General features: G+C 70.3%; 56 protein-coding genes and 1 pseudogene (2 of these 57 only partly in view). 37 read left to right on the top strand and 20 right to left on the bottom strand.

Features of this window, described 5'->3' with window-relative positions; translation table 11 throughout:
• The 5 genes from ABZS54_RS02990 to ABZS54_RS02970 form a co-directional block, all read left to right on the top strand.
• Window positions 1–369 carry the 3' portion of a TetR/AcrR family transcriptional regulator gene (locus ABZS54_RS02990; RefSeq protein WP_355530274.1) on the top strand. It extends 258 nt beyond the left edge of the window, so only the last 369 of its 627 coding nucleotides appear in the window; its start codon lies beyond the left edge, outside the window; its stop codon occupies window positions 367–369.
• A gap of 17 nt (window positions 370–386) precedes the next feature.
• A complete protein-coding gene (locus ABZS54_RS02985; protein WP_355530271.1) occupies window positions 387–1559 on the top strand; it encodes a cytochrome P450 in 1173 nt (390 codons plus the stop codon).
• A gap of 140 nt (window positions 1560–1699) precedes the next feature.
• Window positions 1700–3397: a protein kinase gene (locus ABZS54_RS02980; protein ID WP_355530268.1), complete on the top strand. Its 1698-nt coding sequence runs from the start codon at window positions 1700–1702 to the stop codon at window positions 3395–3397.
• A gap of 120 nt (window positions 3398–3517) precedes the next feature.
• Window positions 3518–4360 (top strand): hypothetical protein, encoded by an 843-nt coding sequence (locus ABZS54_RS02975; protein WP_355530265.1) that lies wholly within the window; start codon window positions 3518–3520, stop codon window positions 4358–4360.
• 290 nt (window positions 4361–4650) lie between these two features.
• Window positions 4651–4839: a DUF397 domain-containing protein gene (locus ABZS54_RS02970; protein WP_355530262.1), complete on the top strand. Its 189-nt coding sequence runs from the start codon at window positions 4651–4653 to the stop codon at window positions 4837–4839.
• A 619-nt stretch (window positions 4840–5458) separates the two neighbouring features.
• Here ABZS54_RS02970 and ABZS54_RS02965 read toward each other — a convergent pair.
• From ABZS54_RS02965 to ABZS54_RS02945, 5 genes are all read right to left on the bottom strand, one after another.
• Entirely contained in the window at window positions 5459–6373 is a 915-nt protein-coding gene (locus ABZS54_RS02965; RefSeq protein ID WP_355530259.1) for a helix-turn-helix transcriptional regulator, read from the bottom strand.
• Window positions 6374–6586: 213 nt separating this feature from the next.
• Entirely contained in the window at window positions 6587–7525 is a 939-nt protein-coding gene (locus ABZS54_RS02960; protein WP_355530256.1) for a TauD/TfdA family dioxygenase, read from the bottom strand.
• Window positions 7526–7570: 45 nt separating this feature from the next.
• Window positions 7571–8260, bottom strand: coding sequence for a TetR family transcriptional regulator (locus ABZS54_RS02955; RefSeq protein ID WP_355530253.1), 690 nt, complete (start codon window positions 8258–8260; stop codon window positions 7571–7573).
• Window positions 8261–8344: 84 nt separating this feature from the next.
• Window positions 8345–8776, bottom strand: a complete 432-nt coding sequence (locus tag ABZS54_RS02950) for a hypothetical protein (protein ID WP_020556484.1) — start codon at window positions 8774–8776, stop codon at window positions 8345–8347.
• Between the two features lie 203 nt (window positions 8777–8979).
• On the bottom strand, window positions 8980–10041 hold the full coding sequence (locus ABZS54_RS02945) for a hypothetical protein (protein WP_355530250.1): 1062 nt from the start codon (window positions 10039–10041) through the stop codon (window positions 8980–8982).
• A 259-nt stretch (window positions 10042–10300) separates the two neighbouring features.
• Between ABZS54_RS02945 and hemL the strand changes: the two genes are divergently transcribed.
• The 6 genes from hemL to ccsB all read left to right on the top strand — a co-directional run bounded on the left by hemL (window position 10301) and on the right by ccsB (window position 16558).
• The gene (gene hemL, locus ABZS54_RS02940) at window positions 10301–11617 is read left to right on the top strand and encodes a glutamate-1-semialdehyde 2,1-aminomutase (RefSeq protein WP_355530247.1); all 1317 of its coding nucleotides are present in this window, start codon (window positions 10301–10303) and stop codon (window positions 11615–11617) included.
• A gap of 2 nt (window positions 11618–11619) precedes the next feature.
• Window positions 11620–12300, top strand: coding sequence for a histidine phosphatase family protein (locus ABZS54_RS02935; RefSeq protein WP_355530244.1), 681 nt, complete (start codon window positions 11620–11622; stop codon window positions 12298–12300).
• A 125-nt stretch (window positions 12301–12425) separates the two neighbouring features.
• Window positions 12426–13040: a TlpA disulfide reductase family protein gene (locus ABZS54_RS02930; protein WP_355530241.1), complete on the top strand. Its 615-nt coding sequence runs from the start codon at window positions 12426–12428 to the stop codon at window positions 13038–13040.
• A gap of 26 nt (window positions 13041–13066) precedes the next feature.
• Window positions 13067–13801, top strand: a complete 735-nt coding sequence (locus ABZS54_RS02925) for a cytochrome c biogenesis protein CcdA (protein WP_355530348.1) — start codon at window positions 13067–13069, stop codon at window positions 13799–13801.
• Window position 13802: 1 nt separating this feature from the next.
• Entirely contained in the window at window positions 13803–15497 is a 1695-nt protein-coding gene (locus tag ABZS54_RS02920; protein ID WP_355530238.1) for a cytochrome c biogenesis protein ResB, read from the top strand.
• Window positions 15498–15541: 44 nt separating this feature from the next.
• Complete coding sequence (gene ccsB, locus ABZS54_RS02915) at window positions 15542–16558, top strand: c-type cytochrome biogenesis protein CcsB (RefSeq protein ID WP_355530345.1); 1017 nt, start codon at window positions 15542–15544, stop codon at window positions 16556–16558.
• Window positions 16559–16625: 67 nt separating this feature from the next.
• Here ccsB and ABZS54_RS02910 read toward each other — a convergent pair whose 3' ends face one another.
• The 3 genes from ABZS54_RS02910 to ABZS54_RS02900 form a co-directional block, all read right to left on the bottom strand.
• Window positions 16626–18140, bottom strand: a complete 1515-nt coding sequence (locus tag ABZS54_RS02910; protein WP_355530235.1) for a metallophosphoesterase — start codon at window positions 18138–18140, stop codon at window positions 16626–16628.
• Window positions 18141–18706: 566 nt separating this feature from the next.
• Window positions 18707–19639 (bottom strand): menaquinone biosynthesis prenyltransferase MqnP, encoded by a 933-nt coding sequence (gene mqnP / locus ABZS54_RS02905; protein ID WP_355530232.1) that lies wholly within the window; start codon window positions 19637–19639, stop codon window positions 18707–18709.
• A complete protein-coding gene (locus tag ABZS54_RS02900) occupies window positions 19618–21069 on the bottom strand; it encodes a menaquinone biosynthesis decarboxylase (protein WP_355530229.1) in 1452 nt (483 codons plus the stop codon). Before ABZS54_RS02900 ends, mqnP begins: the two co-directional genes overlap by 22 nt.
• A gap of 93 nt (window positions 21070–21162) precedes the next feature.
• On the opposite strand from ABZS54_RS02900, the gene ABZS54_RS02895 reads away from it, so the two are divergent.
• The 3 genes from ABZS54_RS02895 to ABZS54_RS02885 all read left to right on the top strand — a co-directional run bounded on the left by ABZS54_RS02895 (window position 21163) and on the right by ABZS54_RS02885 (window position 25415).
• The gene (locus ABZS54_RS02895; RefSeq protein ID WP_355530226.1) at window positions 21163–23295 is read left to right on the top strand and encodes a DUF4139 domain-containing protein; all 2133 of its coding nucleotides are present in this window, start codon (window positions 21163–21165) and stop codon (window positions 23293–23295) included.
• A gap of 14 nt (window positions 23296–23309) precedes the next feature.
• A complete protein-coding gene (locus ABZS54_RS02890) occupies window positions 23310–24902 on the top strand; it encodes a mucoidy inhibitor MuiA family protein (RefSeq protein ID WP_355530342.1) in 1593 nt (530 codons plus the stop codon).
• Between the two features lie 78 nt (window positions 24903–24980).
• Window positions 24981–25415 (top strand): PLD nuclease N-terminal domain-containing protein, encoded by a 435-nt coding sequence (locus tag ABZS54_RS02885; protein WP_355530223.1) that lies wholly within the window; start codon window positions 24981–24983, stop codon window positions 25413–25415.
• 133 nt (window positions 25416–25548) lie between these two features.
• On the opposite strand, the gene ABZS54_RS02880 is transcribed toward ABZS54_RS02885, so the two are convergent.
• Window positions 25549–26451, bottom strand: a complete 903-nt coding sequence (locus ABZS54_RS02880) for a helix-turn-helix domain-containing protein (RefSeq protein ID WP_355530220.1) — start codon at window positions 26449–26451, stop codon at window positions 25549–25551.
• A 95-nt stretch (window positions 26452–26546) separates the two neighbouring features.
• On the opposite strand from ABZS54_RS02880, the gene ABZS54_RS02875 reads away from it, so the two are divergent.
• Window positions 26547–28322: an amidohydrolase family protein gene (locus ABZS54_RS02875; protein WP_355530217.1), complete on the top strand. Its 1776-nt coding sequence runs from the start codon at window positions 26547–26549 to the stop codon at window positions 28320–28322.
• A gap of 79 nt (window positions 28323–28401) precedes the next feature.
• Here the strand turns inward: ABZS54_RS02875 and ABZS54_RS02870 are convergent, their stop codons facing one another.
• Window positions 28402–29364: a hypothetical protein gene (locus ABZS54_RS02870; RefSeq protein ID WP_355530214.1), complete on the bottom strand. Its 963-nt coding sequence runs from the start codon at window positions 29362–29364 to the stop codon at window positions 28402–28404.
• A gap of 80 nt (window positions 29365–29444) precedes the next feature.
• The gene (locus ABZS54_RS02865; RefSeq protein WP_355530211.1) at window positions 29445–30062 is read right to left on the bottom strand and encodes a rhomboid family intramembrane serine protease; all 618 of its coding nucleotides are present in this window, start codon (window positions 30060–30062) and stop codon (window positions 29445–29447) included.
• Between the two features lie 53 nt (window positions 30063–30115).
• On the opposite strand from ABZS54_RS02865, the gene ABZS54_RS02860 reads away from it, so the two are divergent.
• Window positions 30116–30778 carry a UbiX family flavin prenyltransferase gene (locus ABZS54_RS02860; protein WP_355530208.1) on the top strand — a complete coding sequence of 221 codons (663 nt, stop codon included), beginning with the start codon at window positions 30116–30118 and terminating at the stop codon, window positions 30776–30778.
• Window positions 30779–30937: 159 nt separating this feature from the next.
• Here ABZS54_RS02860 and ABZS54_RS02855 read toward each other — a convergent pair whose 3' ends face one another.
• Window positions 30938–31072: a hypothetical protein gene (locus tag ABZS54_RS02855; protein WP_355530357.1), complete on the bottom strand. Its 135-nt coding sequence runs from the start codon at window positions 31070–31072 to the stop codon at window positions 30938–30940.
• A gap of 180 nt (window positions 31073–31252) precedes the next feature.
• On the opposite strand from ABZS54_RS02855, the gene ABZS54_RS02850 reads away from it, so the two are divergent.
• From ABZS54_RS02850 to ABZS54_RS02820, 7 genes are all read left to right on the top strand, one after another.
• Window positions 31253–31711: an Lrp/AsnC family transcriptional regulator gene (locus ABZS54_RS02850; RefSeq protein WP_026219445.1), complete on the top strand. Its 459-nt coding sequence runs from the start codon at window positions 31253–31255 to the stop codon at window positions 31709–31711.
• Between the two features lie 62 nt (window positions 31712–31773).
• Window positions 31774–32733 (top strand): threonine/serine dehydratase, encoded by a 960-nt coding sequence (locus tag ABZS54_RS02845; protein ID WP_355530205.1) that lies wholly within the window; start codon window positions 31774–31776, stop codon window positions 32731–32733.
• 80 nt (window positions 32734–32813) lie between these two features.
• Complete coding sequence (mqnE, locus tag ABZS54_RS02840) at window positions 32814–33977, top strand: aminofutalosine synthase MqnE (protein ID WP_355530202.1); 1164 nt, start codon at window positions 32814–32816, stop codon at window positions 33975–33977.
• 43 nt (window positions 33978–34020) lie between these two features.
• Entirely contained in the window at window positions 34021–35043 is a 1023-nt protein-coding gene (locus tag ABZS54_RS02835) for an SUKH-4 family immunity protein (protein WP_355530199.1), read from the top strand.
• Window positions 35036–36103, top strand: a complete 1068-nt coding sequence (locus ABZS54_RS02830; RefSeq protein WP_355530196.1) for an SUKH-4 family immunity protein — start codon at window positions 35036–35038, stop codon at window positions 36101–36103. The genes ABZS54_RS02835 and ABZS54_RS02830 overlap by 8 nt, the downstream gene beginning before the upstream one ends.
• A 142-nt stretch (window positions 36104–36245) precedes the next feature.
• Complete coding sequence (locus ABZS54_RS02825) at window positions 36246–36551, top strand: DUF4229 domain-containing protein (protein WP_355530338.1); 306 nt, start codon at window positions 36246–36248, stop codon at window positions 36549–36551.
• Window positions 36552–37111: 560 nt separating this feature from the next.
• Window positions 37112–38443 carry a dicarboxylate/amino acid:cation symporter gene (locus tag ABZS54_RS02820; RefSeq protein ID WP_355530193.1) on the top strand — a complete coding sequence of 444 codons (1332 nt, stop codon included), beginning with the start codon at window positions 37112–37114 and terminating at the stop codon, window positions 38441–38443.
• A 64-nt stretch (window positions 38444–38507) separates the two neighbouring features.
• Here the strand turns inward: ABZS54_RS02820 and ABZS54_RS02815 are convergent, their stop codons facing one another.
• The gene (locus ABZS54_RS02815) at window positions 38508–39554 is read right to left on the bottom strand and encodes a YafY family protein (RefSeq protein WP_355530190.1); all 1047 of its coding nucleotides are present in this window, start codon (window positions 39552–39554) and stop codon (window positions 38508–38510) included.
• Between the two features lie 73 nt (window positions 39555–39627).
• Between ABZS54_RS02815 and ABZS54_RS02810 the strand changes: the two genes are divergently transcribed.
• The 5 genes and pseudogenes from ABZS54_RS02810 (at window position 39628) to ABZS54_RS02790 (ending at window position 42972) form a co-directional block, all read left to right on the top strand.
• The gene (locus ABZS54_RS02810; RefSeq protein WP_355530187.1) at window positions 39628–41361 is read left to right on the top strand and encodes an MFS transporter; all 1734 of its coding nucleotides are present in this window, start codon (window positions 39628–39630) and stop codon (window positions 41359–41361) included.
• Window positions 41362–41476: 115 nt separating this feature from the next.
• Window positions 41477–41638: pseudogene (locus ABZS54_RS02805) on the top strand (DNA-binding response regulator); the annotation flags it as partial.
• A 90-nt stretch (window positions 41639–41728) separates the two neighbouring features.
• A complete protein-coding gene (locus ABZS54_RS02800) occupies window positions 41729–41878 on the top strand; it encodes a hypothetical protein (protein ID WP_355530184.1) in 150 nt (49 codons plus the stop codon).
• Window positions 41879–41922: 44 nt separating this feature from the next.
• Window positions 41923–42441 carry a GNAT family N-acetyltransferase gene (locus ABZS54_RS02795; protein ID WP_355530182.1) on the top strand — a complete coding sequence of 173 codons (519 nt, stop codon included), beginning with the start codon at window positions 41923–41925 and terminating at the stop codon, window positions 42439–42441.
• A gap of 27 nt (window positions 42442–42468) precedes the next feature.
• A complete protein-coding gene (locus ABZS54_RS02790; protein WP_355530179.1) occupies window positions 42469–42972 on the top strand; it encodes a DUF4186 domain-containing protein in 504 nt (167 codons plus the stop codon).
• A gap of 41 nt (window positions 42973–43013) precedes the next feature.
• Here the strand turns inward: ABZS54_RS02790 and ABZS54_RS02785 are convergent, their stop codons facing one another.
• The 3 genes from ABZS54_RS02785 to ABZS54_RS02775 form a co-directional block, all read right to left on the bottom strand.
• Complete coding sequence (locus tag ABZS54_RS02785) at window positions 43014–44015, bottom strand: fibronectin type III domain-containing protein (RefSeq protein ID WP_355530176.1); 1002 nt, start codon at window positions 44013–44015, stop codon at window positions 43014–43016.
• 124 nt (window positions 44016–44139) lie between these two features.
• A complete protein-coding gene (locus ABZS54_RS02780; protein ID WP_355530173.1) occupies window positions 44140–44331 on the bottom strand; it encodes a hypothetical protein in 192 nt (63 codons plus the stop codon).
• 115 nt (window positions 44332–44446) lie between these two features.
• Window positions 44447–44983, bottom strand: a complete 537-nt coding sequence (locus tag ABZS54_RS02775; protein WP_355530170.1) for a hypothetical protein — start codon at window positions 44981–44983, stop codon at window positions 44447–44449.
• Between the two features lie 53 nt (window positions 44984–45036).
• Between ABZS54_RS02775 and ABZS54_RS02770 the strand changes: the two genes are divergently transcribed.
• The 4 genes from ABZS54_RS02770 to ABZS54_RS02755 all read left to right on the top strand — a co-directional run bounded on the left by ABZS54_RS02770 (window position 45037) and on the right by ABZS54_RS02755 (window position 48374).
• Window positions 45037–45165, top strand: coding sequence for a type II toxin-antitoxin system YoeB family toxin (locus ABZS54_RS02770; protein ID WP_355530167.1), 129 nt, complete (start codon window positions 45037–45039; stop codon window positions 45163–45165).
• Between the two features lie 244 nt (window positions 45166–45409).
• Complete coding sequence (locus ABZS54_RS02765; protein WP_355530164.1) at window positions 45410–46246, top strand: hypothetical protein; 837 nt, start codon at window positions 45410–45412, stop codon at window positions 46244–46246.
• Window positions 46247–46301: 55 nt separating this feature from the next.
• Window positions 46302–47093: a hypothetical protein gene (locus ABZS54_RS02760; protein WP_355530161.1), complete on the top strand. Its 792-nt coding sequence runs from the start codon at window positions 46302–46304 to the stop codon at window positions 47091–47093.
• 132 nt (window positions 47094–47225) lie between these two features.
• Window positions 47226–48374, top strand: a complete 1149-nt coding sequence (locus ABZS54_RS02755) for a cystathionine gamma-synthase (RefSeq protein WP_355530158.1) — start codon at window positions 47226–47228, stop codon at window positions 48372–48374.
• A 143-nt stretch (window positions 48375–48517) separates the two neighbouring features.
• Here ABZS54_RS02755 and ABZS54_RS02750 read toward each other — a convergent pair whose 3' ends face one another.
• Entirely contained in the window at window positions 48518–49234 is a 717-nt protein-coding gene (locus ABZS54_RS02750; RefSeq protein ID WP_355530155.1) for a hypothetical protein, read from the bottom strand.
• Window positions 49231–49728 carry a hypothetical protein gene (locus ABZS54_RS02745; protein ID WP_355530152.1) on the bottom strand — a complete coding sequence of 166 codons (498 nt, stop codon included), beginning with the start codon at window positions 49726–49728 and terminating at the stop codon, window positions 49231–49233. The genes ABZS54_RS02750 and ABZS54_RS02745 overlap by 4 nt, the downstream gene beginning before the upstream one ends.
• A gap of 296 nt (window positions 49729–50024) precedes the next feature.
• Between ABZS54_RS02745 and ABZS54_RS02740 the strand changes: the two genes are divergently transcribed.
• The 4 genes from ABZS54_RS02740 to ABZS54_RS02725 all read left to right on the top strand — a co-directional run bounded on the left by ABZS54_RS02740 (window position 50025) and on the right by ABZS54_RS02725 (window position 54010).
• Window positions 50025–50522 carry a MarR family transcriptional regulator gene (locus ABZS54_RS02740; protein ID WP_355530149.1) on the top strand — a complete coding sequence of 166 codons (498 nt, stop codon included), beginning with the start codon at window positions 50025–50027 and terminating at the stop codon, window positions 50520–50522.
• 70 nt (window positions 50523–50592) lie between these two features.
• Entirely contained in the window at window positions 50593–51816 is a 1224-nt protein-coding gene (ilvA, locus tag ABZS54_RS02735) for a threonine ammonia-lyase (RefSeq protein ID WP_355530146.1), read from the top strand.
• 281 nt (window positions 51817–52097) lie between these two features.
• On the top strand, window positions 52098–53150 hold the full coding sequence (locus tag ABZS54_RS02730; RefSeq protein WP_355530143.1) for an ATP-binding cassette domain-containing protein: 1053 nt from the start codon (window positions 52098–52100) through the stop codon (window positions 53148–53150).
• Window positions 53150–54010, top strand: a complete 861-nt coding sequence (locus tag ABZS54_RS02725; RefSeq protein WP_355530140.1) for an ABC transporter permease — start codon at window positions 53150–53152, stop codon at window positions 54008–54010. The genes ABZS54_RS02730 and ABZS54_RS02725 overlap by 1 nt, the downstream gene beginning before the upstream one ends.
• A gap of 94 nt (window positions 54011–54104) precedes the next feature.
• On the opposite strand, the gene greA is transcribed toward ABZS54_RS02725, so the two are convergent.
• A complete protein-coding gene (gene greA / locus ABZS54_RS02720; protein ID WP_026219448.1) occupies window positions 54105–54602 on the bottom strand; it encodes a transcription elongation factor GreA in 498 nt (165 codons plus the stop codon).
• 263 nt (window positions 54603–54865) lie between these two features.
• On the bottom strand, window positions 54866–55252 hold the full coding sequence (locus ABZS54_RS02715) for a DUF4307 domain-containing protein (RefSeq protein ID WP_355530137.1): 387 nt from the start codon (window positions 55250–55252) through the stop codon (window positions 54866–54868).
• Between the two features lie 170 nt (window positions 55253–55422).
• Between ABZS54_RS02715 and mca the strand changes: the two genes are divergently transcribed.
• Window positions 55423–55843 carry the 5' portion of a mycothiol conjugate amidase Mca gene (gene mca / locus ABZS54_RS02710; protein WP_355530335.1) on the top strand. It continues 434 nt past the right edge of the window, so only the first 421 of its 855 coding nucleotides appear in the window; the start codon lies at window positions 55423–55425; its stop codon lies off the right edge, out of view.

Below are 55843 nucleotides of genomic sequence, written 5' to 3'. Positions count from 1 at the left end.
GCCCGACCGCTGCCCGCGGACCCGGCCGGCCGGCTGGCCGCGCTGCTGTGCCGGATCGTCGAGGTCAGCGCGGACAACCGGCTGCTGACCGAGGCCGTGGTGCAGGCCGCGACCGCGCCGGACCCGTCCGCCGGCCAGTCGCAGGAGACCTTCCACCAGAGCATCCATCGGATCACCGGCCTGGCCTTCGGCGAAGCGGCCGATCGCGAGGACGGCGCCGATACGGAGCGGCGGCGCGACATCGAAACGGTGCTCGGCCACGTCCTGCTCTCCGGCCTGGTCAGCCTCACCGCACGCGGCCGCGCGCTCGACGAGGTGCAGGACCTGATGCGTACCGCCGTCCGACTCTTCGTCCCGCTCGATACGTGATCACCCGGAGGCTTGCCATGACGGCTCCCACGACCCGCGACATCCACCTGCTCGACCGGGACTGGTACGCCGGTGACCCCTTCACCGACTACGCCTGGCTGCGCGAGCACGCGCCCGTCTACTACAGCGAGCGCGCCGGCGTCTGGGGTCTGAGCCGGCACGCCGACCTGGCCTGGGCCGAGCGCAACCCCGAACTGTTCTCCTCGGCCAAGGGCTCGCGCCCGATCGGCTACCCGCAACCCTCGATGATCGACTCCGACGACCCGACCCACTACCGACGCCGCAAGCTGGTCTCCAAGGGCTTCACCCCCCGGCAGATCGCCGCGATGGAGGAGCACGTCCGGGACATCGTGACCTCGCTGATCGACGCGATGATCGCCGGTGGTCGCAGTGCCGACCTGGTCCGGCAGTTCTCCGCGCCGCTGCCGATGACGCTGATCGGCGAGATGCTCGGGGTCGGCGCCGAGCACCGCGACCAGCTCCAGCACTGGGCCGACGTGATGGTGATGCTCTCCGACGGCGGCGAGCTCAGCCACAAGGCGGGCGAGGCGTTCACCGAGTACGTCGCCTACACCACGCAGGTGATCGAGGACCGCCGCAAGACCCCCTCCGACGACCTGATCGGAATCCTGGTCGGGGCCGAGATCGACGGCGAGAAGTTGTCCTTCGACGAGCTGATCGGCGAATCCCTGCTGCTGCTCGTGGGCGGCAACGAGACCACGCGCAACGTGATCTCCGGCGGGATCGCCGCGCTTTTGGCCAACCCCGAGCAATCGGCCCGGCTGCGCGAGGACCCGACGCTGATCCCGTCGGCCGTCGAGGAATCGCTGCGCTGGGTGTCGCCGGTGGTCAACATGGCCCGGCACACGACACGTGACGTGGAGCTGCACGGCACGGTGATCCCGGCCGACTCGACCGTGATGATGCTGTACGGGGCCGCCAATCGCGACGCCGAGGTGTTCGCCGAGCCGGAGCGCTTCGACGCCTTCCGAACCCCCAACCCGCACATCGCGTTCGGCACCGGGCCGCACTTTTGCCTCGGCTCCTCACTGGCCCGACTGGAGATCCGGGTCGCCTTCGAGGAACTGCTGCGCCGGTTGCCCGACCTGCGCCTGGCCCCCGAGGCCGACCTCGCGCACGGCCCGTCGTCCTTCATCCGCGGCCTGATCGCACTGCCCGTCGAGTTCTGAGCCGACCACCCGCCGGCCGGCCCGGACCCGGCCCGAGGGAAGCACCTCGGATCCGGTCCGGACCGGCCGTCCGGGACCCCCCAAATGCGGACAGCCGCGTATTCTCTGGCCAACTGCCGGACGCGATGAGGGGATGTCCTGTGAAACCGCTGGAGCCCGAGGATCCGCGGCAGATCGGCGACTACCGGGTGCTCCGCGTGCTGGGGGCGGGCGGCATGGGTCGGGTCTACCTCGGGCGCAACCGAGGTGGTCGGATCGTCGCGATCAAGGTGGTCCGCGCCGAGTGGGCCGACGACTCCGCCTTTCGCGAGCGGTTCCGCCGCGAGGTGGACGCCGCGCGGCGGGTCGGCGGTGCCTGGACCGCGCCGGTGCTGGACGCCGACACCGAGGCGCGCACCCCGTGGGTGGTCACCGGCTACGTCGCCGGACACAGCGTGTACGAGGCGGTGTCCGGGCGCGGGCCGCTGCCCGAGGAGACGGTGCGCACGCTCGGCGCGGGCCTGGCCGAGGCGCTGATCGCGGTGCACGAGGCCGGGCTGGTGCACCGGGACGTCAAGCCGTCGAACGTGCTGCTGTCCCTGGACGGGCCGCGGGTGATCGACTTCGGCATCTCGCGCGCGATGGACGCCTCGGTGCTCACCCGCACCGGGCACGCCGTCGGCTCGCCCGGCTTCATGTCGCCCGAGCAGGTCGACGGGCGTGACATCGGGCCGCCCAGCGACGTGTTCTCGCTCGGTGCGGTGCTGGTGTTCGCCGCGACCGGGACGGGACCGTTCGGCGAGGGCAGCGGACAGGCGTTGATGTACCGGATCGTCGCGCAGGAGCCGCGCCTGGACGAGCTGCCGGCCGCCCTGCGCGAGATCGTCGGCGCGTGCATGGCCAAGCACGCGGCTTCCCGGCCCACCCCCGCCGAGTTGCTCGCCGCGCTGGCGCCGGACGGTACGACCGACCTGGTGGCGGGCAACTGGCTGCCGCCGGACATGACCACCGCGCTGTCGCGGCGCGCGGTCGAACTGCTCGAACTCGACGACGACGGCGCGCCGGACGCGGGCTCGTTCGTGTCCGCAGGCACCGGCGCGCCCACGTGGGACGACCGCCCGCCCGCGCCCGCTGCGCCGGCTCGTCCATCGCAGGTCCCGCCGGGCCCCGTCACCGGGCCGCCCTGGATCTCCGCGTCCGCCGCCGCACCGCCCGCGGGGGAGGGGCCCGAGACGTATGCGCCGCCGCCGACGCCTGCACACCGCCCGTGGTGGCGGCGCCGGTGGGCGTACCCGCTCGCCGTCGCGCTGATCGCGGGCGCCGTCGTGCTCGCGCTGCTGCGGCCGTGGGCCGGCGACAAGCACGACCCGGACAGCGTCGGTGCCGGCGAGGGCCGCGAGGCACCTTCGACCGACGCGAGCCCGCAAGCCTCCGGGCGGCCGAGCAGCGGGCCGAGCACCGGTACGGGCACCGTCCGGCCGCCGACCGGCTCGGGCACCCTGCCGCAGGCCTACCTGGGAAGCTGGTCCGGGACCATGCGCTCCGATACGGGCAGCATTTCCCAGGTCACCATGACGCTGACGGGTGGGAAGGTGGGCGACAAGAAGGTCGGCACCAACCTGCTCACCTCCACCGGGCAACTCGGCGAAAAGGCCGACTGCGAGGCCGATCTGGAACTGCTCTCGGTCTCGGCCGACACCGGCGTCCGGATGACCAGCCACCTGACCCGCAACTTGGGCTGCGTGGACGGCGACGTCGAACTCAAGTCGTTGACCTCGACCACCATGTCCTATGTCTCGCCGGGCGACGGCTTCCTGACCTCGACGTCGCGAGGCACGCTCACCCGCAAGACGTCATGAGCGCCCGACCGGCCGGGAACCATCGCGCGCGGCCCATACGTCAAACTGAACACCTGTCGAATGCGGAACGGCCTGTCGGGTCGGAAATGCCCGGTCGAGTGGGGAATGGCGAGTTCGGACATGCGGCACAGCCCTGAACACGCGGACGACGAGCACGACGTGGAGCGACTCGACGAGCGTTTTCGTGACCTCGTGGTGCACCTCGCCCCACGGGTTCCGCTGCCGCCCGTCGCGGGCGTCCACAAGGCGGTCCGTCGCCGGCGCCTGCGCAACCGGGCCCTGATCGGCGCCGCCTCGCTCGTGGTGCTCGCCGGCGGGGTGACCCTGTTGGGCATCGGATCCGACGACGACGGAACGCCGCCGCGCCGGGAGGCCGCTGCGGCGCAGCCGCAGGCGAGCCCGGCACCCACCACCGCGGTGGCGCTCAGTGATGCGCTTTACCCCAGTGCGCAGGAGTTTCCGGTGGTGGCGGGGGTGTACGAGAACTGGCACGTGACGGAGACGCGGCAGGCGCTGACCGACAGCCTGGGCCCGTGTACGACGCAGACGATCTCCGGGCTCGGCGCGGTGGAGGCGCAGGAGCGCGTGTTCAATCACGCCGGGCAGGGCGGCGGCCAGGTCGTCCTGGTCCGCTACCCGGACGAGCGCACCGCCGAGGTGGCGGCCGCGGACCTGACCAGCGGCATGGCCGGCCCGTGTCCGAGCAACCAGCCCAACCTGGCGGCGGACGGCCTGCCCCGGATCGAGCCGCTGGACCGGTCCGGCGACGCGTGGCGCACCCAGGGTGTGATCAACGGCAACCTGGACCAATACGTGGACTACGGCATCGTGCGCAGCGGCCCGGTGGTGGCGGTGGTCCGAGAGACGGTCATCGACCCGGAGAAGGTCCCGCCCACGGACCTGTTCCTCCGATTGGTCGACAGCCTCCGGGATCGACTGGGAAAGAACGGATCCGGACGCTGATGTTCCGAATTCACGGCTTTCGCCTTCTCTCGTTCACCGGTCATATCCGGGCGGGTCGGAAATGCTGCGAACGGGTGAGCGACAGTGCAATCCGCCACCTGGCAAATCGCCAGGCGACACCCCTCGATTTCATACGGATGGGTGCGGCGGGGTTTCACTCCCGACCGAGCTCGGGCGCTAAGCTGTGCGCGCGCCCTCGAAGTCGGTCAACCCGCAGAGGTGTCGACCCTGCACGGAATCATCCGGTCGCCGGCTTTCCTATTTCCATCGGCCCTTTTCGGAGGCAAGTCATGGCGGAGTTCGATCCGCTGGGACGTGCGTGGCGCAAGAGCAGCGCGAGCGCAACGAGTAACTGCGTCGAGGCCAGGCTGGCCGACGAGGTCCAGGTCAGGGACTCGAAGACACCGGCGCCGCGGCTGGTCTTCGGGGCCCGATCGTGGGGGTCGTTCCTGGCCGAGACCGGCCGACCACGAGCCTGACCGCCGCCATTCGCCGCGTTGGGCCCGGACATGCGAGGCGGCCTGCCTGACGGCAGGCCGCGAATGACATGGGCGCGAGGCCCGGGTGGGTTGGTATCCGTTACCCGATGAGAGTGAGCAGTCCGGCGGCTCGGAGCGTGTAATAAAGCGCTCCTGCTGTCACCGCGGCCACGGCTACCAGCAGAAAGATCACGCGGAGCATCCTCTCGAAGTCGTCCTGCACGAGTTCACCCCCTTTCCGTAATCCAGCGTCCTTTCTTGCTGACGGTGTGTACCGTGCAGGGGCGGGGTGGACGGCGATAATGCCCTCATCAGTGATTGTGCCTGGGGATGTCCGCTTCCGCCAGAGTGAGTCGAGTCGGCTATGCGAGGGACCATGCAAAAAAGAACGAGTTGCCCCGAAAAGTCATGAGATCCGACTTCGGAACAACTCGTTCTACGCCTCGCGGTGGCCGCCGCGAAACCGTGCTGCTCATCGACATCGAGCAACGGATACCACTTGCCATTATGCGCAGGAACGCGCAATCAGCCAAGTGGCTCTTAGGATGTATTCAACTCGCATCCTGGCTCCGCGCGTGCACGCAGCCGGCCTGTTGCCACTACGCCGTTCGCACATCGTCTACTCGCCGGTGTCGGCGCCCGGGTGCGGATGCCCCGAGCCGGGGCCGAAGCGTTCGAGGGCGGTGTCCAGCAGGGCCGGCGCCAGCTCGCGCGAGGCCAACTGCTCGATGCCCCAGAACGTTTCCAGATAGGACAGCGGCGAGACGGCCGGCGGGTCCTCCTGGTTGCCCTCGCGGATGATCATGTCGCCCGAGGGGTTCTCGATGAACAGCACGGCTTCGTCCTCGATCTCCGGGAACTCCAGGAGCTGGTAGGCGATTCGGGCCCGGGAGTAGAGGCCGGCGGAGAACGGGATCACCCGCAGGGTGATGTTCGGCCATTCGCCGAAGTCGCGCATGCGCCGGATCTGGTTGCGCATGATCGCGGCGTTGCCCACGGTGCGGTGCATCACGCTCTCGTCCACGATGAAGTGCATGGTGGGGCCGTCCGGCCGGATCAACCGCTCCTGCCGCTCCATGCGCAGCGCGACCATGTCCTCCTGGCCGGGGGTCTCCGGCGGGGCCATGATCCGAAGCACCTCGCGCGCGTACTCCTCGGTCTGCAACAGGCCCGGAACCAGAAGTGGTTCGAAGTTGCGGATGACGGTGGCCGAGGACTCGTAGCCAAGCAGCACCTTGAACTCGTTGGAGATGTGGTTCCGGTACTGGTACCACCAACTGCGCTGCTTCGAGGCCCGGGCCATGTCGATGTACTCGGCGACCCGGGCGGGCTCGTCCACGCCGTAGTGCTGGAGCAGTGCCTTGAGGTCGGTGGTCGAGATGTTCACCTGGCCGGTCTCGATCCGGATCAGCTTCGAGAGCGACCAGTCCATCTCCACCGCGACGTCCCGCTGGATGAACCCGCACGCCTCGCGCGTCTGGCGCAGGAAGGCTCGGAGCCTGCGCCCCTGGAACATCGGGTCCCGTGTCGGCATCGGCCGCCCCCCAAAGGCTGTCGGCAGCGATCTCGCATCTAGCGAGGGCGCAGAACGGGTGGTGCACAAACGCCACCCGGAGAACAGCATCCCGTCGAATCGGCCGACCCGACAAGCCCCCTCGCTGATGTCCGACCGGCAGATCCGACGCCCCGTCAGGTGAGGGAGCGTCGGACCCGGGTGGACGAAGCCGATTGGTGATCCCCGGGGCGGTCAGCCCTGCACGACGTAGGACTCGGCGCCGTCCGGGCCGACCGAATTGGCGCCCTGCAGGGTCACCCGCTGCATCGAACGGCGCATGCCCGGCGGGACGTCCGTGGGCACCAGATGCACCGTCGCGCGGTTGTCCCAGAACGCGATGCTGCCCGGCTGCCAGCGGAAGCGCACGCTGAACTCCGCGTCGGCGATGTGCGCGTAGAGCATCTCCAATATGTGAGCGCCCTCCTGCCGGGTCAGTTCGAGGATGTGACTGGTGAAGTTCGGGTTGACGAACAGCACCTTCTCGCCGGTCTCCGGGTGCACCCGCACCACCGGGTGCACCGCGCGCAGACCCTCGCCGAGGAACTGCTTCGCGAGCTTGCCCGGCAGTTCGCCGCGCTTGATCGGCAGCGCGTTGTGGTGCACCGCGTGCAGCCCGTCGAGCAGGTCCTTGAGCGGATCGGACAGCCGCTCGTAGGCGAGCGTCAGGTTGGCCCACTGGGTGTCGCCGCCGTAGGGCGGCACGATCACCCCGCGCAGGATGGATGCGGTCGGCGGGTTGGGAATGAAGGTCACGTCGGTGTGCCAGCGGCTCTCCACGAAGCTGCCGCCGCCACCCATGCCCAGCTGCTCGTTGTCGAGCAGCAGGATCTCCGGGTGTTCGGGGAACGCGGCGGGCAACGTCGGGTGTCCCGGCGCGAGTTCGCCGAACCGCAGACCGAACGCCTTGTGCTGCTCCTGGGTCAGGTGCTGGTCGCGGAAGAACACGACCTTCCACTTCAGCCAGATGGCGCGGATCTCGGCGACCACGTTGTCGGCGAGCGGTCGGGTCAGGTCGACACCGAAGATTTCCGCGCCGATGTGGCCGGCCATCGGCCGGACCTCCAGGCCCAGCGCGGCGGCCGAGGCGGGAGTGGGGTCCTCGTAGGTGGGCTGGTCGATGGTGCTCGTCATTGCCGAACCTCCAGAGCCAAGGCGAGGCCCCGCGCCGGGCGGGGCCTAGCGGGATTGTTCGATCGCGGCCTCGGTCCGGGCGGAGACCGGGGCCAGGAAGAGGGCGACGGCGGTGTCGGTCAGACCCGCCAGGAAGACCTCCCGATCGGTGGGGGTGCGCCGATCGGGGTGGTGCAGCGCCATCTCGCGGTCGGCGAGTGCGTGCGTGAGGTAGGACGACAGCAGCACCCAGCGCTCGTCCCGGACGCGGGCGGGCAGCTCGATCAGCAGGCCGAGCATGCGCTCTCGCACGGTGTACATCCCGCGCGTCCACTCCTCGCGGGCCAGGTCGCGCACTGCGGTGCCCTCCAGGAAGGCGGCGTGCAGGCAAAAGCGCAGGTACCAACTGGGTTTGCCGGGCTCGCCCAGCGTGTCGGCGAGCGGGTACAGGAACGCCTCGATCAGACCCCGGGCGTCGTGCCCGTGCCCGGCCCGGTCGAGTTCGTTCAGCATCGCCAGGCGCCGCGCGTTCACCGGCTCCATGCGATGCCGGAAGACCGCGTCCACCAGGGTCTCCTTCGACCCGAAGTGGTAGCGCGCCGCAGCGGTGTTGTGCTGCCCGGCCCGGGCGCCGATCTCGCGCAGCGAGACCCCGTTGATGCCGCGCTCGGCGAACAGCCGTTCCGCGGCCTCGATCATCAAAAGGCGCGCGCCGGCACCGCGGTCCGACGCCGGAGCGCCGTGCGTTCCTGTCATGGGCCGCACGTTAAACCGTGTGAGTTAATAACTCAAGTGGGTTAATCGATGGAGAGTCGGCGCCGGCACTCCGGGCCGATCGCGTCACGAATGCATCAGGCAGTACAACTGGTGCCCGGCGTGGTGCAGTTCGCGGGCGAACTTGGTCCAGTCGTGCAACATCCGATACAGCAGATACGCGTCGCGCGGCACCCGTCGGTCCGGGAACGTCGACCAGATGAAGGCCGCCGCGCCCAGTTCCTCCTCGGTCGCGTTGCGCAGCACGTCCATCAACATCGGCGGCAACTGCATCACCGCGTGCGCGGGATGCAGCACGACCAACTCCAGCGGCGGCGTCGCGTCCTGCGGGGTGTCCCCGAGTAGCGACAGCACCATGGCGCTGACCGTCTCCGGTTTCACGAACGACACATAGGAATTGCTGGGGCGTTCCACCGTGTCGGTCGGATCGATCAGCGGAGGCACCCGCGCCGCGGTCGCGCGATCGGGTGCGCCGAAGTACTCATATGTCACGCCCACGTGTGCACCTCCCGACCAAGGTCGGCTCCGTGACACGTGCGCACACCCGTGGCGCCCGACGCCATCGCTCCCTGCTCGCTTGTCTCGGTCTGGTCGGTGATCGAGGGGACTCGTTGAAGATCGTCGCAGGTCATCCGGGCATTCCGTACCGCGCTTGGGTAACAGGTGTGCACCACTCGGAACCGGTCCCGCCCCGGCATGCGTCAGGGCTCCCGGCCAGGCGGCCCGCCCGAGAAGGTTTGGCCGAGCGACATGTCGTTCAACGCCTTGACGAATACGCCCGTTCGCACCGAACCGGCGGAACGCGCGGTGATCTTCACCACGTTCGCGCCGGCCACGGTGGAGCGCACGTCGGTCAGCAACGCGCTCCACGGCACACCCGCCGCGGTGGTGCCACCGCCGGTGAACAGGGTGCGCAGTCGATCGGCCTCGGCCCGGGCGGCCTGGTCCGACCCGGTCGCCACACACAGCACGTCGGTCCCCGGCGTGCCGGCCTTGCCGGTCACCCCGACCGCGATCCGGGGCCCGTTCGCGCTCTCGCCACCGGCGGCCCGATCGGTGATCACTGCGGCCAGCGGCTTGTCCAGGCAGTTCGCCAACGCGCGCACGGTCGGGTCGGCGCCGAGCCTGTTGCCGCCGCGGGTGAGGTCGGCGCCCTGAAGCGTCGAGCCGTAGCCGATCTGCCGGTCGGCGACCCGAATCACGTTGAAGTGGTTGTTGCCCAGCGGCAGTTTCTGCGCCAGCGCGTCATCGAAGCCCAACTCGTTGTCTCCGCGCAGTCGTTGTGCGCTCGGCTCGGTCGGATCCGGCTTGGCGCCCAGGGCCCGGAGCTTGTCGAGCACAGTCTTCTTGTCGAAGCCGCCGACGAACACCCCGCCCTGGTACGGCGGTCGACCGGCGGACCAGGACTCGCGCGCCTTGGCCGGGTCGAAACCCAGGGCCGGTGCCACCTGTTCGCGCAGCCCGCCCAAATCGGGCGAGCCGGTCCCGATCAGCGTGCCGTAGGGCCCGGTGAAGGTGCTGCCGCCGTTGGCCTTGGTGATCGCGGCCGTATCGCCGTACTCGAACCAGCCCCGGGTGGACGCGTCGTCGCGCACCGCGTCCAAGGCGCCGCGCAGCCCCGTCGTACCGCCGTCGTCCGAGTCCCCGTCGCTGCAGGCGGCCGTCCCGGCCAGCAACAGCAGCGCCGCCAGCGCCGGTCCGAGACCGCCGGCTATCCGGTGGTGTCGCCCGGACCGCCCACTCCGACGTGTTCTCGCCGCCACGCGCGCACCCCGATCGTCGTGCTGCACCCCGCCGGACATGCCTCACCCGTGGGCACGGGTCCGGGTGGCCCGATCATACTGCTCCCGACCCCCGGTTTCGGTTGCCGGATCCCCGGGAACCAACGCGAATCCGTGCACACCCTCCCCGACGCCCATGTGGTTGGTCCGTCCGGGCGCCCCGGCGCCCGCCATCCGGCGCTTGCGGCGCCGCGCCGCCGGGGACGACGAGGGTGCCCGGTTTGTTTGAGAGCATGACCGGGTGAGCTCTGTCAACGAGAACCCCGCACCCGCCTCCGCCGCCCTGTTCGCGCGTGCGCGGGCCGTCACCCCCGGCGGGGTCAACTCGCCGGTGCGCGCCTTCCGCGCGGTCGGCGGCACGCCCCGCTTCATGGTCTCGGGCCGAGGTCCGTACCTGACCGACGCGGACGGCCGCGAATACGTGGACCTGGTGTGTTCGTGGGGCCCGATGATCCTCGGCCACGCGCACCCCGCCGTGCAGGAGGCCGTCCGAGAGGCCGTCGCGCGTGGCACCTCCTTCGGTACACCCGGCGCCGGCGAGGTCGAACTCGCCGAGGAGATCGTCTCCCGGATCGCCCCGGTCGAGCAGGTCCGCCTGGTCAGCTCCGGCACCGAGGCCACCATGTCCGCGATCCGCCTCGCCCGCGGCTTCACCGGCCGGGCCAAGGTGATCAAGTTCGCCGGGTGTTACCACGGTCACGTGGACGCCCTGCTGGCCGCCGCCGGCTCCGGCCTGGCCACCTTCGCGCTGCCCGACACGCCCGGGGTGACCGGCGCCTCGGCCGCCGACACGATCGTGCTCCCGTACAACGACCTGTCCTCCGTCGAGTCGGCGTTCGCCGCGCACGGCGCCGACATCGCCTGCGTGATCACCGAGGCAGCCCCCGGCAACATGGGCGTGGTCACCCCGCGTCCGGGCTTCAACGCGGGCCTGAAGGCACTGTGCGAGCGGCACGGCGCGTTGTTCGTCTCCGACGAGGTGATGACCGGCTTCCGGGTGTCCAAGTCGGGCTGGTTCGGCGTCGAGGGTGTCGTGCCCGACCTGCTGACCTTCGGCAAGGTGATGGGCGGCGGCTTCCCGGCCGCGGCCTTCGGCGGGCGCTCCGACGTGATGTCCCGGCTGGCCCCGCTCGGCCCGGTCTACCAGGCCGGCACGCTGTCCGGGAATCCGGTCGCCACCGCCGCCGGCGTCACCACGCTGCGGCACTGCACCGACGCGGTGTACAAGCACCTGGACCGGGTCTCGCTCGCGCTGCGCACCGAGGTCTCGGCCGCCCTGGCCAAGGAGGGCGTGGCGCACACCGTGTCCACCGCCGGGAACATGTTCTCGATCTTCTTCACCGATCACCCGGTGCACGACTACGACCAGGCACGCACGCAGGAGGCGTTCCGCTTCTCCGCGTTCTTCCACGCGATGCTGGACGCCGGTGTGTACCTGCCGCCGAGCGCGTTCGAGGCGTGGTTCCTGTCCGCCGCCCACGACGACACGGCCGTGAACCGTATCCTCGACGCGCTGCCGGCCGCAGCCCGCGCCGCAGCGAGTGCCCAGGAGAACTGACGATGGCTCAGAAGCCGCAGACCAATCGCGATGTGACGATCGTGCACCTGATGCGCCACGGCGAGGTGCACAATCCGCACGGCATCCTGTACGGCCGCCTGCCCGACTACCACCTGTCGGAGCTGGGCCTGAAGATGGCCGAGCGGGTCGCCGACCACCTCGCCGGGCGTGACATCACCCACGTGGTGTCCTCGCCGCTGGAGCGTGCCCAGGAGACCGCCACGCCGATCGCGGACCGGCAAGGGCTGGAGATCGCCACCGACGATCGGCTGATCGAGGCGGAGAACATCTTCCAGGGCAAGACCTTCGGGGTCGGCGACGGTTCGCTGCGGAACCCCACACACTGGAAGCACCTCACCAACCCGTTCAAGCCCTCGTGGGGCGAGCCGTACATCGAGCAGGTGGTGCGGATGATGGGCGCGCTGGGCGCCGCCCGGGACGCCGCGCGCGGGCACGAGGCGGTGTGCGTGAGCCACCAGTTGCCGATCTGGGTGACCCGCTCCTTCGTCGAGCGGCGGCGGCTGTGGCACGACCCGCGCAACCGGCAGTGCTCGCTCGCGTCGCTCACCACGTTCACCTACGAGGGGGACAAGATCGTCTCCGTCGGCTACAGCGAACCGGCTCGGGACCTGCTCCCGGCAAAGCTTGCGGGCAAGACGCAGAACAAGAGCTTCGGGGCATGACGCAAAACCGCGAATTCGGGGCAGGGCTCCCATTTATTTGGGACGAATCGGGATGAACTGAAGCACTGTCAGCGGCACGACGGACCCCGCGTGGAGTGGTCGTGGAGGCATGCGAAACTTTTCACATGCTCACACGCCGCCTGCCTCGTCGTGCCGCACTGCTCACCGCCGCGGCCTTGCTCGCACTCTCCGGCTGCGGTGGGATGAGCGCCGGCGGCAAGAGCAGCGGCGACGGCAAGGGCTACGTCGACAGCGACAACAGCGGCATCGTGCGCGCCGAGGCGAGCGACCGCACCGCCGCCCCGAAGATCTCCGGCCGGACGCTCGAAGGCAAGGACATCAGCCTCGCCGACTTCAAGGGCAAGGTCGTGGTCCTCAACGTCTGGGGCTCCTGGTGCCCGCCGTGCCGGGCCGAGGCCGCCGACTTCCAGCAGGCACACACCGAGACCGCGGACAAGGGTGTGCAGTTCCTGGGGATCAACACCCGCGACGCCACCCAGGACAACGCGCTCGCGTTCACCAACAGCAAGGGCATCACCTACCCGAGCCTGTGGGACCCGGACGCGCGCGAGATCCTCAAATTCACCGGCAACCTGAACCCGAACGCCATCCCCAGCACGCTGATCATCGACCGTGAGGGTCGGATCGCGGCCCGGGTGCTGCGTGCGGTCACCATCGAGGAACTGCGCTCGATGATCGACCCGGTGACCAACGAGCCCGTGCCGAACGAGAAGGCCTGATCGAGGTGCTCGTCGCAGCCCAGGGGATGAACGACACGGTGTACACCGGGTCGCTGTTCGCGGCCCTGCCGATCGCCCTGCTCGCGGGGCTGATCTCGTTCTTCTCGCCGTGCGTGCTGCCCTTGGTGCCCGGCTACCTCAGCTACGTCACCGGGATCTCCGGCGCGGACCTCAAGGACGCCCGGCGCGGACGGCTGTTCCTGGGCGCGCTGCTGTTCGTGCTCGGCTTCACCCTCGTGTTCGTCTCCACCGGTGCGGCGTTCGGCGCCTTCGGCCGCACCATGCTGGAGCATCAGCAGACGATCACCAAGGTCTTCGGCGCCGTCACGATCGTGCTCGGCCTGTCCTTCATGGGCGTACTGCCGGGCATGCAGCGCGAGTTCCGGGTGCACAAGCGCCCCGCGATAGGCCTGGTGGGCGCACCACTGCTCGGCATGGTGTTCGGGCTCGGGTGGACCCCGTGCATCGGGCCGACACTGGCGGCGGTGCTCAGCCTGTCGACGAGCGAGGCCAGCGCGAACCGGGGCGCGCTGCTCACCGCGGCCTACTGCCTCGGCCTGGGCGTGCCGTTCCTGGTCACCGCGCTCGCGTTCCGCAAGGCACTCGGTGCGTTCGGGTGGGTCAAGAAGCACTACGTGTGGGTGATGCGCCTGGGCGGCGGCATGCTCGTGCTGCTCGGCCTCCTGATGCTCACCGGCGTGTGGGACCAGATGATGCGCGAGATGCAGAGCTGGGCATCGCAATACACGATCGGATTCTGATGTGAGCCCCGAGACCCGAACCGACGAAGACCTCGCGCTCATCGATCCGCCCGAGGCCCGGGTGGACGCCGGGATGTCCACCGCGCCCGCGCAGGACGACGGCGACGACGAGATCCGCCAACCGCAGTTGGGTGTGGTCGGCTGGCTGCGCTGGCTCTGGCGGCAGCTGACCTCGATGCGCGTCGCGCTGATCCTGCTGTTCCTGCTGTCGGTCGCGGCCACGCCGCCGACGCTGATCCCGCAGCGCCCGGTCAGTCCGATCAAGGTCGGCCAGTACTTCCGCGACCACCCCGACCGCGCGAAGATCATGGACAAGTTCCAGCTCTTCGACGTGTTCTCGTCGTGGTGGTTCGCCTCGATCTACATCCTGCTGTTCGTCTCGCTCGCGGGCTGCATCGTGCCGCGCTGCTGGGCACACGCCAAGACGCTTTGGTCCAAGCCCCCGCAGGCACCGCGCAACTTCGCCCGGCTGCCCGCGTACGCGCGCTGGGAGACCTCGGCGGACCCGGACGCGGTACTGGAAGCCGCGCGCGGCGCGCTCAAGAAGCGCCGCTTCCGGCTGAACCGGACCACCGACGCGATCGCGGCGGAGAAGGGCTACGCCCGGGAGAGCGGCAACCTGCTGTTCCACATGGCGCTGTTCGGCATCCTGGTCGCGTTCGCGCTGGGCAGCCTGTACAGCGTCAAGGGCGGCAAGATCGTCGTCGAGGGCGGCAGCTTCGCGAACGTGCTCACCCAGTACGACGACCGCCAGTTCGGCGCGCTCGTGGACGCGGACAAGCTGGAGCCGTTCGGCTTCCGGCTGAACTCGGTCGAGCAGACCTTCCAGCCGACCGGCGCCAAGCGCGGCGAGCCCAGGTCGTTCACCGCGCACATCGAGTCCTGGTACGGGCACGAGGGCAAGGACAAGTCGGGGACGATCAAGGTCAACCATCCGCTGGAGGTGGGCGACACCAAGGTGTTCATGATCGCCACCGGCTACGCGCCGGAGGTGACCGTGCGCGACGCCAAGGGCAAGATCGCCTACAAGGGCCCGACCATCTTCCTGCCCCAGGACGGCAACCGGACCTCGACCGGCGTGATCAAGGTCCCCGATGTCAGCCCCGGACTCAAGCAGCTGGGCTTCGACGCGCAGTTCCTGCCGAGCGCGCCGATGGACCAGAAGGGCAACCTGCTGGTGGACCCCCGGCGCGGTCCGATCTCGGTGTTCCCCTCGCTGCTCAACCCCCGGTTGATGATCAGCGGCTACGAGGGCGACCTGGGCATGGACTCGGGCATCCCGCAGAACTACTACGCGCTCAAGGCCGACAAGATGTCGAAGTTCATGAACGGTGCGGACGTGTGGCGCCAAGCCCTCAAGGTGGGTGACACCGTGGACCTGCCCAACGGCGCCGGCACCATCACCTTCGACGGCGTCAAGACCTGGGCCAACTTCCAGGTCGCCAGCGAGCCCGGCAAGGGGCTCGCGCTCTTCAGCGTGGTGGCCGCGATCGTCGGCCTCGTGCTGTCACTGTTCGTACGCCGCCGCCGAATGTGGGTGCGTGCGGTGGAGGGCCCCGACGGCCACACGGTCGTCGAGGTCGGCGGGCTCGCCCGCACCGAGGGTGGGGGCCTCGGCGATGAGGTACAGGAGTTCGTGGACGCGTTGCGCGAGGCCGCGCCGGCGAACTCACCCGGCACCAAGGTCAAGGAGTGAGCGTGGGCGTCAACGAGAACCTCGCCCAATTCAGCAACGTGCTGATGTATTCGGCGATCGCCGTCTACCTGATGGCGTTCTTCGCCTATTGCATGGAATGGACGTTCGGCACCAGCGGTGCGGTGGCCAAACGGTCGGCCGACCTGTCGATCGAGGTCCTGGAGCCGGCGGCCGCGGGTGCGGCCGGCGGGGTCGCCCTGGCCGAGCGGCCGGTGGTGGTGCTGCGCGACGGTGGGCACGACGGCGACGATGCCGACGACCAGGGCGACGTGGCGGGCGGCAACGACCGCGCCGACCGGATCGGCCGGGTCGCGGTCTCGCTGACCGTGCTCGGCTTCCTGCTCCACGCCGGCTCCGTGCTCACGCGCGGCATCTCGGTCGAGCGGGCGCCGTGGGGCAACATGTACGAGTTCTCCACGTCCGTGGCGCTGATGGTCGTCCTGGCCTTCCTGCTGCTGCTGTGGAAGTACCCGGTGCGCTGGCTGGGCCTGTTCGTGACGCTCCCGGTGCTCGCCACCCTCGGCGTCGCGGTCACGGTGCTGTACACCGACTCGGAGCAACTGGTCCCGGCGCTCGACTCGTACTGGCTGTGGATCCACGTCGCGTCCGCGATCGTCTCGTTCGGCGCCTTCCACATCGGCGCGCTCGCCTCGATCCTGTTCCTGTTCCGCCAGGGCTACGAGCGCCGGCAGGCCGACCCGAGCAATACCAAGCCGGGCCGCTTCGACGACAAGCTGGCTCGTTTGCCCAGCTCGGCGTCGCTGGACAAGACCGCCTACCGGGTCAACGCGATCATCTTCCCGCTGTGGACCTTCGCCATCGTGTGTGGCGCGATCTGGGCGGAGAACGCGTGGGGCCGCTACTGGGGCTGGGACCCCAAGGAGGTCTGGTCCTTCATCACGTGGGTGGCCTACGCGGCCTACCTGCACGCCCGCGCCACGGCGGGTTGGAAGGGCACCAAGGCCGCGGTGGTCTCCCTGGTCGCCTTCTCGTGCTTCCTGTTCAACTACTACGGCGTCAACATCTTCGTGAACGGGTTGCACTCGTACGCGGGCGTCTGAGCCGCGGTCGCTGCCAACGGGTCTGCCCCGTCGCCCCCGCGAGGGGGCGACGGGGCAGACCCGTTCTTCAGTGGCAGGTGAACTGTTTGTTCACGAGACTCGCGCTCAGCGTGCAGGTTTGACCCTGGAGGGCACCGGTCGTGTCGTGGAAGGTGAGGTCCCAGGCCCCGCCGTTGTCGCGCAGGACCGCGTACCCGTAGATGTGTGCCTGGGTGATCGACTGGGTGACCGGCTGCGGCGGCGTGCCGACCGATTGCCGGGTGACGTTGCTGTCGATCGGGCCGTTGTCCAGTGGCTCTCCACCCGAGGAGCCCACGGTCACCTGGGGCGGGCGGGGGGTGTTGAAATCGATCATCTGGTAAATGTGGATGTGGCCTGACAGCACCAGCCGAACATTGTCTGCCAGCCGACCCAGGCCGGTATTGGTGACGGCCGCGTCGAGGACGTGGGTCGCCCATGTCACATTGCCTTGCGTGAAGCCTGCCGATTTCACCATCCACAGCGGCTTGTGCGTGAACAGGAAGTAGTCGTTGCCGGAATGCAGCGCCGCGTCCTGGTTCACCGCCGTGAATTGCCCGGTGTATTCGTTGATCTGGGCCTGCGTCATGGTTCCGTCGTCGTCCGGGTCGGCAAACGAGGAGTCCACGGAGACGAGGTTCAGGGTTCCCGCACGAATCACCGCCGGCGGGGTGGTGTAGGGGGTGCACCGTCCGTCGTCGCGGAGGCTGTCGGCGAGGTAGCGGAACCACGCGCCACCGGCGCCACCGGCCAGCGCGAGGTTGCAGTCTTCGTGGTTGCCTCGGGTCAACGCGATCGGCGCGGTGGCCAGCAGAGTTTCCGCCGGTCTGAAGAAATCGGCGACGACACAGGACCAACTGGCCCTGTCCCCGTAGGCCACGCAGCCCGGATTCGCCGCCTGGTCGTCCTCGTTGCCGGGGTTGTCGCGGTAGAGGTAGTCACCGACATGGATGACGAGATCCGGCCGCGAAACGGTGGCGACATTGTTCGCGATCTGCGGGAAAGGCCAGCCGCTCTGATGGTTCGCGCAGTCCTGCGCCGTACCCGTCAACGGGACTCGGCAACCGGTGTCGCCGATGACCGCGATGGTGCGGGGACGCGTGGCCGTAGTCCAGTTCGGCAAAGGGAGCAGGCGGTTCGCAGGGTGCACCACGGCCGCATGGATCGTCGATTGCTCGAGTACCGCGTCGGAGGCCGTGAGGGGTACATCCACCAGCTCGCACACCGTGGTCGGGAACTGCGCCCCCGAGGGGACGCTCACGCGTTGCATGGAGTACGGATTTCGGACCCCGGCCACGGCGTACCGCACGACAGGGCAGCTTTGGGTGGTGTCGGTGGTCACGTAACGGATCTGGGTGCCACGGCTGGTCAGTTGGGTCCATGCCCAGGCCTCACTGGGCACGGGCCCGGTCGGAGGGGGAGTGCTGGGCCAATCGGTGGGTCCGGGCGAAGGGGTGGGGCTGGGCGGCCCACCACCGGGCACGATTTGCACGGGTGTCGCACCGGCCGAGAGCGCCGCAGCCATCACGCTCACCAGGGCGAAGACGGTGATCCGGTTCAACATGCTCACGTCCCTCTGTTCGGGTGTCGTTCCGCGCGAGGAGGTAGTCCCCCTCGGCATGCCCCCGAGGTCGCGTGCCGCCTCCACCGATCACCCTCGGCGGAACCGGGATTCGATCCTGGACACCGGCACGTCCTCTCGCCGGTGGCCATAGCTGGAATGCTTACCGACGACCTCGACCGACGCACCTCGGCGGACCCGAACGGCGGACCCGAACGGCGTACACGAGCCGCGGACACGGACGGCGTACGCGCAGTGCTGTCGGCACTGTCGAACCCGATGATTTCCGGCTCGCCGCGAGAGTGTTCGCGGTTCCGGCGGACCAACGACCCATGCCGTGATCGATGGCACCGGCCGGGTTCAGGAACCACGACTGGTCGGCGGTGCCGCGGTTCATCCGGGAGCGAGGCATCCGGTTCCCGCCGTTCGGCCCGGACCATCTCACCAACTCGCTGCACCGCTTGGCCGAGCTCGCCGCACCGCCGTCCCCGCCCTGAACGCCCGGCGGCCGGGTACCCGGCGGGTGGCCGTAGCGGTCCGCCCCCACCCGCCTACGGCTACGGCTACGGCTACGGCCGCAACCCCCGCACCCCCAGATCCAGCAGTGCGCACACGAACAGCGCGATGCCGATGAAGCCATTCGTGGTGAAGAAGGCCCGGTTGAGCTTGGACAGGTCGTCCGGTGCCAGCAGCGAGTGTTCGTAGACGAACGCCGCGGCGACGATCAGCAGGCCCAGCCACCAGAAGAAGCCCGCGCCGGTGAGCGCGCCGAACCAGACGAACAGCAGCGTGGTCACCACATGGGTGACCTTCGAGGCGTTCAGCGCCGCGGCGATGCCCCACTTGGCCGGCACGCTCTTGACGCCGTGTGCGCGGTCGGCCGCGACGTCCTGGCAGCCGAAGATCAGGTCGAACCCACCGATCCAGGTGCCCACCGCCAGGCCCAGGACGACCGCCTGCCACGACCACTCGCCGGTGACCGCCAACCACGCGCCGATCGGGCCGATCGCCTGCGCGATGCCCAGGATCGCGTGCGGGATGTCGGTGAACCGCTTGCCGTACGGATAGATCACCATCGGGATCACCGCGACCGGCGCGAGCGCCAGGCACAGCGGGTTGAGCAGCGCGGCGGCGACCAGGTAGAAGAACAGCGCGACCAGCGCGCCGATCCACGCGGTACGCACCGACACCGCGCCGGTGACCAGCTCGCGTGTCGCGGTGCGTGGATTGCGCGCGTCGATCTCGCGGTCGATGATCCGGTTGCAGGCCATCGCGAAGGTGCGCAGGCCGACCATCGCCACGGTGACCAGGAACAGCTCCCGGTAGTGCAGGCGTTCATCGGTCTCGTACATCGCGGTGAAGGCCGCGATGTAGGCGAACGGCAACGCGAACACCGAGTGCTCGATCAGCACCAGGCGCAGGAACGCCTTGACCCGGCCCACCTCCGACGGTGCACCGGGAGCGGGTAGCGCGGCGGACGTCACAGTCCGTATTCCTTCCATCGGCGGGTCACCTTGGCGGCGGTCTCGGGGTCCGACACGACCATCTCCGGCCAACCGCCGTCGCGCGTGTAGCCCTCCTCGGGCAGCTTGCGGGTCGCGTCGATGCCCGCCTTGCCACCCCAGAACTGCTGGTACGACGCGTGATCGAGGTGGTCCACGGGCCCCTCGGTCAGCAGCAGGTCGCGCGCGTAGTCGGTGTTGCCGAACGCCCGCCACGCGACCTCGTGGTAGTCGTGCACGTCGCAGTCGGCGTCCACCACCACGATCAGCTTGGTCAGCGACATCATGTGCGCACCCCAGATCGCGCTCATCACCTTTTGCGCGTGCTTGGGGTACTTCTTGTCGATGGAGACGATCGCGCAGTTGTGGAAGCCGCCCGCCTCCGGCAGGTCGTAGTCCACGATGTCCGGCACGATGATCTTGAGCAGCGGCAGGAAGAACCGCTCGGTCGCCTTGCCCAGCGGACCGTCCTCGGTGGGCGGTCGGCCGACCACGATCGACTGGAGCAGCGGCTTCTCGCGCATGGTCACGCAGTCGATGGTCAGCGCCGGGAACGGCTCCTGCGGCGTGTAGAAACCGGTGTGGTCGCCGAAGGGGCCCTCGGGCAACATCTCACCCGGGGTGAGCCAGCCTTCGAGCACCACCTCGGCCTCGGCCGGGACCTGGAGCGGCACACTCACGCAGTCGACCATCTCGATTCGCCGACCCCCGATGAAGCCGGCGAAGAGGTATTCGTCGATGTCCCCGGGCAGCGGCGCGGTGGACGCGTACGTCACCACCGGCGGAGCGCCGAACGCGATCGCCACCGGCAGCCGCTCACCGCGCTTGGCGGCCACCTGGTAGTGGTTGCGGCTGTCCTTGTGGATCTGCCAGTGCATTCCGATCGTGCGCTTGTCGTGCCGCTGGAGCCGGTACAGGCCCAGGTTGCGCACGCCCGTGTCGGGGTCCTTGGTGTGGGTCAGGCCCAGGTTGTAGAAGGAGCCGCCGTCCTCGGGCCAGGTGAACAGCGCCGGGATGGTGTCCAGGTCGACGTCGTCGCCCTTGAGCACGACCTGCTGACAGGGCGCGTCCTTGATCTTCTTCGGTGGGATGTGCGCGACCGAACCGAGCTTGCCGAACGCCTCGCGGATCCCGGTGAAGCCCTGTGGCAGTTCCGGCTTGAGCAGGCCGCCGATCTTCTCCGACAACTCGTCGTAGCTGCTCAGCCCGAGCGCCATCAGCATGCGCTCGTCGGTGCCGTAGACATTCATCGCGAGCGGCATCGAGCTGCCCTTGACGTTCTCGAACAACAGCGCCGGGCCCTTGGCCTTGTTCACCCGGTCGGTGATCTCGCCGATCTCCAGATGGGGATCGACCTCGGCGCGGACGCGCCGCAGTTCACCGCGCTTCTCCAGTGCCTTCAGGAAAGCGCGCAAGGTCCCGTATGCCATGCGTGCCAGTATCCGACACGGACTCGTCGTACCCGCACGCGCACCCGCCCGGCCGGGCTACCTTTGACCCTCGTGCCGAGCAGGGAGGGGTACATGCTCACGGTCGCTTCGGAATTGCGTTCGGTGGTCGTTCATGCCGTGGGGGCGGTGTGTGTGCGAAATTGCGAGGTGGAACTGCCGGCGGGCCCCCCGGGGCCGGTCCGGGTGCGGGTGAGCGGGTTCCCGTTGACGGCGTACGGCGACTGGTTGCGCGCGCGGGTCGTCGCCGGCGGCACGGGTGTGCGGGTCACCGATGTCCGGCCCGTGGTCGACGTCGAGGTGGTCCGGGACGCGGACCTGCCGAGCGTGCTGCTCGACCTGGAGGCGGCCGAGTCCCGGGTGCGCGCCCTGTACGAGCGCAGCGCGCGGCTGGCCGCCGAGTTGGAGGAGGTCGCCGGGCTGGAGGCGATCATGCCCACCGTGCGCCGCGGTGAGCCGCCGCGCACCGCACCGGTGTCCGCACTCCTGGATCTGGCCGCGTTCGCCGACGAGCGGGCCGAGGCACTGTACGAGCGGATCGGCGCGTGTGACGACGAGCTGCGCGAGGCGATCCGCGACACCGAGCTGTACCGGGCCCGGCTGGGCGCCGCCTCCGGCGCGCAGCGCACCGAGCGGGCCCGGATGTCCGGCACCGTGGTCGTCACCCTGGAGCACTCCGGCGACGCGGGCGCGATCGGGCTGGACGTGGAGTACCACGTGCCCGGTGCGCGCTGGGCGCCGATGTACCAGCTGCGCCTGGACGAGGCGATGACCGGTGGCACGCTGGTCATGCGGGCCTGTGTCGCGCAACGCACCGGCGAGGACTGGACCGGCGTGCGGCTCGGTCTGTCGACCGCGGACCTGGCTCGCAGCACCGACCTGCCCGAGCTCAAGTCGCTGCGCCTGGGCCGCCGGCAGAGCGCGCCCGCGCACGCCGGCTGGCGGGAGCCACCGGCCGGACTCGCCGAGCTGTTCGCGGGCTACGACGTGGGGGTGGCCAAACGCCCGGCGGCGCGGCCGGCGTACGTGGGGGCCGCGGCCGGCGCGGGCGGGTTCGCCGAGCAGCGGGTGGCCTACCCGCCGGCGCCGCCCGCCGCCTTGAGAGACTCGATCGAGCCCGACGCGCCGCCCTTCATGCAGGCGTCATCACCCGCACCGGTGACCGCCTCCGCTCCGCCGACGCAGGTCGCCGGCGGCTTCGGCGCACCACCGCCCGCGCCGCGCCAGGCGGCCCCGATGATGCGCCGGGCCCGGAGCGCCGCAGCTGCTCCTGCCGTGCCCGGCGGCGCCATGGAACTCGCCGGCTACGGCGCACCGGCCGACGAGGACGCCATCGCGCCGAGCGCGAAACCCGCGCCGCCGCAGCAGCCCGAGCCGGCCGCCGACCTGCTGGACTACGCGGCGCTGGAGTTGCGCGGCGCGGACGACGCCGAGGCCCGGGGCCGGTTGCGGCCGGCGCCGTACGGTCCGGGTGGCACGGCGATGGAGTACCGCCGGCGTGCCGACGAGGTGGCCCGACTGGTGCTGCCCGAGCACGCGCTCGCGCCGCGTGACGCGGCCGGGTCCTACGACTACCGCTTCGACACCGCGGCGCCGGCCGAGGTGTTCGCCGACGGGGTGTGGCACACCATCCCGGTGTGCGAGATCGAGGTCGACCTCGACCCGGAGTTCGTCTGTGTGCCGGCGTTGGACGACGCGGTGTTCGGCACGGTCGTACTCGCAAACGCGTCGCCGCACGCGCTGCTCGCCGGTCCGGCGGACGTCTCGGTGGCCGGCGAGTTCCTGATGACCGTGCCGCTGCCGACGCTGGCGCCGGGCGCGCGCGAACGGGTGGGCGTGGGCGTCGTGGAGAGCGTGCAGGTCTCGCGGAACGCGCACATGCGCGAGTCGACGGCGGGGCTGCGCGGCGGTACCGCGGTGCTCGACCACCGGATCGAGATCGAGGCGGTCAACCACCTCGCCCGGCCGATTCGGCTGGACATCCTGGAACGGGTCCCGGTCACCGACGACAAGGACGTGAAGATCGAGGAGCACGCCGGCGCGCCGCGCTGGGTGGAGGACACCGAGCTGCGCGACGGGCGACACGTCCCGGGCGCGCGGGTGTGGCACGTCGAACTCGCCCCCGGCGAGCGCAAGAACCTGACCGGTGGCTACGAGATCCGGATCCCGGCAGCGAAGGCCGTGGTCGGCGGCAACAGGAGGGTCTGACGGTGACTCAGCCGATGCTGGAACAGAGCACTCCGGCCGAACCCAAGCCGGAGCCGCTGCCGATCACGGCGGTGACGTGTCTGGAGGACCGGGCCCAGGTGACCCGGTCCGGCCGGATCGAATTGAGCCGGGGCGTACAGCGCGTGCTGGTCGGCCCGGTGACCCCGCTCGCGGTGGACCGGTCGCTGCGCGCCGAGGTGGTCGCCGACGACGGCACCGCGACCGCGATCGACGCGCGTGTGGTGCGGGTGTACACGCCCAGGCCCGCGACGGGCCCCGGGCCGGACGCGTCCGAACTGCGCCGGCTCGTACACGAGTTGGGCGAGCGCGGCACCGTGCTGTCCCGGCGCGAGCGGCGCCTGCGCACCGGGCTGGCCCTGGTCGCCCAGGGCCGGGCCGAGCTGCGGCGCGACATCGCCGAGCAGACCGGCTTCGGCACGACCGAGCCCGAGCGCTGGGCCGCCGAGTCGGACCGGCTGTCGGCCGAGGCCGAGCAGCGGTACACCGAGCTGCACACCCTGGCCGACGAGCAGGCCACGCTCCGTACCCGGTTGCGCGACGCGCAGGCGGCGCTGAGCGTGGCCGAGCAGGAGCCGACCGAGCTGACCGCCGCCGTCGAGGTGGTGATCGAGGCCGAGCAGACCGGTTCTGCCGAACTGCGCGTGGTGCACCTGGTGCCGTGCGCGCTGTGGCGGCCCGCCTACCGCGCCGCACTGGCGCCGGATCGCCGGTCGATCGAGCTCGAATGCGACGCGGTGGTGTGGCAGCGCACCGGCGAGGACTGGTCCGGCGTGACGCTGTCCCTGTCCACCGCGCGCCCGACCCTGGCCGCGCGGCCGCCGAGCCTGGTCGAGGACCGGCTCACCCTGCGCGAGCGCACCCTGGTGGAGAAGAAGCAGGTCGAGGTGGACCTGCGCGAGGAGGACATCGCCGCGGTCGGCCGGGTCGCGGGCGGCTCTGCCGAGTTGCCCGGTGTGGACGACGGCGGCGAGGTCCGGGTGCTGGCCGCGCCGGCCCCGGTGCAGGTGCCCTCCGACGGCCGGCCGCATCGGGTCCGGTTGACCACGTTCACCGCGAAGTGCGAGCCGGAGGCGGCCTGTTCGCCCGAACTGTCACAGTATGTGAGTCAGGTCGTGCGGTTCGCCAACGACGCCGGACACGCGCTGCTCGCGGGCCCGGTGGAACTGGTCCGCGGCAGCGGGTACGCCGGGCGCGGGCAACTCGACTTCGCCGCGCCGGGCGAAGAGGTCCGGCTGCCGTTCGGTAGCGAGGACGACTTCCGGGTGGTGCGCGAGGTCACCGAGTCGCGCACGACGGCCTCGCTCACCGGGCGCACGGTGCTCACCCGTACGGTGACCGTCTTCCTCTCGCACGTCGCCGCGCCGGGGGCCGAGTCGCCCGGCACGGTCGTGCTGCGCGAGCGGGTGCCGGTATCCGAGGTGTCGGCGGTCGAGGTCAAGGTCCGCCGCGACCTGTCGGAACCGGCGCCGGACGCGGTCGACGACCACGGAATCGTGCGTTACGACGTGCGATTGACCGCGGGCGAGCGGCGGCGGATCACGCTGGTGTACGAACTGCACGCATCGGGCAAGGTCACCGGACTGTGAGCGATCCGGTGTTCATGGAGCCGACCGTCTACGCTGGATGGGCGAAGACCACGTACTGCCTGTCGAGGAGTCCATCACATGCTCAGGGTCCTGATGATTCTGGTGCCCTTGGCGCTGGACATCTACGCGTTCATCGACTGCCTCACCACGGACGAGCGCAAGGTTAGAGGGCTGCCCAAGCTGGCCTGGGTCTTCCTCATTCTGCTGTTCCCCCTCTTCGGCGCGATCGGCTGGTTGATCGCCGGGCGGGAGAAGAGTTCGCAGGTCGCCGGCGGCGGTGGCGCCTTCGGGTTCGGCGGTCGCGGTCAGGGCCGGCAGCTCGCTCCGGACGACAATCCGGAGTTCCTGGCCTCCCTGTCCAAGGATGACCGCAAGCCGAGCGACGTTCCCACGTCGGGCAACGACGAGGACGAGATGCTCAAGCGCTGGGAAGAGGACCTCAAGCACCGCGAGGACGACCTGCGCAGCCCCGATCAGGACAACCCGGAGGGGCGCGCGAAGGACAAGGACTGAGCCGGGCTTTCGGGTCGGGCTTCGGCCGCACAGCCGGCCGGGTCGCATTCCGCGACCCGGCCGGCTTTCGTATGCGCGGACCGGTTTCCGTGTGCCCGGCGTCCGGTCGCTCGGGCTGCTCGGCGTCCGGCGCTCAGATCGCCGCCGCCACCTCCGCCGCCGCCTCGGCGAGCAGCCGGCCGGTCTTCTCCAGCGTCCGGCCGTCGGTTCGCGGTGCGAAGCCACGCAGGCTCAGGATCAGCACCAGGTCGCCGTCGCGATCGTGCACCGGGGCGCTGATCGCGCCCACCCGATAGTCCCGGTCCGATTCCAACTCGTCGATCTGTCCGCCGTCGGAGCCACCGATCTCGGCCGCGATCTCCTCCAGCAGCGTGCGCAGCCGGGCCGCCGACGCGCCCGCGCCCAGCGTGTCCAGTCCCTCCAAGTGCTCGTCCAACTCGCCGAGAGTCTCGCCCAGTCGGGTCTCCACGTCGGTGACCAGCTCGATCGCGAAGCCCCGGCGCCGCGCGTTGTCGATCGCGCGCGCCATCCGGCCGCGCGCGGCCGGTTCGTGCGCCTCGTCGAGCCAGCGGCGGACCGTCTGCTCGTCTGCCCAGGGCACGTAGCCGATGCCCAGCGGCGGGGTGATCGGTGCCTGCGCGCCGACGCGTAGCCGATGCAGTTCGGGCCCCGGCGCGCGGACCACCTCGGCGATCGCGACGTGGTGCTCGCCGGGCGTCATCGCGAAGCAGGACAGCCCGGTGTCGTCGCGCAACCGGGCCATGATCGGGCGCGCGACGTCGAGCACGCCGAGCCCGCGCGCGGCCGCTCGGCCGACCGCCACCAGCGCCGGGCCGAGTCGGTAGGTGCGCCGGGTGGGATGGCGGATCAACCAACCCAGCGAGGTCAGGCTCGCCAGCATCGGATGGCACGTGGCGGGGGTCACCGCGAGATGCCGGGCGATCTCGGACAAGGTCAGCCCCTCCGCCGGCCGTTCGGCGATCGCGTCGATCAGGGAGACGAGTCGGTCGGTCTGCGGTGACGGTCGTGGGGCCATGGTCGCCACCCTACTGGATCTTTTTGCATAGTGCGCATATTGACTCGCACAATGCGCAGCCGTACGGTCTGCCCCACGTTACCGGGGAGGCTCATATGTACGACCTCAAGATCACCAACGCCACGATCGTGGACGGCACCGGCGCGGATCGGTTCGTCGGCGACATCGGGGTCCGGGACGGCCTGATCGTCGCGGTGCGCCGGCACGACGGCCCGGACCCGGCGCTGGAGGGCGACGCCGCCGAGACGATCGACGCGGCGGGTCGCCTGGTCACGCCGGGCTTCGTGGACATCCACACCCACTACGACGGTCAGGCCACCTGGGACGAGGTACTCGACCCGTCCACGTCGCACGGCGTGACCACGGTGGTCTCCGGAAACTGCGGGGTCGGCTTCGCTCCGGTCCGGCCGGGCCGGGAGGACTGGCTGATCCGGTTGATGGAGGGCGTCGAGGACATCCCCGGAACGGCCCTGGCCGAGGGCATGACGTGGGGTTGGGAGACCTTCCCGGAGTACCTGGACGTGCTGGAGCGGCGCACCTTCGCCGTCGACATCGGCGTCCAGGTCGCCCACGGCGCGGTTCGGGCCTATGCGATGGGCGACCGCGGCGCGCGCAACGAACCGGCCACGGCCGAGGACATCGAGGCGATGGCGGTGATCGTCAAGGAGGCGATCGAGGCCGGCGCGCTGGGCTTCTCCACGTCGCGCACCGTCGCTCACAAGGCGATGGGCGGCGAGCCGGTGCCCGGCACCTTCGCCACGGAGGACGAACTCTTCGGCCTGGGCCGGGCGATGGCCGCGGGCGGGCGGGCCGTGTTCGAACTGGCCCCGACCGGCTCGTCCGGCGAGGACATCGTCAAGCCCGCCTCCGAGGTGGCCTGGATGCGCCGACTGGCCGCCGAGATCGGCATGCCGGTGTCGTTCGCGCTGCTCCAGGTCAACGCCGCGCCCGAGCTGTGGCGCGAACTGATGGCCGAGTCGCAGGCCGCGAACGAGGCGGGCGCGCAACTGCATCCGCAGATCGCCGGGCGCCCGTTCGGCATGCTGACCGGGTTCGGCACCCGCAACGCGTTCAGCAAACGACCGACGTTCCGGGCGATCGACGACCGGCGTGTGGCGGGCGAACTGGACGACGCGGCGTTCGCCGCCGAGTTGGCCCGGCCCGAGGTCAAGGCGGCGATCCTGGCCGAGGCGGACCTGCCCAGCGACCCGAACATCCCGGGCGACTCGGTCAACCTGGCGATGCAGTTCATGCTGGACCGGATGTACCCGATGGACGCGGTCCCGGACTACGAGCCGATGCCGGACCGCACGGTGACCGCCATCGCGCGGGCACGCGGCGAGGAGCCGCTGTCGACGCTGTACGACCTGCAACTGGCGGACGACGCGCGGACCACGCTGATGGTCCCGATGTTCAACTACTCGGACGGCGACCACGAGGCGATCCGGGAGATGCTCACCCACCCGGCGAGCGTGTTCGGCCTGGCCGATGGCGGCGCGCACTGTTCGATGATCTGCGACGCCTCGCAGCCGACCTTCCTGCTCACCCACTGGGCCCGGGACCGCACCCGCGGCGAGCGCCTGCCGCTGGAGTTTCTGGTCCGCAAGCAGACGATGGACACGGCCGCGCTCTACGGCCTGTCCGACCGCGGCGTGGTGGCCGAGGGCAAGCGCGCCGACCTCAACGTGATCGACCCGGACGCCCTCACGCTGCACCGCCCGAGGATGGTCCACGACCTCCCGGCCGGCGGCGGCCGCATGCTCCAGGCGGCAACGGGCTATGTGGCCACGATCGTGGCGGGCCAGGTGACGAGGCGGGACGGAGCGGACACGGGCGCGCGGCCGGGGAGGTTGGTGCGGGGCGCGCGCTGAGGGGGCGGCGGCCGGCCCTCGGCCGGCCGACCGAGGTGTCGGGCGTCCCGGGGGTTCGCGTCGAACGCGAAACGCCCACTCAGGCCGTCTTGTCCTCCCCGAACAGACCCTCCAAGCCGCCGCCGCCGAAGGACTTCAGGAGACCGTTGAGGTCGACCGTGTCGCCGGGGGCCGGGGCCTTGGGGGAGACGCCGCCGGGGAGCTTGGAGTACTTGAGGTCGAGGGTGATCTCGTTGGTGCCGTCGCTCTTGTCGTCGGCGGTGACCCGGATCGGGAAGGGCTTGCCGTTGGCCGCGACGTAGATCGTGGCGGTCGTGCCGTCCTCGTCCTTGGAGATCAGCGGGATCACCTTGGTCCCGTTGATCTCCGTGGTCGGGCCCTTGGTCATCTGCGGCTTGTCGGTCGAGTCCGTGGAGTCACCCGAGTCAAGATCCGAATCCGAGCCCGAACCGAACAGCCCCTCCAGCGACGGCTTGCCGCCCTTGAGCAGGTCTTGGCCGAGCTTGCCGGTCTCCGCGCCGCCGAACTTGATGTACTTGCCCTCGACGAGCTTGGCGCCCTCGGCGAACATCTTGGTGAACTGCTCGCCCAGCGCCTTGTCCTCGGCCGACTCGGGCACGCCGGACGAGGACGCCGCCTCGGCCCGCTTGCCCAGATCCAGGACGGTCTGGACGGTGCCGGGCGCGATCTTGACGTACATGGTCTTGTCGACCGCGATCAGGTCCAGGGCCTTGTCCTGGAGGGTGATCCTGCCCTCGGCCTGCTCGGCGGTGCCGATCCGGATGTCCACGCCGAGCGGGAGGTCGTAGATCTTTCCGGTGCCCTCGATGTGCAGGTTGGTGAGTTCCTTGAAGCCGGTCTCGGCCTGCTTGGACAGCGCTTCGACGGTCAGCGCCTCGTTCGAGGGGCCCTTGCGGTCGAGCGCGTCGCCACCGGCGGCCGCGGGCTTGAACGGGTCGCCCGAAGAGGACTCGCCGCAGCCGGCGGCGAGCAGGGCCAACGGTACGGTCAGGGCCGCGGCGGATATCCGGAGCGAACGCACAGGAGAACTCCCGGTCGAAGAACAGACGAAGGCACGCGAAGGGATGCCTACCCGCATCGTATGCAGCGATGTCCACCGCGCTACCCGATGGGCAGGTCCGTGGGCGAGAGGTGTGACACATCGTGTCGACGGTCGCGTCGACGGCGGAAGGCCAGCGCCGCCGATACGCCGCCGATCAACCCGAACAGATGACCCTGCCAGGACACCCCCTCCGCGAGCGGGGTGACCCCCATCGCGAACGAGCTTCCGTACAGGCCCAATATGGCGAAGCCGATCAGTACGTCCAGCACCCGGCGGTCGGCGAAGCCGCGCACGATCAGGTAGCCGAACAGCCCGAAGACCAGGATGCTCGCGCCCGCCGTGTTCGATCCGGCCGGCGCGGTCAGCCACACGCCGAGACCGCCGATCACGGTGATCGTGAGCAACACGGCGAGGAAACGGGCGATTCCGCGCAGCGCGGCCAGGAAGCCGAGCAGCATCAGCGGGAAGGTGTTGGCGACGATGTGACCGGTGCCGAAGTGCAGGAAGGGCGCGCTGAGGATGTCCGGCAGTTCGTTCGCCCGTCGGGGCGTCACGCCGTGGGTGAGCAGCGAGTCGTCGGTCGTGTAGTTGATCAGCTGGACGGCCCAGACCGCGCCGATCAGCACCGCGGTGACCAGGGCCGCGTCGCGGACTCCCGACACGGATATGCGGGACATGCACACCCCTCCCCTGCGGTAGGCAGTACCGCTACGAAGCCACAATAGGAGGCATGGACGAGGAGCGGGACAGTACGGGACGACGCCCGTGGATAGTCGGCGTATCGGGAGCTTCGGGCACGCCCTACGCCGCGGCGGTGCTGCGCGGGCTGCTCGACGCGGGCGAGCAGGTGGACCTGGTGGTCAGTCGGGCCGCCCGGTTGACCCTGCTCGACGAGACCGGCATCGCCTTCCGCGACGCGCACTGGCGCGACGACCTCGCCGCGTGGACGAAGCTCGACGCCGGCGCGCTGGACCGGGTCCGCTACTGGGCGGCCGGCGATCTGGGCGCGGGACCCGCGAGCGGGTCGTATCCGGCCAAGGGCATGGTCGTGGTGCCGGCCAGCACGGCGTCGGTCGCGGGCATCGCGATCGGCCTGTCCAAGGACCTGCTCCAGCGCACCGCCGACGTCACCCTCAAGGAGCGCCGCCCGCTCGTGCTGGTGCCGCGCGAGACCCCGCTCACCGGCACCACGCTGCGCCACCTGGTCCGGCTCGACGACGCCGGCGCGGTGATCCTGCCGGCGTCCCCGGCCTTCTACGCGGGCGCCCAGGACGTGCAGCGCCTGGTCGACTTCGTCGCGGGCAAGGCGCTGGACGTGCTCGGCGTCGCACACACCCTCTACCGACGCTGGGACGGCGAACTGGGCGGCGCCCGACGCGAGGCGGGCGGGTGAGGCGAGCCGAAGACCGCCGGTCACCGCGGCCTCGCCCGGCCGATCGTGCCCACCCGGTCGACGGTCACGCCCGCCCGGACGCCCGCGCCCGTCCGGACAGACCAAAAAGGCCCCCGTGGTGACGGGAGCCTTGGCGGTCTTGCCGGATCTGCCGGGCGATCAGCGCCCGGACTTGCGGCGGCCGACCAGACGCTTCACACGCTTGAGCGTGTTCGACGGCTGGGTGGCACGTGAGCGTTCCGCCATGGCATGCAGTTCCTGCATGTGTGCGCGGGCCATCTCCAGGGTGTACACGGTGTTGTCTCCCCACGAGTCGTCATCGGAGGCTTGTAGCTCCCGATGCCTTTGATTCTAAGGGTTAGAATCAGAATCGTCCAATGAATTACAGGCCTTACGCGGGTTTGCACCTTCGTCATGTCGCAGACCCCTGGTGGCCCCCCGGTGGACACCATCGATTACCTGGAGGAAACGGACATGGATGCCGTCGACCGCAAGCTGATCCAGGCGCTGCGCGGCAACGGGCGGGCCTCGTACGCCGAATTGGGCCGACTCGTCGGCCTGTCCGGTCCGAGCGTCACCGATCGCATCAACCGGCTCGAACAGGCCGGCGTGATCACCGGCTACCGGGCCTCCGTCGACCCGGTCTCGCTCGGTCTGGGCGTGACCGCGCTGATCGGGATCCAGCTCTCCGACGCGGCCGACCACGACGACGTCAGCCGCCGGCTGCGCGACCTCGACGAGATCGAGGACTGCTGGTTCATCGCCGGCGACGACTCGTTCATGCTCAAGGTCCGGGTCTCGGACATGGAGGGCCTGGAGAACGTGGTCCGGCGCCTGTCCGGTACCCGCGGCGTGGCCCGCACCCGCACCACCGTGGTGCTCTCGACCAAATGGGAGTACCGCGCGGCCGAACTGCCCGAACCCACCGAGTAGCCGCACCGGCCGGATCCGAAAGGGTTTGCCGGTCCGCCCGTACCCCCTCGTAGGGTGCAGACATGACGAACCTGGTGACTCTCGAAGACCTAGAGGCCGCGGGGAAGCGGATCGCGGGCACAGCGGTACGCACCCCGCTGCTGCCGTCCCTGCACGGTGACGCCGACCGGCCGCTGTGGTTCAAGCCGGAGAACCTCCAGCCGATCGGCGCGTTCAAGATCCGCGGCGCGTACAACGCGATCGCGGCCATGACCGACGCCGAGCGCTCGCGCGGGGTCGTCGCCCACTCCAGCGGCAACCACGCGCAGGCGGTGGCCTACGCGTCCCGCCTGTTCGGTGCCAATGCGGTGATCGTGATGCCGGACACCACGCCGCAGGTCAAGATCGAGGCCACCCGCGCGCTCGGCGCCGAGGTGGTCATCGTCACGCCGGACCGGCGCGACACCGCGGCCGGCGAACTGGCCGCCGAGCACGGCTACGCGTTCGTGCCGCCCTACGACGACGCGCGGATCATCGCCGGCCAGGGCACCATCGGCCTGGAGATCGTCGAGGATTTGCCCACCGCGGACACCGTGCTGGTCCCGGTCAGCGGCGGCGGCCTGATCTCCGGCATCGCCGCCGCGGTCAAGCTGAGCAGCCCACATACCAAGGTGATCGGGGTCGAGCCGGAACTGGCCGCCGACGCGGTCGAGTCCTTCCGTACCGGCGTGCGCGCCACATGGTCCACCGCCGACACCTACCGCACGATCGCCGACGGACTGCGCACCACCTCGGTGGGCGTGCTGCCGTTCGCCCACATTCAGGCATACGTGGACGACATCGTCACGGTGACCGAGGAGCAGATCCGCGAGGCGATGCGTTTTCTGGCCCGGCGCGCCCGCCTGGTCGCCGAACCCGCCGGCGCGGTGGCCACCGCGGCCTACCTCTTCCGCAAGGACGCGCTGCCCGCCGGCCGCGAGCACGTGGCCGTGGTCAGCGGCGGCAACGCCGACCCGGCGCTGTACGCCGAGGTGATGGCCTGAGCGAGCGCGCCGCATGCCGGGCGTAACCTCGTACCAGCCGTGCAGCGGCAATCGTGAAGACCTAGAGGGAGTGCCGAGACATGGACGCGGGCCTGCGCAGGGAGATCGAGGACAAGGTTTTCGCCGGGGAGCGCCTCAGCCGTGAGGACGGCATCGCCCTCTACGCGAGCGACGACCTGGCGTGGCTCGGCGGGCTCGCGCACCACGTGCGGACGGTGAAGAACGGCGACAAGGTCCACTTCAACGTCAACCGTCACCTCAACATGACGAACGTGTGCAACGCGTCGTGTGCCTACTGCTCGTTCCAGCGCAAGCCGGGCGAGAAGGACGCGTACACGATGCGGATCGAGGAGGCCGTACGGCTCGCGAAGGAGATGGAGCCGGACGGGATCACCGAACTGCACATCGTCAACGGCCTGCACCCGACCCTCCCGTGGCGCTACTACCCGCGGTCGCTCAGCGCGCTCAAGGAGGTGCTGCCGAACGTCGGGCTCAAGGCGTTCACCGCGACCGAGATCCACTGGTTCGAGAAGATCTCCGGCTTGTCCGCCTCGGACATCCTCGACGAGCTGATGGACGCGGGCCTGGAGTCGCTCACCGGTGGCGGCGCGGAGATCTTCGACTGGGAGGTCCGGCAGCACATCGTCGACCACGACACGCACTGGGAGGACTGGTCGCGGATCCACCGCCTCGCGCACTCCAAGGGCCTCAAGACCCCGTGCACGATGCTCTACGGCCACATCGAGGAGCCCCGGCACCGGGTCGACCACGTCATCCGGCTGCGTGAACTCCAGGACGAGACCGGCGGTTTCCAGGTCTTCATTCCACTGCGCTACCAGCACGACTTCCACGACAGCAAGGACGGCATCGTCCGCAACCGGCTCCAGGCCCGGACCAACATGGCCACCGGCGCCGAGGCGCTCAAGGTGTTCGCGGTCTCCCGGCTGATGTTCGACAACGTTCCGCACGTGAAGTGCTTCTGGGTCATGCACGGCCTGGCCACCGCGCAACTCGCGCTCAACCACGGCGCGGACGACCTGGACGGCTCGGTCGTGGAGTACAAGATCACGCACGACGCGGACGACTTCGGCACGCCGAACAAGATGACCCGCGACGACCTGCTCGAACTCATCCGGGACGCGGGCTTTCGTCCGGTCGAGCGCAACACCCGCTACGAGACGCTGCGCGAGTACGAGGGCCCGGACCCGGCCCGGCGCGACACGCCGCAGCCGATGAAGCTGTGACCACCGGCGTGGTCGAAGTCGATCGGTAACGGGGGAGTGCCGAATGGGGGCCGTCACGCGCGATGAGGTCGTCGCCTTCCTGCGGGAGGCGGAATCGTCGGCCGAGGCGGCCCTGCTGCGCCTGTACCCCGAGCCGCGCGAGCGACCCGACGGGATGCTCGCGCTCGGCGAGTTCGCGTGGTTCGCGCCCCGGGTGATCGTGCTCGAACCGGCCACCGGACGGGTCTACTCGGAACTCGCCGACCGCACACTGCTCGCCGGCGGGCTGGACACGTTCGGCCGACTGCTGCGCGAGGTCGAGTCGTTGCGGACCGGGACCGGCACCGGGATCGGGACCGGCGGCCGGTGCGATCCCGTCGAGGCGTCGCGCGCGGCCTTGGCCCGAGTGCGCGGATACGAGCCGAGGGTTTTGGACTCGGACCCGGACGTGTGCGCCTTCTGGCGGGCCGCACTGCTGGTGTGGCCGCTGCTGCACGCGGTCGAACCCGGCCGGGACGGGCTGTGCCTGGAGTTCACCCACGAGGCTTTGGCTGCGGATTCGGGTGCGGAGCGGGTGGCGCGGATTCCCGAGGGGAACATCCCCGAGGTGCTCCGTTCCCATGCTCCTTCGCTGCGCTTCCTGCGTGATGTCGGGCTGATCGACGCCCTTCCGCTGGTGTTGGACGAGGATCGTCCGCTGTGGGTCGCGACGTCGGAGGAGTTCGAGGACGAGCCGTACCCGGACGCGCCGGACGTGTGGCGCCCGGTGCGGCTCGGCGCGCTGCCCCTGATCGAGGCCGACCTGGTCGTGGACGGCCTCACCGGCCGGGTGTACGCCCACTACCCGGACGAGCCGGCAGAGCGGTGCCCGGTCAACACCGACCTGTCCACGCTCGCCTTCGCGCAGTGGATGGTGGCGCGGGTGCGGGTCTGGGACCGCGAGTTCGCGATCACCGACGACTACGACGGCCTGGCCACGATCATGACCGCCGTGCTCGGCACCGTGGATCCGCTCGCGGTCCGCGGTCCGGCCGCGTACTGGCCGAACATGTTCGACGACGAGCCGGGAGGTCTGCTGTATGCCTGACGCGTTGCGGATCGCGATCACCGCGCAGGACGCCGAGGAGTGGTTCGGCGAGGTGGTCCGGCACGACCTGCCCGGGATCGGGCACGAGCCCACCCGGCGCTTCCTGGCCGAGGTGGGTCTGCCGCGCGAGGCCGCCTTGATCCGGTTCGATCCGGGCGGCGTCCGGGACGGGCTGATCGTGCTCGGCACGTACGGCTCGCCGCGCACCTCGGCCCGGGCGGTGCTGCTCGACGGCGCGACCGGTCGGGTCTTCGGCGAGGAGCGATTCGGTGACCCCGTGCCGATCTCGATGGACGTGTCCACCCTGGTGCGCAACGCCGGCCTGGTGGAGGCGATCCGTACCGGCCGCGGCCCGGTGCGCACCGGCGAGGACCTGATCGATCTGCTCGGCGAGACCGAACCCGAGCTGGACCCGGGGCACTCGTTCTGGCACACGTCCTTCGCGCTGTGGCAACTGCGCCGGGCGGCGGTGCCGGGGGAGGGCCTGGCGGTGCGGATCACCCCCGCGATGCTCGACCTGGTGTACGAGAACGAGTTCTCCGGCTACCGCGAACGGCAGTTGCCCGCCGCGATCACGCACGAGCCGACCCGGCGCTTCCTGCTCGACATCGGGCTGATCGACGCGTGGGCGTACCTGGACATGCGCAGCGACGGCAAGCCGCTGCCGACCCTGGCCGAGTTGATCGCCGAGCGCCGGGCGGACTGGGACGACGAGCCGGAGCCGCCGGCGGACGCGGAGCACCTGGTCGTGCTCGGCTATGTCAGCGAGGACGGCGACCTGCTCGTGGACGGCCGTACCGGTGTGGTCCGGCGCTGGTACACCGGTGGCGACGAGCCGGAAATGGACACGCTCAACACCGACCTGGCCACGCTCGCCTTCACCATGTGGGTGATCGGACGGATGCACCGACAGGGCGAGCGGTTCGGAATCGGCATTCACGACGTGTGGGAGTCGATCGTGGTCGAGCTGCTGTCCTCGGTCGATCCGCTCGCGTGGGCCGAGCCGGGCAGCTATTGGGAGAACATGATCCTGGATGGGATCCACGGGCTCGGCCCGTGATCCGGCTCGGGACGGGACCGGCCGGCCTTCGGGGCGGGGCCCGTCTCCGCCATCCGAATACGGGATGCTTGACTGGAGGGGACGGCTCGACTCGCGTCCGCCGCCACTCGTACAGCTCTGGCCAGGGAAACCGAAGGTGACCATGTCGAATCCCGCGCTGCGTTACTCGCTCTACCGGCTCGGCATCTTCGCCGCGCTGTTCGCCGTGGTCATGGTCGGGTTCGGGTTCTTCGACCTGAACGGCCGCGGGAACGTCTTCATCGCGATCGCCATCGCGGCGGCGGGGTCGGCGGTGATCAGCTACCGGTTCCTGAACGCGGAGCGGGACGCGATGTCCGAGGCGCTGTACGAGCGGTTGCAGCGGGCGAAGCAGCGGATCGCCGAGGACAATCGCGCGGAGGACGAGGCGGTGGCCCCGGTCACCCGGATCGCCAAGGAAGCCTCCTGAGCCGCTGGGCTTCGTAGGGCTCGTAGGCTTCGAGGGTCTCGCGGTCTCGTAGGTCCGGCGGGTCTCGCGGATCTCTGGATCTCTGGATCTCTGGATCTCGTGGGTGTCGCGGGTCTCGTGGGTTTCGGCGGCCGCACGGGCGCCGGGGAAGAAGCGCCTTAAGCGAGGTGTGGCCGGCGGTGTCCGTCGGTGTCCGTTCCGTAATTCTTTGCGTTTATCGGTTTGGTGTGGCTATTCTCGCTCCCATGATTGGTGCAGGCGACACGCAGATGACGCACGCGGCGGTGGGTTTCCCGCTCGTGTCCCGTCGTCACGTCGACCTGGGCCGTTGCGCCACCGCGCTGTGTTGCGGCTGATCGCCGCCGTGCCCCTGCCGGGCTGACGCCTTCACGCTCGTCGCCCCGACCGCCCGCACGTCGGCCATCTGCGGCCGTTCTGCGCGAAGTATCGCTTCTTCGTAGTTCTCCCTGCGGGCACTCGTGTGCCTATTGATGCGCAGGTCGGCGGCCGCTCCGTACCGCCACCCCCGTCCCCCACGGTGCCCGTTCAGGAGCCCTGCCTTGTCTGCTGTCGATTCACTCAAGTCCCTGAAGAGAACTCCCTTCTGGGCCCAGATAGCCGCCGGCCTCGTGCTCGGTGTGGTCCTCGGCTTCATCGCCAAGGAGTACAGCGTCTCGTGGCTGACCGAGACGCTCGACCAGATCGGCACGATCTTCGTCCAGCTGCTCAAGCTGGCCGTACCGCCGCTGGTGTTCACCGCGATCCTGGTCAGCGTCGTCAACCTGCGCAACGTCAACAACGCCGCGCGGCTGGCCGCGCGCACCCTGCTGTGGTTCCTGATCACGTCGCTGATCGCGGTCGCGATCGGTCTCACCATCGGTCTGGTCACCAACCCGGGTGACGGCTTCAAGCTGCCGGCCGACCCGGGCAAGGCGCCGAAGACCAACGGCGACTGGCTCGACTTCCTCACCGGCATCATCCCGACGAACATCGTCACCGCGTTCTCCGAGGTCAAGGTCCTGCAGATCGTCTTCCTGGCGGTCGTGCTCGGCTCCGCGATCCTGTCGGTCGGCGCCAAGGCCGAACCGCTGGTCAAGGGCGCCGAACTGGTCCTGGAGATCATCCAGAAGGCGCTGTGGTGGGTGATCAAGCTGTCCCCGCTGGGCACGCTGGGTCTGATCGGCACCTCGGTCGCCACCTACGGCTGGGACCTGATCAAGCCGCTGGGCACGTTCACCGCCGACATCTACATCGGTTGCGCGCTGGTGATGTTCGTGGTCTACCCGCTGCTGCTCGCGCTGGTCGGCAAGGTCAACCCGCTGAACTACTTCAAGGGCGCGTGGCCGGCCATCCAGCTCGCGTTCGTCTCGCGCTCCTCGGTCGGCACCATGCCGGTCACCCAGAAGGTCACCGAGCGCCTCGGCGTCCCGAAGGACTACGCCTCGTTCGCGGTGCCGTTCGGCGCCACCACGAAGATGGACGGTTGCGCCGCGATCTACCCGGCGATCGCCGCGATCTTCGTGGCCGAGGTCTACGGCGTGAACCTGGGCATCAAGGAATACCTGCTGATCGCGTTCGTCTCGGTGATCGGCTCGGCGGCCACCGCCGGTCTCACCGGCGCGATCATCATGCTGACCCTCACGCTCAGCACGGTGAACCTGCCGCTCGCGGGCGTGGCGCTGCTGCTGGCGATCGACCCGATCCTGGACATGATCCGCACCGCCACGAACGTGGCCGGGCAAGTTGTGGTGCCGATCCTGGTCTCCGCCCGGGAGAAGACGCTGGACCTGGAGATGTACAACAACCCGCGTGATCTGGAAGCCCCGGACGAACCGGCCACGCCGAGCGTCCCGCTCCAGAAGACGTCGGAGCGCGAACCGGTCTCGGTCTGACGCTCCCACTCGACCGGCGCCCCCGATCCCCTCGTGCCGAAGGGGTCGGGGGCGCTGTCGTGTCTCAGCGCGCGGGGCCGACGGCGGCGGCTTCGTCGCCCGTGCGCCCGGCGGTCCCGGTGGACCCGGGGCGGGCGGTGTCGGCCGCGTCGGTGCTCGGTGTCGCGCCCGCGTACCGGTGGGCCAACCGGCGGATGTAGGCGACCAGTTCGGGCGGGTCCTCGACCTCGAAGTCGGCGTCCAGCAGGCTGATGTAGACGGCCAGGTTCTCGATGCTGGACGCACCGGTCTCGAATACGCAGGTGTCGTCGTCGACCACCGCGAACGAGCCGAAGGCCGGCGGTACCCGATCGGCCACCGAGGCGATCGGCGCGCGCACCAGCACCCGGGCCCGGACCTGTCCGCGCACGCTCTCCACGCCCTGGTTCACGAAGGCCGCCACGTCGCCGTCGGCGGGCAGTTCGCGCGGCGTGAAGCGGGGGCCGTGCGGTGGGCGCGGGGTGATCCGGTCCATCCGGAAGGTGCGCCAGTCCTCGCGCTTGATGTCCCACGCGACCAAGTACCAGCGGCCCATCCGGTGCACGAGCCGATAGGGCTCGACCACCCGTGAGGTCTCCTTGCCCTCGTGCGAGCTGTACCCGAAGCGCAGTTGCTCGTGGTCGCGGCAGGCGCCGGCCAGTACGGTCATCACATCCATGTCCACGGCCGGACCGGTCGAGCGGACCGGGACGGTGTACTTCTGCAGCGCCTTGACCCGGCGGTGCAGCCGGGACGGCAGCACCTGGTCGAGCTTGGTGAGCGCGCGCAGCATCGCCTCGTCCATGCCGTCCACGACGCTGCCGGCGGCGATCCGCAGGCCGACCACCACGCTGACCGCCTCCTCGTCGTCCAGCAGCAGCGGCGGAAGCGCCTTGCCCGCGCCGAGTCGATAGCCGCCGACCACGCCGCGCCGCGCGTGCACCGGGTAGCCCAGGCTGCGCAGCCGCTCGATGTCGTAGCGGACCGTGCGCCCGCTCACGCCGAGTCGTTCGGCGAGTTCGGGGCCGGTCCAGTCGGGCCGCGTCTGCATGAGCGAGAGCATGCGCAAAAGTCGCGCTGAGGTTTCCAGCATGAGCCGAAGTCTGCCGGCTCGGGTCGCTCGAACAGGAACGATTCTTGCCTGATTTACATTTAGATTCGAAGACGTGGAAAACAGCGGCGAGAAGACCCTCGCAACCCCGATCTCCCAGTCCTCCGTAGGCCCCAAGCAGCGCTGGCTCGGACTTCTGGCGGTGCTGGCCGCCACCTTGATGAACCTGCTCGACTCCAGCGTGGTGGGCGTCGCGGCGCCCGCGATCCGCCGGGATCTGGGAGGCAGTTACGCCAGTCTCCAGTGGATCGCGGCCGGTTACACGCTCGCGCTCGCGGTGGGCCTGCTCACCGGCGCGCGGCTCGGCGACATGTACGGCCGCAAGTTCATGCTGATGGTCGGCGTGGTCGGCTTCGTGGTGCTCTCGGTGGCCTGCGCGGTCGCCTGGTCGCCGGAGACGCTGATCGTCGCGCGGGTGCTCCAGGGGTTGCTGGGCGCGCTGATGATCCCGCAGACGTTCGGCCTGATCCGGGACCTGTTCCCGCCGGCCGAGATCGGCAAGGCGTTCGCGGTGTTCGGCCCGGCGATCGGGTTGTCCACGGTGCTGGGGCCGATCGTCGCGGGTGTGCTCGTGGACGGTGACCTGTTCGGCACCGGGTGGCGGATGATCTTCCTGATCAACGTTCCGCTGGGCGCGTTCGCGCTGCTGATCGGCTGGCGGATGTTGCCGAAGGCGCCGCCGAGCGAGGCCGGTGGCCGGCTCGACGTGCTGGGCATGGTGCTCGCTGGCGTCGGTACCTTCATGCTCGTGCACCCGCTCGTCCAGGGACGCGAACTGGGCTGGCCGGTCTGGTCGTTGGTCGAGTGCGCGGCGTCGCTGCCGGTGTTGGCCGGCTTCGCGGTGTACCAGCTGCGGCGCGAGGCGGCGGGACGGGTGCCGCTGATCAAGCTCGGCGTGTTCCGACGCCGGTCGTACGCCTCGGGCGTCGGCTTCGTGATGGTGTTCTTCGGCGCGATCGTCGGGATCTCGATGGCGATCGGCCTGTTCCTCCAGCTCGGCCTGGGCTACAGCCCGACCCGGGCGAGCCTGACGATGGGCGCGTGGGCGCTCGGCGCGTTCGTCGGGTCCGGCTTGAGCGGCGTGGTGATGGGCAAGCTGGGCCGGCGCATCCTGCACATCGGGTTGAGCGTGATGGCGGCGGGCATCGCCTGGATGTACCTGGTCTTCGCGGACGCCGGGGTGGGCGTCGGCACCGGCGACCTGCTCGCTCCGCTGGCGCTGTTCGGGCTCGGCATGGGGATGATCTTCGTACCGGTCTTCGACATCATCATGGGCGAGGTCGAGGACCACGAGGTCGGCTCGGCGTCCGGGGCGCTCGAATCCCTCCAGCAGCTCGGCGCCTCGCTGGGCATCGCGATCCTGGGCACGGTGTTCTTCGGGGTGATCGGCGCGCAGGCCACCCACAACTTCGACGTGAACGCGGCACCGAGGCTGCGCACCGAGCTGACCGCGGCGGGCGTTCCGGCGAATACGCAGGACGCTATCGTGGCCGGGCTGCGGGCGTGCGTGGACGCCCGGGAGAACGCCACCGACCCGGACCGGCTCCCGGCGAGCTGCACGAGCATCCCGGTCACCCCGGCCTCCGCCGCGGCGGTCGCGAAGGCGGGCGCCGACACGCACACCCGCTCCTCGGTCGACGCGGTCAAGCGCACGACGCTGCTGGCCCTCGGGCTGACGGCGGTGGCCTTCGCCCTGGGCTTCCTGCTGCCGAAGCGGGCCCGGGAGAACCAGTTCACCGAGACATCGGCCTCGCCCGCGTCGGAGCAGCGCGAACCGGCCCTGGTCTAACCATCGAGCCCGAACGCCACTCGGCGCGGATCCCCTTCCCGGGTTCCGCGCCGAGTGGCGTTTCGGCAGTGTGGTGGCACTGGATTCACCCTCGTTCGGGAAGTGCTCGGACTGTGCGGAGGGCCGATCCAACGCCGGCATCGCGGCGCAACCGGTGATCGGCGAGAGTGCGGTCGCCATGCACATCAACAACATCCTGGCCAAGCCGGCCCTGCCTCTCGCCGACGGCGACCACCGGCGGGTGCTCGCGGTATTGCGATTTCTGGAGCGAGGCTGAGGGCGGGCGTCCGGTCCGGGTACACCACGTCTCCGAGCCCCGAACTGTTCCGAGCCCCACACCCTGCGTGCCGAGCCCCGAGCCTCGCTCGTGTCCGAGGCCCCGCCGCGCAACGAATACTCGCCGACCCCGCTCGGCGAAAGCCTCATCGACACCCACCGGGCCGTCCGGGACCGGGCCGGGGAGGCACACGTCGCCGAGATCCTCGACAACCGCGAAACCTACGACCGCGCCCACTGACCGCCCCCGTCCGGGCTTCGAGGGACGCGCGCGAGAATGGTTGTATGACAACGCCCGTCCGGCTTTCCGCGATCGATCTCGTCACGTACACCCCCGGTCTGGCCGCGCTGCTCGTGGACGCGGTCGAGGACGGGGCCGGGGTCGGATTCCTCGCGCCGTTGCCGATCGACGCGGCCGCCGAGTGGTGGGCCGCCCAGGGGACCGAGATACGCAGCAATCGCAGCGTGGTGTGGGTGACCTCGGACCACCAAGGCGTCACCGGGACCATCCAGCTCCGATTCGCCGGCATGCCGGACAGCCGGCATCGCGCCTCGGTGTCCCGGCTGCTGGTCCACCGACGCGCCCGAGGCAACGGACTCGCCCGCGAACTCCTGTCCACGGCAGAGCAGTTCGCAGCGTCGGCGGGCCGCAGCCTGCTCACCCTGGACACTCGGACCGGCAGCGGCGCGGAGCACTTGTACAAGAGCGCCGGCTGGATCGAGTCGGGCGCCATCCCGGCCTATGCCGCGGACCCGTCGGGCGTACTGCGATCCAGCACGCTCTTCCACAAGTACCTGGGCTGAGCCGGACGGGTTACCGTTGGAGGCGATATGACAACCAAGACCTCCAAGGGCGCCAGGCCCGAGCCGCTCGACGCCCGCCTGGACGCGATCGGCAAGCTCCCGTCCCGCGCCAAGTTCCACCTGCCCGGCCGGGAGCGCACGGTCGCCCTGACGCTGGGCGAATCCGGCGTGCGCTGGTACGCGTACGACCTGGTCGCGCGGCGCCTGGGTCCCGCGAAGCCCAGCAAGGACGGCCGACAGACCCCGTACCGCGGCCATCCGGTGTTCGTCGCCCAGCACGCCACCGGCACGTGCTGCCGAGGCTGCCTCGAAGAACTGCACGCCATCCCCAAGGGCCGGCCGCTGGACAAGGCCGAGCTCAACTACGTCGTCAACGTCATCTGCCTGTGGCTGACCCGCGAGATCGGCCCGGTCGCCAAGCCGAGCGGTCGCGCGGCGCGCGCCCCGCGCTCGGCGATGCCGACCGTCCCGGAGAACCCGACCGGCTCCACCAGGTCCGCCCGCGCGACCCGCGCCTCGCGCTCGCGCTGACGCTCCCCCGGCCGCCCGGGCCGGCTCTCGGGACCCGGTCCTCAGGAGCCGCCCGGCCCGGTCGGTGCCGTCGTGGTCGTCGCCGGGTCCGAAGCCGACGGCGCGTTCGTCAGGGTCAGGTCGGCGGAGAAGGCGCCCCACTTGCCGTCCGGCAACCGGCCGCGGATCTTCAGCACATGTCCGCCCACCGGCCGGTCACCCAGCGGAAGGCTGTACTGCGCCGTCCCGGGCGGCGGTGCCACGCCCCACATCACCGTGGTCAGGAACTTCCCGTCCAGGTACACCTCGTAGCTCGCGACCGTCCCGTCGACATCCGGTGGCGTCCAACTCAGGTCCACGTACGTGCCGTCCACCGCGATCCGAGACACCGCCCGCAGCCCGGTCGGCGCGGTGTCGCGACCGTCCCCGGCGCCCTGCTCGGTGACCACGGTCACCGCGTTGCTCTCCGGTGACTTGTTGTCCGCCGCGTCGCGAGCGGTGACGGTGAAGCTGTACTCGGTGCCCGGTCGCAGGCCGGTGACCACCGCCGTGGTCAGATCCCCGGCGACGCTGTGCACCCGCACGCCGGCCTGCCAGATGTCGTACGCGCTCACCCCCACGTCGTCCGTGGCGGCCTCCCAGGCCAGCGTCGCGCCGCCGGCCCCCCGGGCCTGCCCGCGCACGTCGCGCGGGGCGGTCGGCGGCACCCGTTCGCCCCGGGCCACGGACAACGTCGTGGCCGGCACCGACGCGCTCGCCGGCGACACGTTCCCGGCCCGGTCCCGCGCCCGTACGGAGAACGCGTACGCGGTTTCCGGAGTCAGCCCGCCGACATCCACCATGTGCCGCCCGCCGATCACGTCCAGCACTTTCGCGTCCCCGCGATACACCTCGAACACCGCGACGTCCGGATCGGCGCGCCACATCACGTGCACCGACACCGAACTCGACGCGAGCGCACTGACCTCACCGGGCACCGCCGGCGCCGTGGTGTCCCGCGCGTCCTTGGAACATCCCGCCACCACAAGCGCAACGGCCAACCCCGACAAGCCGATCCAAGCCATCCGTCGCGCCACGATGCCTCTCTCCACCGAGAGTAATTGGTCTAGACATATATGGCACAGCACCCGGCCCACGACAAGACGGGGACCATCACGACCCACACTCGGGGACGACGGCGAACGCCGGTCAGGCCGCCGTATGCGGCGCCAAGCGGACCATCGACTCGACATCCGGCGCCTTGGCCAGGCGCTTTGGAACCTGGATGGTGGGGCTGCGCCCGAGCTCGAACGCGATCCGAGCCGCCTCGTAGGCCTCCTCCGCACCGGCCTCCGTCATCCGCCGTGAGCGGATCTGCTGCCGGTCACTGCGCCCGGTCATGCTCCACCCCCCACCGTCGTCGGCTGTATGAGCCTGGTCGATGCATCGTCGCAGCGCGCTCCTGGCGCGCTCGACCTCGCACACCGACCGTGTCTCGCCGGCGCGGCCTTCGGGGCTACTTGCTCAGTGTGTTGGCCCCCACGATGAACAGGCCGAGCAGCATGTCCACCCCGCCGACCCGGCAGGCCGCGGCCCAGCTCCGGCCGGCCACCCGGGCCGCGGACAGGCCCCAGCCGAACAGGGTCGCCGTATTCAGGAGCAGCACCACCTCGATCGCGGGCTCCTCGCCCCACCATCTCGCGTGCGCGCCGAGCAGCGCCGCCACCGTCGGCAGTACCGCCGCGACCAGGGGCCACTCGGTCAGTACGGACCGCGCGGTGCTCGCGGCGACCGTCGTGGGGTCGGCGGTGCGGTGTGCGATGGCATGCGCGTAGCCGTGCGCCGCGGCCGACGCCAGCGCCGCGAGCAGTACCCACAGCGCGTCGTAGCCGGGATTGGATACCCCGCCGTCCTGTGCCAGGGCAGCGGCCATCGCGCTGGCCAGCACCGTTCCGTACACGCCACCGAACAACAGCCGCTGCACGGGCTCGGCCCGCCGGTTGGGCGCACTCGATTCACTGGAGCCGCTGAAGCGGCTGGAGCCGCCGAACAAGATCCCACCTCCGCAAGACGAATAAATCATGTCATTACGGAAGGTTGGTCGAGGTGCCGGGGGACTCGCCCGGCTTCCGGGGCTACCGGTCGCGCCGGATCACCGACGAACACCGCCTCGTCCACAAGATCGCGGACGACCACATTCGGATCGCTGCCTGCCGGTACTACTACGGCAAATAGCACGGATCACGCAAAAAGCGGTCGGCGGGTCCCGAGGTGCCGCCCGCCGATCGAACTCCCATACAACTCACAGGGAATCCGCGTAGACCCGGGTCGGAGTCGGACGGCGCGCGTGCGGATTTCGCGGACGGCGCCGAAAGGGGCGCCGCAGTACGTGCGTTCGCGCCCGGGAGCCCGCGCCACCGGCTTCAATGGTTGTCGAGGCGACGTGTGCGGAAAGCGGGGGCATTCCATGATGCGGGTGATGGCGGCGGGGGCGGCCCTGATCGTGAGCGGCACGCTCGTGGTCGGGTGTCAGGGTGGCTCCTCCAAGGACGGTCCGTTCGGCCTGGGGGCGACCGACTCGCCCACCGCGAGCGCGAGTCGGGATCAGACCACCGAGCCGCCTCCGCCGCCGTCGCCGGACCCGGTCACCCCCGAGCCGCCGGTGACCAGCGCTCCGCCGAGCCCCACCGCGACCACGCGCGCCGACGTCCCACTCACCACCGCGCAGGCCAAGACGCTGGTCGCGACGGTCGCGCTGGTGCCCAAGGACTGGGGCCCGACCTACGTCCCCCAGGAGCGCAGCTACGAGTACGGCGGCCTCGATCGGGTGATCACCGGCACCGACTGCAAGCAGGTCGTCCAGGGCACCGTGCCGGGCGCGCTCGCGACCATGGCGCGCTACGTCTACATCCCGGACGGCCAACCGAGCGCGGACAACCTCAGCAAGACGCTCGCGACGTCCTCCGCGACCGTGTACGCCGATACCGCCGCGGCGCAGACCGACATGCGGGCCGCGATCGCCGACGGACGGCGCTGCCCGAACCAGGTGCTCGCCGGAGACGAGAAGTTGAACGGCATCCAGGTCTTCGACCTGACCGTGCCGGGCATCGACGAGGTGCACGTGGCGCGCGCCCAGTGGTTCGGCAGGGGTGGCGGACCGCCGTTCCAGTACGTGTGGGTGACGGCCCGTCAAGGCCAGATGGTGCTCACCGCCGCGGTCGTGGACCGGGGCGACAAGACCTTCGAGTCTGCCAAGAACCAGGCCATCGACGCGCTGGCCAAGATGGTCGCGCGAACCCGGGTGCAACTGCGCTGACCCCGCGCGAGCCCGCTGATTACCATGGGGCTTCACGCCTACGGGGGGCATCGGCATGTACGGCACAGGCAGAGCGGTGGTTCGCGCGATCGGTCCGGTTCTCGGCGTCCTGCTGCTCGCGGGCTGCGCCGACGGCGGCGGCGACCCGTTCGCGATCAACCCGAACGCGTCACCCACCGGCACCGCCCCGGTGGCCAAGGGCCCCGGCCCGACCACCACCACCACGACCCGCCCGACCGGCACGTCGGCGCCGCCGAGCCGTACCCCGGAGCAGGCACAGGCCCTGGCCGCGTCGCTCGCCCTCACGCCGGAGGACTGGGGGAGCGGCTTCGCCAGGCAGAGCACGTACGAGTTCGCCGGCGAGACCTGGACGGACTACGCCGCCGACTGCACGCAGCAGAACGTGCCGCTGCCGGCGAGCATCGTCGGCCAGTGGGTGCGCCAGATTCAACTGCCGGAGACCGCGCAGGCGTCGGTGCTCTCCAGCGGCAGCACCACCGTGATCGTGCACAAGGACGTGCGCGGCGCGCACGAGCAGGTGCAGAACGCGCACCAGGTCGAGGATCGTTGTCCGACCCGGACCTACACGGACGGCACCCAGGCCAAGGACACCCCCGGCGCCGCGCAGCCCACCTTCGCCGAGGCGGACGAGGCGTTCGCCGAGGAGGGCCTGATGTACCCCAAGGGCGGCGGCGGGCCGTACCCGTACGTCGTGTTGACACTGCGCAAGGACACCGTCGTGATGTCGTCCTACTTCAGCGCCCCCACCGCCGACCGCATGCCCGACGTACGCACCCGCACCACCCAGGCGGCCCGCCTGATGCTGGACCGGCTGGTGCGCCGGTAGCCGCGTCCGAGGTCGTCTCCGGCCCGTCCGGCGTTCGCGTCCGGCGGACTGCGGTCCGGCCGCCCCTCGATGCGCACTTCCGCGCGAGTGACGTGGGAGCGGCCGCCCGCTCGGGCGACTAACGTTCCGGTCATGACCCAATCGCACGGCTTTGAGACCCTGGCGATCCATGCCGGGCAGGAACCCGACCCGCTGACCGGGGCCGTGGTTCCGCCGATCTACCAGGTGTCCACGTACAAGCAGGACGGCGTCGGCGGGCTGCGCGGCGGCTACGAGTACAGCCGTTCCGGCAACCCGACCCGTACCGCGCTCGAGGAATGCATCGCGGCCCTGGAGGACGGCACCAGGGCACTGACCTTCGCGTCCGGCCTGGCCGCCGAGGATTGCCTGCTGCGCTCCCTGTGCGCCCCCGGCGACCACGCGGTGATCCCGGACGACGCCTACGGCGGCACCTTCCGACTGTTCGCGAAGGTCGCCTCCCGGTGGGGCATCGAGTACACCCCCGCGCACGCCGGCGACCTCGACGCGGTGCGCGCCGCGATCCGGCCGGGCGTCACCCGGCTCGTGTGGTGTGAGACGCCGAGCAACCCGCTGCTCGGCGTCGCGGACATCGCCGCGCTGGCGGGCGTCGCGCACGACGCGGGCGCGCTCCTCGTGGTGGACAACACGTTCGCCTCGCCATACCTCCAGCAGCCGCTGACTCTGGGCGCCGACGTCGTCGTGCACTCGACGACGAAGTACATGGGCGGGCACTCCGACGTCATCGGCGGCGCGCTCGTGGTGAACAACGCGGAGTTGGCCGCCGAGTTGGTCTTCCACCAGAACGCGATGGGCGCGGTACCCGCGCCGTTCGACGCGTGGTTGACGCTGCGCGGTCTGAAAACCCTCGGGGTCCGGATGGACCGGCACTGCGCGAACGCCGAGCGGATCGTGGACCTGCTGTCGCGTCACCCGCGGGTGAGCGAGGTGCTGTATCCCGGGCTGCCCGGGCACTCGGGACACGACGTCGCGGTCAAGCAGATGAAGGCGTTCGGCGGCATGGTGTCGTTCCGGGTGAACGGTGGCGAGGAGGCCGCCGTACAGGTGTGCAACCGGACCGAGTTGTTCATCCTGGGCGAGTCGCTCGGCGGCGTCGAGTCGCTGATCGAGCACCCGGGCCGGATGACCCACGCCTCGGCGGCCGGCTCGCCGCTGGAGGTGCCCGGCGACCTGGTCCGTCTGTCCGTCGGCATCGAGTCCGCCGACGACCTGCTGGCAGACCTGGAAAGGGCCCTGGGCTGAGGTCCCCGCGGCTTGCGCGGCGGGGCCGGCCCGCGGGTCCGGCGTGCTCGAGCGCCGAACGGGCCGAGATCGGCTGACGGGCCGAGATCGGCTCGCCCGGCGCTCGACGCGAGCCTTCGCGAGCCGCGGGATGGTTGCCTGGGCTAACGCGTCGTCTCCGTGCACGCCGAGCACGCGCTCACCAGGTTGCCCGCCTCGTCGTAGATGGTGATCGAGATCGGGGTCTCGGTGGTGAAGGCCCACAGGTAGGCGACGCCGGGGAGGCCGGGCGGGCGGTCCAGGCGCATCTGTCGGGCGCCGGTCGGCTCGCGCAGTTCGCCGCGTACCGCCGGGGCGGGCATGCTCTGGCCGATCAGGATCGCGACCACCAGGCGTAGCCCGGTCGGCGCGTACACGCCCGGATCCAGGGCCGTCGTGTCCAGCCGGCCGGGAGCCGGCAGGAAGCGGCAGGTCGGCGCGCCCGGCTCGGTCGTCTCGCTCGGCTCGGCCACGCTGCCCAGACACCACGACGAACCGCGCTCGGGTCCCGCGTTGTCGATCCACACCGAACCGCCGAGCCCGACGTCGGTGCGCGGCGAAGGCGGCTCGTCGTGCTCGACCGGCCACAGCGGTGTCGGGTCCGGCGGTGCCGGCGGCAATCCGCCTCCGCCGCCGGTCCCGGGAGTGGCCAGCCACAACCCGCCGACCGCCGCGCCGGCCAACAGCGCCGACCCGAGCAGGTGCCGCAGTCGGCGCAGGGACGCCCGCCGTCGCACCCGCCGGGCCAGGTTTGCGGGCAGCGGCCGATACGGGAACTCCGGCGGCTGGGGTATCTCCTCCGGGTCCGCCGCCGCCCCCGGCGTCGGTGCGCTCACGCTCATCGGATCGCTTCCGCGCTCGCGACCGGCCGCGGCTGCGGGCGCGGGTGCGGGTGCGACAGCGTGCCGCCGGCCAGCACCTCGGCCATCCCGCGCCGCCACGCCCCGGCCACGGTCTCGATCGGCAGCCCCAGCGCCTCGGCCGCGTCGTACTCGTCCAAGCGGGCGTACAGACGCAGCACCACGGTGGCCCGCTCGACCCGGCCGAGGCGGTCCAGGGTTGTGAACGGCTCTCCCTCGCCTGGGAGTTCGCTCCGATGGCCGCGTGGTCCCGGTCGCCACGGGTCCAGGTATCCGGCCATCAGCGCACGCCACGCGATGCGGACCGGATCCTGGTCGGGCAGCCTGCTCCAGTGCACACACGTATGCGCCAAGGCCCGTTCGACCCGGCGCTCGGCGCGTTGTCGGTCGCCGGTGAGCAGGTCGGCGGCCTGCAACAGTCGGGTGCCGACGGTATGGACGAAGAGATCGAACTCGCGAGCATCGCGCCTGTGCACGGTCCCTCCCGCAGATCCGCCGAGCGGGTGCCCCCGGGGCCGGCCCGTTGCCGTCGCCGCTCTCTGTAGTTGCTGCCCCACACCTGTTCGGGTAGTCGCGTATGACGACATGTCGCCCTTGCCACTTGTCGCCGTCGACGATCCCCCACCGGCCGGCAACGAAGGCACAACCCTCCGTTGTCGCCACGGTAGAACGCCCGACACCAAAGCGGGGTGGAATCGATCGGTCGGGGCCCGCCGATCCGGTCCGCGCAATATCCTTCGGAGCACCACATCCGATCGACGAACGAGCGGCGATGACACCGGACCAGGCCCATGACGACCCCACCGGCTCTGCCGACCCGCTCTACGACCGCCTGCAGCACGAGGTGGCGTTGTTCGCGCGCCGTGCCGAGCAGACCCGGCTCGGTGCCGTCGGCGAACTGCGCAACTCGATGGACCGTGCGGCCTACCTGCTGCTCGGCCGGCTGGAGACGGGCGGCCCGATGGGCGTCAAGGCGCTCGCACAGGCGATGACGATCGACTCGTCCACGGTGACCCGGCAGGTCACCCCGTTGGTCGAACAGGGCCTGGTGGATCGGGTGCCCAATCCCGACGACGGCCGCGCCGTGCTGCTCGAACTGTCCGCCGAGGGCCGGGACCGGCTGCACCAGGTCCGGCATGCGCGGCAGCGCCTGATGGCGGAGATCTGCGCCGGTTGGAGCCTGGACGATCGCGAGCGATTCACCGAGCTGCTCACCCGCTTCAACGCCTCGATGGAGCGCCGACAGAGCCGTACCCCGGCCGGCTCCTGAACGCCCGGAACCACCGGAGCCGCAGCAGACCCGACGCATCCGCAGGGGCGGTTGGTGCGACACTCGGCGTATGAGCAGCCCAGCCCCGGCCACGGTGACCCTGCACGACATCCGGATCGCGCGAAAGATGCTGGAAGGCGTCGTTCGCGAGACCCCGATCAGGTCGTGTCGGGCACTGACCGACCGCGTCGGCACGCCGGTCCACCTCAAGTGCGAGAACCTCCAGCGCACCGGGTCCTTCAAGATCCGCGGCGCGTACGTGCGGATCGCGGGTCTGTCCGAGGCCGAGCGCGCCCGCGGCGTGGTCGCGGCGAGCGCCGGCAACCACGCCCAGGGCGTCGCGCTCGCGGCCCGCACCCTGGGCGTCGCGTCCACGGTGTTCATGCCGGCCGGCGCGCCGCTGCCCAAGGTGGCCGCGACCCGCTCGTACGGCGCGGAGGTGATCCTGGGCGGCGACAACGTCGAGCACGCGCTCACCGCCGCGCGCGCGTACGCGGACGAGACCGGGGCGGTGTTCATCCACCCCTTCGACCACCGCGACGTGGTGGCGGGCCAGGGCACCGTCGGCCTGGAGATCCTGGAGCAGTGCCCCGAGGTCAAGACCATCCTGGTGGGCACCGGCGGTGGTGGCCTGTTGGCCGGAATCGCGGTCGCGGTCAAGGCACTTCGCCCCGACGTCAAGGTGATCGGCGTGCAGGCGGCGTCCGCTGCCGCGTACCCGCCCTCGCTGGCCGCCGGCGCGCCGGTGTCGCTGCCCTCGTTCGGCACGATGGCCGACGGGATCGCGGTCGGCCGCCCCGGCGAGGTCCCGTTCGCGCTGATCCGAGAGCACGCGGACGACATCCGCACGGTCGGCGAGGAGTCCCTGTCGCAGGCCCTGCTGCTGTGCATGGAGCGGGCCAAGCTGGTGGTCGAGCCCGCCGGCGCCGCGTCGGTGGCGGCACTCCTGGAGACCGGCGAGCCGATCGAGGGCCCGGTGGTGGCGGTGCTGTCCGGCGGCAACGTGGACCCGCTGCTGATGCTCCGCGTGCTCCGGCACGGTCTGGCCTCGGCCGGGCGCTACCTGTCGCTGCGGGTGCGCATTCCCGACAGCCCCGGCGCGCTGGCCACCCTGTTGGGTCGGTTGGCGGAGACCGACGCCAACATCGCGGCGGTGTCGCACGTGCGTACCGACGCGACGCTGCGGGTCGGCGAGGCGGATGTGGACCTGCAGTTGGAGACCAAGGGCCGCAGCCACTGCGCGGCCGTGGTGGAGGCGCTGTACGGCGCGGGGTACGCGGTCAGCAAGAGCTGAGCCGCGCCGGGAGGCGGCGGCCGGGCGGCCCGTCCAGCCGATTGTCGGTGTCGTGTGCTTGGCTGGAACGTCAAGCCATGTTACCCACCGAGGGCGCGGCCGAGAGGCGGAGCGGGTTCGCCGACGCGTCGACGGATACCCCGAAGCGTCGTCGTTCGGGCACACAGAGTTACGCTTTTCGAGAAAAGTGTTCGCATACTCGGTGTGTTGGGCGCATGGTGGAGGTTTGAATCGATCGGCCCGCCCCCATGCCCCATCCGCACGAGGAGTGATCCACCGATATGCAGGAAGCGATCGTCGCCGAAGGTCTGGTCAAGACCTTCGGCTCGGTCCGAGCACTGGACGGCGTGGACGTGAGTGTGCCCACCGGCACCGTCCTGGGTCTGCTCGGACCGAACGGCGCAGGCAAGACGACATGCGTACGTGTGCTGACCACGTTGCTCAAACCCGATTCGGGGCGAGCCGTCGTGGCCGGTCACGACGTGCTCAAGGACCCCAACGCGGTCCGCCGCTCGATCGGCTTGTCCGGTCAGTTCGCCGCCGTGGACGAGTACCTGACCGGCCGGGAAAACCTGCGGATGGTCGGCGAGCTGTACCAGCTCAGCGGCCGCGACGCCAAGCGTCGGGCGGACGAACTGCTCTCCCAGTTCGACCTGTCCGAGGCGAGCGATCGACCCGCCAAGACCTATTCGGGCGGCATGCGCCGCCGGCTGGACCTGGCCGCGGCGCTCGTGGTCAGCCCGCCGGTGATGTTCATGGACGAGCCGACCACCGGACTGGACCCGCGCAACCGGATGGCGTTGTGGCGGGTGATCGAGGAACTCGTCGCGGGCGGCACCACGTTGCTGCTGACCACCCAATACCTGGAGGAGGCCGACTACCTCGCCCACGACATCGCGGTGGTCGACCACGGCAAGGTGATCGCGCGCGGCACCGCCGACCGGCTCAAGGCCAAGGTCGGCGGCGAGCGGGTCGAGGTGGTCGTGCACGACGAGGCACGGATGGCCGACGCGAGCGAGATGCTCGCCTCGTTCGGCAAGGGCGAGTTGGGCGTGGTCAAGCTCCAGCGGCGGATCACCGTCCCGGTCACGGGCGGCGCCAAGCTGCTCGCCGAGATCATCCGCGAACTCGACGCGCGTGGCATCGAGATCGACGACATCGGGTTGCGCAGGCCCACTCTGGACGACGTGTTCATCTCGCTCACCGGGCACGCCGCGGAGTCCGAGAACGACAACAACGACAACAACGACAACAACGACAACAACGGCGACGACGACGAGAACCCAAGCGAAGACGGCCCGCAGCGCGGCCGTGTCGAGGCGGTGAAGCAGTGATGGCCGTGCTGACCAAGACCCCCGTGGCACCCGCGGGCGCACCAGTGGTGCGCGGCGGACTGGCCCAGTCGGCGCGCGACTCCATCGTGATGACCCGACGCAACCTGATCCGGATGATGCGGATCCCGGAGATGATCATCTTCGGGATGATCCAGCCGGTGATGTTCGTGCTGATGTTCGCCTATGTCTTCGGCGGCGCGATCGGCATCCCCGGCGTCGAGGACAAGAACGCCTACCGCGACTACGTGATGGCGGGCATCTTCGCGCAGACCGTCACCTTCGCCACCGCCGGCGCGGGTGCGGGTATCGCCGAGGACATGCACAAGGGCCTCATGGACCGGTTCCGCTCGTTGCCGATGTCGCGCGGCGCGGTGCTCACGGGCCGCACCATCGCCGACGCCGTGCAGACCGCGCTCACCATGGTGGTCATGGTGATGTGTGCGCTGATCGTCGGCTGGCGGATGCACGACGGGCTGCTCAAGGGCCTGGGCGGACTCGCGCTGCTGCTGCTCCTGGGTTACGCGTTCTCCTGGATCGGCGCGCTGATCGGCCTGTCCGTGCGCACCCCCGAGGCGGCCACGTCCGGCGGCCTGATCTGGCTGTTCCCGCTGTCGTTCCTGTCCATCGCGTTCGCACCGCCGACCACGCTGCCCACGTTCCTCCAGCACATCGCCTACTGGAACCCGTTCAGCGCGACCGTGCAGGCCGCCCGGGTGCTGTTCGGCACGCCGGGGGCGGACGCGGTGTCGGACGCCTGGCCCATGCAGCACCCGGTGTGGGCTTCGCTGCTGTGGTCCGTGGTGATCATCGGAATCTTCCGCACCTGGTCGGTGCGCAAGTACCGCTCCGCGGTGTCCTGACCGATCGCCCGACCGTACGAACGCCCGAAGCTCGAAAGAGCGCAAGCGGCCCGGCCCCCGGATACGGGGAGCCCGGGCCGCTTCGGGTCGTTGCTCAGCCCTTGTAGGGCTTGGCCGCCAGGACCTCGACACTGGTGCTCTTGCCGTTCGGCAGCGCGAAGGTGGCCTTGTGGCCGACCGACTTGCCGTTGATCGCCTTGCCCAGCGGCGACTGCGGCGAGTAGACGTCCACGTCGCTCACGGCGTCCTCGCGCGAGCCGAGCAGGAAGGTCGTGGGGTCGTCGTGGTCGCCGTTGAAGACGACGGTGACGACCATGCCGGGCTCGACCACGCCGTCGTCCGCGGGGGCCTCGCCCACCTTGGCGTTCTGAAGCAGGCCGATGAGCTGGCGGATCCGCAGCTCCTGCTTGCCCTGCTCCTCCTTGGCCGCGTGGTAGCCCGCGTTCTCCTTGAGGTCGCCTTCCTGGCGGGCCTCTTCGATCTTCACGGCGATTTCGGCACGGGCGGGACCCGACAGGTGTTCCAGCTCGGCCTTGAGCCGGTCGTACGCCTCCTGGGTGAGCCAGGTGACGCTTTCGCTGGTCTGGGTCACGGGGTGCTCCTCGTAGGTCTGCGACGGGGTTGCGTACACGGTGCGTACGAAAGAGGTACACGCGATCCGACCGGCCGTCGGGGCGGGCCCGGGCGGCACAGAGAGGTGTCACATATACCAGCGCCCCCTCACCGTCCGCGGTGTGAACACCTCGGGTCGTGAGGGGACGAAGCTTCGAGAGTAACAATCTCCCGACGTCTCGGGCAGTCACGCGCAGCCGAGCGACTCGGGAGGCCGATCCGCGATCGGCGCCGACCCGCCCGTCAGCCGATGGTGTGACAATCCTCCAGCTCGGCGGTGTTGGGCCGGCCCGCCGTCTGGAGCGTCTCGGTGCGCTCGATGTGCTTGTCGCCCTTGGCGAAGCGCAGTTCGCGGCGGCCCACCTCGGCGCCGCTTTGATCGCGCGAGCGCAGCACGCAGACGGCTTCCTCGTCGGCGTCCTTGCGGATCTCCACCTGGACCTCGATCGAGGAATCCGAGGTGACCTTGAAACTCGGAATAGACCCGCGTACGCCGGGGTTCGCCACATCGAGGCCGATCCACACCGTCCCGGCCACGAGCACGACCATGAAGACCGCGAAGGCGATCCGCAGCTTGCGGTCGTTTCGGGTGGCGCCCTTGCCGTAACGGGTGACGGGCGTTGCGCTCACCGGGTCTCCTGCGGGACGGGCCCGGGTTTGTGCCCGAGCGAGATCTATCGGCCACTATATGTCCGGTGCAAGAGCGGCCCTCGACAGGTCCCGGCGGTACGACCCGGCGGCTGGGACACGGGGCACGGATGAGGAGCGACGTTCCGGTGAGTGACGATCGGCTGAGGCTGATGGCGGTGCACGCGCACCCCGACGACGAGTCGAGCAAGGGCGCGGCCACCATGGCGCGCTATGTCGCCGAGGGGGCCGAGGTCCTCGTCGCGACCTGTACCGGCGGCGAACGCGGCTCGGTGCTCAACCCCGCTCTCCAGGGCGATCCGGAGATCGAGGCCAACATTCACGAGGTGCGCCGCAAGGAGATGGACGCGGCGCGCGAGATCCTGGGCGTGCAACAGGCGTGGCTGGGCTGGGAGGACTCGGGGCTGCCCGAGGGCGACCCGCTGCCGCCGCTTCCGGACGGGTGCTTCGCGGTGCTGGACGTGGACAAGGCGGCCGAGCCGCTGGTCCGGCTGATCCGCGAGTTTCGCCCGCACGTGATCACCACGTACGACGAGAACGGCGGCTACCCGCACCCCGACCACATCCAGACGC

It is taken from the genome of Embleya sp. NPDC005575, assembly GCF_040605455.1.
GTDB lineage: Bacteria > Actinomycetota > Actinomycetes > Streptomycetales > Streptomycetaceae > Embleya.
Note: the sequence above shows the minus strand (reverse complement) of the source record. Positions and strands in the feature narration are given on the sequence as shown.

Bases quoted from the DNA above. Each gene is read 5' to 3' on its own strand.
- ABZS54_RS02985 (WP_355530271.1), top strand. From the start codon at position 387: ATGACGGCTCCCACGACCCGCGACATCCACCTGCTCGACCGGGACTGG.
- ABZS54_RS02975 (WP_355530265.1), top strand. From the start codon at position 3,518: ATGCGGCACAGCCCTGAACACGCGGACGACGAGCACGACGTGGAGCGA.
- ABZS54_RS02970 (WP_355530262.1), top strand. From the start codon at position 4,651: ATGGCGGAGTTCGATCCGCTGGGACGTGCGTGGCGCAAGAGCAGCGCG.
- ABZS54_RS02965 (WP_355530259.1), bottom strand. From the start codon at position 6,373: ATGCCGACACGGGACCCGATGTTCCAGGGGCGCAGGCTCCGAGCCTTC.
- ABZS54_RS02960 (WP_355530256.1), bottom strand. From the start codon at position 7,525: ATGACGAGCACCATCGACCAGCCCACCTACGAGGACCCCACTCCCGCC.
- ABZS54_RS02955 (WP_355530253.1), bottom strand. From the start codon at position 8,260: ATGACAGGAACGCACGGCGCTCCGGCGTCGGACCGCGGTGCCGGCGCG.
- ABZS54_RS02935 (WP_355530244.1), top strand. From the start codon at position 11,620: ATGGCTCAGAAGCCGCAGACCAATCGCGATGTGACGATCGTGCACCTG.
- ABZS54_RS02930 (WP_355530241.1), top strand. From the start codon at position 12,426: ATGCTCACACGCCGCCTGCCTCGTCGTGCCGCACTGCTCACCGCCGCG.
- ABZS54_RS02925 (WP_355530348.1), top strand. From the start codon at position 13,067: ATGAACGACACGGTGTACACCGGGTCGCTGTTCGCGGCCCTGCCGATC.
- ccsB (WP_355530345.1), top strand. From the start codon at position 15,542: ATGTATTCGGCGATCGCCGTCTACCTGATGGCGTTCTTCGCCTATTGC.
- ABZS54_RS02910 (WP_355530235.1), bottom strand. From the start codon at position 18,140: ATGTTGAACCGGATCACCGTCTTCGCCCTGGTGAGCGTGATGGCTGCG.
- mqnP (WP_355530232.1), bottom strand. From the start codon at position 19,639: ATGGAAGGAATACGGACTGTGACGTCCGCCGCGCTACCCGCTCCCGGT.
- ABZS54_RS02900 (WP_355530229.1), bottom strand. From the start codon at position 21,069: ATGGCATACGGGACCTTGCGCGCTTTCCTGAAGGCACTGGAGAAGCGC.
- ABZS54_RS02895 (WP_355530226.1), top strand. From the start codon at position 21,163: ATGCTCACGGTCGCTTCGGAATTGCGTTCGGTGGTCGTTCATGCCGTG.
- ABZS54_RS02890 (WP_355530342.1), top strand. From the start codon at position 23,310: ATGCTGGAACAGAGCACTCCGGCCGAACCCAAGCCGGAGCCGCTGCCG.
- ABZS54_RS02885 (WP_355530223.1), top strand. From the start codon at position 24,981: ATGCTCAGGGTCCTGATGATTCTGGTGCCCTTGGCGCTGGACATCTAC.
- ABZS54_RS02880 (WP_355530220.1), bottom strand. From the start codon at position 26,451: ATGGCCCCACGACCGTCACCGCAGACCGACCGACTCGTCTCCCTGATC.
- ABZS54_RS02875 (WP_355530217.1), top strand. From the start codon at position 26,547: ATGTACGACCTCAAGATCACCAACGCCACGATCGTGGACGGCACCGGC.
- ABZS54_RS02865 (WP_355530211.1), bottom strand. From the start codon at position 30,062: ATGTCCCGCATATCCGTGTCGGGAGTCCGCGACGCGGCCCTGGTCACC.
- ABZS54_RS02860 (WP_355530208.1), top strand. From the start codon at position 30,116: ATGGACGAGGAGCGGGACAGTACGGGACGACGCCCGTGGATAGTCGGC.
- ABZS54_RS02850 (WP_026219445.1), top strand. From the start codon at position 31,253: ATGGATGCCGTCGACCGCAAGCTGATCCAGGCGCTGCGCGGCAACGGG.
- ABZS54_RS02845 (WP_355530205.1), top strand. From the start codon at position 31,774: ATGACGAACCTGGTGACTCTCGAAGACCTAGAGGCCGCGGGGAAGCGG.
- mqnE (WP_355530202.1), top strand. From the start codon at position 32,814: ATGGACGCGGGCCTGCGCAGGGAGATCGAGGACAAGGTTTTCGCCGGG.
- ABZS54_RS02835 (WP_355530199.1), top strand. From the start codon at position 34,021: ATGGGGGCCGTCACGCGCGATGAGGTCGTCGCCTTCCTGCGGGAGGCG.
- ABZS54_RS02830 (WP_355530196.1), top strand. From the start codon at position 35,036: ATGCCTGACGCGTTGCGGATCGCGATCACCGCGCAGGACGCCGAGGAG.
- ABZS54_RS02825 (WP_355530338.1), top strand. From the start codon at position 36,246: ATGTCGAATCCCGCGCTGCGTTACTCGCTCTACCGGCTCGGCATCTTC.
- ABZS54_RS02815 (WP_355530190.1), bottom strand. From the start codon at position 39,554: ATGCTGGAAACCTCAGCGCGACTTTTGCGCATGCTCTCGCTCATGCAG.
- ABZS54_RS02795 (WP_355530182.1), top strand. From the start codon at position 41,923: ATGACAACGCCCGTCCGGCTTTCCGCGATCGATCTCGTCACGTACACC.
- ABZS54_RS02790 (WP_355530179.1), top strand. From the start codon at position 42,469: ATGACAACCAAGACCTCCAAGGGCGCCAGGCCCGAGCCGCTCGACGCC.
- ABZS54_RS02785 (WP_355530176.1), bottom strand. From the start codon at position 44,015: ATGGCTTGGATCGGCTTGTCGGGGTTGGCCGTTGCGCTTGTGGTGGCG.
- ABZS54_RS02780 (WP_355530173.1), bottom strand. From the start codon at position 44,331: ATGACCGGGCGCAGTGACCGGCAGCAGATCCGCTCACGGCGGATGACG.
- ABZS54_RS02765 (WP_355530164.1), top strand. From the start codon at position 45,410: ATGGCGGCGGGGGCGGCCCTGATCGTGAGCGGCACGCTCGTGGTCGGG.
- ABZS54_RS02760 (WP_355530161.1), top strand. From the start codon at position 46,302: ATGTACGGCACAGGCAGAGCGGTGGTTCGCGCGATCGGTCCGGTTCTC.
- ABZS54_RS02755 (WP_355530158.1), top strand. From the start codon at position 47,226: ATGACCCAATCGCACGGCTTTGAGACCCTGGCGATCCATGCCGGGCAG.
- ABZS54_RS02750 (WP_355530155.1), bottom strand. From the start codon at position 49,234: ATGAGCGTGAGCGCACCGACGCCGGGGGCGGCGGCGGACCCGGAGGAG.
- ABZS54_RS02740 (WP_355530149.1), top strand. From the start codon at position 50,025: ATGACACCGGACCAGGCCCATGACGACCCCACCGGCTCTGCCGACCCG.
- ilvA (WP_355530146.1), top strand. From the start codon at position 50,593: ATGAGCAGCCCAGCCCCGGCCACGGTGACCCTGCACGACATCCGGATC.
- ABZS54_RS02730 (WP_355530143.1), top strand. From the start codon at position 52,098: ATGCAGGAAGCGATCGTCGCCGAAGGTCTGGTCAAGACCTTCGGCTCG.
- ABZS54_RS02725 (WP_355530140.1), top strand. From the start codon at position 53,150: ATGGCCGTGCTGACCAAGACCCCCGTGGCACCCGCGGGCGCACCAGTG.